This is a genomic window from Luteibacter sp. 22Crub2.1, from assembly GCF_900167995.1.
Classification (GTDB): domain Bacteria; phylum Pseudomonadota; class Gammaproteobacteria; order Xanthomonadales; family Rhodanobacteraceae; genus Luteibacter; species Luteibacter mycovicinus.
On the sequence record NZ_FUYT01000003.1, the window covers coordinates 229,828 to 287,498 of the forward strand.

Annotated in this window: 46 protein-coding genes, 1 pseudogene and 2 riboswitches (2 of these 49 only partly in view); of the genes and pseudogenes, 20 read left to right on the forward strand and 27 right to left on the reverse strand. The window is 65.3% G+C overall.

Features of this window, described 5'->3' with window-relative positions; genetic code table 11:
- The 15 genes and pseudogenes from B5X73_RS04200 to B5X73_RS04265 all read right to left on the reverse strand — a co-directional run.
- On the reverse strand, positions 1–218 hold the start of the coding sequence (locus B5X73_RS04200) for a cobyric acid synthase (protein ID WP_079520692.1). The gene continues 1,255 nt to the left of window position 1, outside the view; the window shows 218 of its 1,473 coding nt (coding positions 1–218); it begins with the start codon at positions 216–218; its stop codon lies off the left edge, out of view.
- Positions 215–1,195, reverse strand: coding sequence for a threonine-phosphate decarboxylase CobD (cobD, locus tag B5X73_RS04205; RefSeq protein WP_079520693.1), 981 nt, complete (start codon positions 1,193–1,195; stop codon positions 215–217). The genes B5X73_RS04200 and cobD overlap by 4 nt, the downstream gene beginning before the upstream one ends.
- Positions 1,188–2,078, reverse strand: a complete 891-nt coding sequence (gene cbiB, locus B5X73_RS04210; protein WP_217699738.1) for an adenosylcobinamide-phosphate synthase CbiB — start codon at positions 2,076–2,078, stop codon at positions 1,188–1,190. Before cbiB ends, cobD begins: the two co-directional genes overlap by 8 nt.
- Before the next feature lie 14 nt (positions 2,079–2,092).
- Positions 2,093–3,382 (reverse strand): cobyrinic acid a,c-diamide synthase CobB, encoded by a 1,290-nt coding sequence (locus tag B5X73_RS04215; protein ID WP_254857219.1) that lies wholly within the window; start codon positions 3,380–3,382, stop codon positions 2,093–2,095.
- Complete coding sequence (gene cobO / locus B5X73_RS04220; RefSeq protein ID WP_090354869.1) at positions 3,379–3,981, reverse strand: cob(I)yrinic acid a,c-diamide adenosyltransferase; 603 nt, start codon at positions 3,979–3,981, stop codon at positions 3,379–3,381. The genes B5X73_RS04215 and cobO overlap by 4 nt, the downstream gene beginning before the upstream one ends.
- Before the next feature lie 26 nt (positions 3,982–4,007).
- Entirely contained in the window at positions 4,008–4,589 is a 582-nt protein-coding gene (locus tag B5X73_RS04225) for a hypothetical protein (RefSeq protein ID WP_079520696.1), read from the reverse strand.
- Between the two features lie 28 nt (positions 4,590–4,617).
- Positions 4,618–6,495, reverse strand: coding sequence for a TonB-dependent vitamin B12 receptor (btuB, locus tag B5X73_RS04230; RefSeq protein ID WP_139382646.1), 1,878 nt, complete (start codon positions 6,493–6,495; stop codon positions 4,618–4,620).
- A 122-nt stretch (positions 6,496–6,617) separates the two neighbouring features.
- A riboswitch (cobalamin riboswitch) is annotated at positions 6,618–6,853 on the reverse strand.
- Positions 6,854–6,876: 23 nt separating this feature from the next.
- Positions 6,877–7,953: pseudogene (locus B5X73_RS04235) on the reverse strand (acyltransferase); the annotation flags it as partial.
- 84 nt (positions 7,954–8,037) lie between these two features.
- A complete protein-coding gene (locus tag B5X73_RS04240) occupies positions 8,038–8,754 on the reverse strand; it encodes a LytR/AlgR family response regulator transcription factor (protein ID WP_079520697.1) in 717 nt (238 codons plus the stop codon).
- Positions 8,751–9,767: a sensor histidine kinase gene (locus B5X73_RS04245; RefSeq protein ID WP_176167715.1), complete on the reverse strand. Its 1,017-nt coding sequence runs from the start codon at positions 9,765–9,767 to the stop codon at positions 8,751–8,753. The genes B5X73_RS04240 and B5X73_RS04245 overlap by 4 nt, the downstream gene beginning before the upstream one ends.
- A 72-nt stretch (positions 9,768–9,839) precedes the next feature.
- Positions 9,840–10,316, reverse strand: a complete 477-nt coding sequence (locus B5X73_RS04250; RefSeq protein ID WP_036116473.1) for a Cif family virulence factor — start codon at positions 10,314–10,316, stop codon at positions 9,840–9,842.
- 263 nt (positions 10,317–10,579) lie between these two features.
- Positions 10,580–11,059, reverse strand: coding sequence for a hypothetical protein (locus tag B5X73_RS04255; protein WP_036116475.1), 480 nt, complete (start codon positions 11,057–11,059; stop codon positions 10,580–10,582).
- A gap of 118 nt (positions 11,060–11,177) precedes the next feature.
- Complete coding sequence (gene mgtA, locus B5X73_RS04260; RefSeq protein ID WP_079520698.1) at positions 11,178–13,805, reverse strand: magnesium-translocating P-type ATPase; 2,628 nt, start codon at positions 13,803–13,805, stop codon at positions 11,178–11,180.
- Between the two features lie 159 nt (positions 13,806–13,964).
- On the reverse strand, positions 13,965–14,138 hold the full coding sequence (locus B5X73_RS20895; protein WP_176167716.1) for a hypothetical protein: 174 nt from the start codon (positions 14,136–14,138) through the stop codon (positions 13,965–13,967).
- Between the two features lie 276 nt (positions 14,139–14,414).
- Positions 14,415–15,323, reverse strand: coding sequence for a LysR substrate-binding domain-containing protein (locus tag B5X73_RS04265; protein WP_079520699.1), 909 nt, complete (start codon positions 15,321–15,323; stop codon positions 14,415–14,417).
- Between the two features lie 120 nt (positions 15,324–15,443).
- Between B5X73_RS04265 and B5X73_RS04270 the strand changes: the two genes are divergently transcribed.
- Together B5X73_RS04270 and B5X73_RS04275 are read left to right on the forward strand one after the other, a co-directional pair.
- A complete protein-coding gene (locus B5X73_RS04270) occupies positions 15,444–15,641 on the forward strand; it encodes a hypothetical protein (RefSeq protein WP_036116483.1) in 198 nt (65 codons plus the stop codon).
- 64 nt (positions 15,642–15,705) lie between these two features.
- Positions 15,706–16,653 carry an aldo/keto reductase gene (locus B5X73_RS04275; RefSeq protein WP_079520700.1) on the forward strand — a complete coding sequence of 316 codons (948 nt, stop codon included), beginning with the start codon at positions 15,706–15,708 and terminating at the stop codon, positions 16,651–16,653.
- Between the two features lie 119 nt (positions 16,654–16,772).
- Here the strand turns inward: B5X73_RS04275 and B5X73_RS04280 are convergent, their stop codons facing one another.
- The 4 genes from B5X73_RS04280 to B5X73_RS04295 all read right to left on the reverse strand — a co-directional run bounded on the left by B5X73_RS04280 (position 16,773) and on the right by B5X73_RS04295 (position 27,101).
- Positions 16,773–19,010 (reverse strand): NADP-dependent isocitrate dehydrogenase, encoded by a 2,238-nt coding sequence (locus tag B5X73_RS04280; RefSeq protein ID WP_079520701.1) that lies wholly within the window; start codon positions 19,008–19,010, stop codon positions 16,773–16,775.
- Positions 19,011–19,265: 255 nt separating this feature from the next.
- Entirely contained in the window at positions 19,266–22,388 is a 3,123-nt protein-coding gene (locus B5X73_RS04285; RefSeq protein WP_079520702.1) for an efflux RND transporter permease subunit, read from the reverse strand.
- Between the two features lie 133 nt (positions 22,389–22,521).
- Positions 22,522–25,770, reverse strand: coding sequence for an efflux RND transporter permease subunit (locus tag B5X73_RS04290; RefSeq protein WP_036116487.1), 3,249 nt, complete (start codon positions 25,768–25,770; stop codon positions 22,522–22,524).
- 71 nt (positions 25,771–25,841) lie between these two features.
- Positions 25,842–27,101 carry an efflux RND transporter periplasmic adaptor subunit gene (locus B5X73_RS04295; protein ID WP_079520703.1) on the reverse strand — a complete coding sequence of 420 codons (1,260 nt, stop codon included), beginning with the start codon at positions 27,099–27,101 and terminating at the stop codon, positions 25,842–25,844.
- 356 nt (positions 27,102–27,457) lie between these two features.
- Between B5X73_RS04295 and B5X73_RS04300 the strand changes: the two genes are divergently transcribed.
- From B5X73_RS04300 to B5X73_RS04310, 3 genes are all read left to right on the forward strand, one after another.
- Positions 27,458–27,955: a c-type cytochrome gene (locus tag B5X73_RS04300; RefSeq protein ID WP_036118559.1), complete on the forward strand. Its 498-nt coding sequence runs from the start codon at positions 27,458–27,460 to the stop codon at positions 27,953–27,955.
- A gap of 112 nt (positions 27,956–28,067) precedes the next feature.
- A complete protein-coding gene (locus B5X73_RS04305; RefSeq protein ID WP_079520704.1) occupies positions 28,068–28,823 on the forward strand; it encodes a HipA family kinase in 756 nt (251 codons plus the stop codon).
- A complete protein-coding gene (locus B5X73_RS04310) occupies positions 28,820–29,647 on the forward strand; it encodes a DUF3037 domain-containing protein (RefSeq protein ID WP_079520705.1) in 828 nt (275 codons plus the stop codon). Before B5X73_RS04305 ends, B5X73_RS04310 begins: the two co-directional genes overlap by 4 nt.
- A 10-nt stretch (positions 29,648–29,657) precedes the next feature.
- Here the strand turns inward: B5X73_RS04310 and B5X73_RS04315 are convergent, their stop codons facing one another.
- Positions 29,658–30,260 (reverse strand): acyl carrier protein phosphodiesterase, encoded by a 603-nt coding sequence (locus tag B5X73_RS04315; protein ID WP_079520706.1) that lies wholly within the window; start codon positions 30,258–30,260, stop codon positions 29,658–29,660.
- Positions 30,261–30,308: 48 nt separating this feature from the next.
- On the opposite strand from B5X73_RS04315, the gene B5X73_RS04320 reads away from it, so the two are divergent.
- The 4 genes from B5X73_RS04320 to B5X73_RS04335 all read left to right on the forward strand — a co-directional run bounded on the left by B5X73_RS04320 (position 30,309) and on the right by B5X73_RS04335 (position 33,430).
- A complete protein-coding gene (locus tag B5X73_RS04320; protein ID WP_079520707.1) occupies positions 30,309–31,007 on the forward strand; it encodes an alpha/beta hydrolase in 699 nt (232 codons plus the stop codon).
- Positions 31,004–32,119, forward strand: a complete 1,116-nt coding sequence (zapE, locus tag B5X73_RS04325; RefSeq protein ID WP_079520746.1) for a cell division protein ZapE — start codon at positions 31,004–31,006, stop codon at positions 32,117–32,119. The genes B5X73_RS04320 and zapE overlap by 4 nt, the downstream gene beginning before the upstream one ends.
- Before the next feature lie 91 nt (positions 32,120–32,210).
- A complete protein-coding gene (locus B5X73_RS04330; protein ID WP_043691826.1) occupies positions 32,211–32,651 on the forward strand; it encodes a hypothetical protein in 441 nt (146 codons plus the stop codon).
- Positions 32,615–33,430, forward strand: a complete 816-nt coding sequence (locus B5X73_RS04335; RefSeq protein ID WP_254857220.1) for an N-acetylmuramoyl-L-alanine amidase — start codon at positions 32,615–32,617, stop codon at positions 33,428–33,430. The genes B5X73_RS04330 and B5X73_RS04335 overlap by 37 nt, the downstream gene beginning before the upstream one ends.
- On the opposite strand, the gene ltaE is transcribed toward B5X73_RS04335, so the two are convergent.
- A complete protein-coding gene (gene ltaE, locus B5X73_RS04340) occupies positions 33,424–34,437 on the reverse strand; it encodes a low-specificity L-threonine aldolase (RefSeq protein WP_079520708.1) in 1,014 nt (337 codons plus the stop codon). The two genes, B5X73_RS04335 and ltaE, sit on opposite strands and share 7 nt — an antisense overlap.
- An 86-nt stretch (positions 34,438–34,523) precedes the next feature.
- Between ltaE and B5X73_RS04345 the strand changes: the two genes are divergently transcribed.
- Entirely contained in the window at positions 34,524–35,021 is a 498-nt protein-coding gene (locus B5X73_RS04345; protein WP_079520709.1) for a gluconokinase, read from the forward strand.
- Between the two features lie 28 nt (positions 35,022–35,049).
- On the opposite strand, the gene B5X73_RS04350 is transcribed toward B5X73_RS04345, so the two are convergent.
- Positions 35,050–35,838 carry an AraC family transcriptional regulator gene (locus B5X73_RS04350; RefSeq protein WP_079520710.1) on the reverse strand — a complete coding sequence of 263 codons (789 nt, stop codon included), beginning with the start codon at positions 35,836–35,838 and terminating at the stop codon, positions 35,050–35,052.
- Between the two features lie 70 nt (positions 35,839–35,908).
- Between B5X73_RS04350 and B5X73_RS04355 the strand changes: the two genes are divergently transcribed.
- Entirely contained in the window at positions 35,909–37,114 is a 1,206-nt protein-coding gene (locus B5X73_RS04355) for an MFS transporter (protein WP_079520711.1), read from the forward strand.
- Positions 37,115–37,206: 92 nt separating this feature from the next.
- On the opposite strand, the gene B5X73_RS04360 is transcribed toward B5X73_RS04355, so the two are convergent.
- The 4 genes from B5X73_RS04360 to B5X73_RS04375 form a co-directional block, all read right to left on the reverse strand.
- Positions 37,207–39,666, reverse strand: a complete 2,460-nt coding sequence (locus B5X73_RS04360) for a glucose/quinate/shikimate family membrane-bound PQQ-dependent dehydrogenase (protein WP_079520712.1) — start codon at positions 39,664–39,666, stop codon at positions 37,207–37,209.
- A gap of 117 nt (positions 39,667–39,783) precedes the next feature.
- The gene (locus B5X73_RS04365; RefSeq protein ID WP_079520713.1) at positions 39,784–41,463 is read right to left on the reverse strand and encodes an AMP-binding protein; all 1,680 of its coding nucleotides are present in this window, start codon (positions 41,461–41,463) and stop codon (positions 39,784–39,786) included.
- 43 nt (positions 41,464–41,506) lie between these two features.
- Entirely contained in the window at positions 41,507–43,198 is a 1,692-nt protein-coding gene (locus B5X73_RS04370; RefSeq protein ID WP_079520714.1) for a methyl-accepting chemotaxis protein, read from the reverse strand.
- 136 nt (positions 43,199–43,334) lie between these two features.
- Positions 43,335–45,887, reverse strand: coding sequence for an alpha-L-rhamnosidase (locus tag B5X73_RS04375; RefSeq protein ID WP_139382648.1), 2,553 nt, complete (start codon positions 45,885–45,887; stop codon positions 43,335–43,337).
- A 122-nt stretch (positions 45,888–46,009) separates the two neighbouring features.
- On the opposite strand from B5X73_RS04375, the gene B5X73_RS04380 reads away from it, so the two are divergent.
- Positions 46,010–46,519, forward strand: a complete 510-nt coding sequence (locus tag B5X73_RS04380; protein WP_079520716.1) for a DUF2501 domain-containing protein — start codon at positions 46,010–46,012, stop codon at positions 46,517–46,519.
- 81 nt (positions 46,520–46,600) lie between these two features.
- A complete protein-coding gene (locus B5X73_RS04385; RefSeq protein ID WP_043691809.1) occupies positions 46,601–47,506 on the forward strand; it encodes an SDR family oxidoreductase in 906 nt (301 codons plus the stop codon).
- A gap of 42 nt (positions 47,507–47,548) precedes the next feature.
- Here B5X73_RS04385 and B5X73_RS04390 read toward each other — a convergent pair whose 3' ends face one another.
- Positions 47,549–50,386 carry a hybrid sensor histidine kinase/response regulator gene (locus B5X73_RS04390; RefSeq protein WP_079520717.1) on the reverse strand — a complete coding sequence of 946 codons (2,838 nt, stop codon included), beginning with the start codon at positions 50,384–50,386 and terminating at the stop codon, positions 47,549–47,551.
- A 194-nt stretch (positions 50,387–50,580) separates the two neighbouring features.
- Positions 50,581–50,792: riboswitch (cobalamin riboswitch) on the forward strand.
- Positions 50,793–50,948: 156 nt separating this feature from the next.
- On the opposite strand from B5X73_RS04390, the gene B5X73_RS04395 reads away from it, so the two are divergent.
- The 7 genes from B5X73_RS04395 to B5X73_RS04425 all read left to right on the forward strand — a co-directional run.
- Positions 50,949–53,465 carry a ribonucleoside-diphosphate reductase subunit alpha gene (locus B5X73_RS04395; protein ID WP_043691807.1) on the forward strand — a complete coding sequence of 839 codons (2,517 nt, stop codon included), beginning with the start codon at positions 50,949–50,951 and terminating at the stop codon, positions 53,463–53,465.
- 152 nt (positions 53,466–53,617) lie between these two features.
- On the forward strand, positions 53,618–54,646 hold the full coding sequence (locus tag B5X73_RS04400) for a ribonucleotide-diphosphate reductase subunit beta (protein ID WP_036116501.1): 1,029 nt from the start codon (positions 53,618–53,620) through the stop codon (positions 54,644–54,646).
- Between the two features lie 54 nt (positions 54,647–54,700).
- Positions 54,701–55,096, forward strand: coding sequence for an acyl-CoA thioesterase (locus B5X73_RS04405; RefSeq protein WP_036116503.1), 396 nt, complete (start codon positions 54,701–54,703; stop codon positions 55,094–55,096).
- Positions 55,097–55,143: 47 nt separating this feature from the next.
- On the forward strand, positions 55,144–55,623 hold the full coding sequence (locus B5X73_RS04410) for a MerR family transcriptional regulator (RefSeq protein ID WP_043691804.1): 480 nt from the start codon (positions 55,144–55,146) through the stop codon (positions 55,621–55,623).
- On the forward strand, positions 55,620–56,612 hold the full coding sequence (locus B5X73_RS04415; RefSeq protein ID WP_079520718.1) for an aldo/keto reductase: 993 nt from the start codon (positions 55,620–55,622) through the stop codon (positions 56,610–56,612). Before B5X73_RS04410 ends, B5X73_RS04415 begins: the two co-directional genes overlap by 4 nt.
- An 87-nt stretch (positions 56,613–56,699) precedes the next feature.
- Positions 56,700–57,527: an NADPH-dependent 7-cyano-7-deazaguanine reductase QueF gene (queF, locus tag B5X73_RS04420; RefSeq protein ID WP_079520749.1), complete on the forward strand. Its 828-nt coding sequence runs from the start codon at positions 56,700–56,702 to the stop codon at positions 57,525–57,527.
- Between the two features lie 129 nt (positions 57,528–57,656).
- On the forward strand, positions 57,657–57,671 hold the 5' portion of the coding sequence (locus B5X73_RS04425) for a hypothetical protein (protein ID WP_036116508.1). Its footprint extends 579 nt past the window's final position; only the first 15 of its 594 coding nucleotides appear in the window; its start codon is at positions 57,657–57,659; its stop codon lies off the right edge, out of view.

Consider the following 57,671-nt stretch of genomic DNA (forward strand, 5'->3'; position numbering starts at 1 on the left):
GTATGCGGCATGACGCCCGCCGCCTGCGCCTGCACCGCCTGTGCGCGACCGATCTCGCCGCCATCGACCGTGACGGCTGAATTCAATGCCATGTTCTGCGGCTTGAACGGCGCGACCGCGACACCGCGGCGGCGCAGCCAGCGGCACAGCGCGGCGACGACGGTGCTCTTGCCCGCGTCGGACGTGCAACCCTGCACCATGAGTACGCGCGCGCTCAAGCCAGCACCTCGGTCAGTGCCACATCCAGGCGATCGAAGCCAGCCTCGTCGCCTGGCAGGCCGAAACGCAGCGCCGGCGGATCGTCGAAGCGGCGGGTAAGGATGGCACGCGCCGCGAGGGCGTCGTGGAGACGAGCGGCGTCGGGGTGGCGACAATACTGAAAGAGATCGCAGCCACCGTCGGGACGCAGTCCGTGCTTCGTCAGCAATGCGACCAGCCGCGCACTGTCCTCGTGCAGCCGCGCGCGCATGGCGATCTGCCAGTCGACGTCGGTCAGCGCCGCCTTCACGACGTGGCGCGTCGGCCCGCTCAGCGTCCACGGCCCCAGACATTCACGCAGCGCCTCCAGCAGGCCCGGCGACGACGCGACAAACCCCGCGCGCACGCCGGCGAGGCCGAAGAACTTACCCACCGAGCGCAAGACGATCAGACCGTCGCATGCCGCGGCGCACAGCGTGCCGTCCGGTCGCGTGTCGATGAACGCCTCGTCGACGATCAACCAGCCACCGCGCGACGCGAGCGATGCGTGCAACGCGAGCAGCGCCTCGCGACGGAACCGGTCGCCGCCAGGGTTATTGGGATGAATCAGCACGATCACGTCGAAGTCGGCGGCGCGTTCGAACAAGGCATCCGCCGGACACTCGCGGACGTCGTGACCGTGTTGCCGCCACGCATGCGCATGCTCGTTGTAGCCCGGCGAGATCACGCCCACACGCGAGCGTGGCCGCATGCGCGGCAACGCCATGATCGCCGCCTGCGAGCCGGGAACGGCCAGAAGATGCGGCGCCGCGTAGCAGGCGCGGGCCACGTGCATGAGCCCGTCGTCGTCCTCGGGCAACCGGTGCCATGCCACGGCTGGTACGGCGGGCACGGGATAGGCGTACGGGCTGATACCCGTCGACAGATCGAGCCAGCGTTCGCGTGGAATGCCGTGCTGTGTCACCGCACGAGCCAGACGTCCACCGTGCTCAAGCATGAGCGGCTACTCCAGCCACGAGTGCGAGACCGATCCAGATCGCTACGCCTCGGTCGACGAGACGCAGGGCGCGTCGTATCGAGGTGGCCTCGGGCGCATCTCCTGTGCCGAGGACAGGACGGTCTTCCCACTGACCGTGGTACGGCGCGGGCCCACCCAGTTGCACGTTCAGCGCGCCCGCACCGGCGGCCATCACCGGGCCGGCGTTGGGGCTGTCCCACAACGGTGCCTGCGTCGCCCAGCAACGACGTGCCGTCGTGAATTCGCCCGCCAGCGCGTACGTCAGCGCGGTGAGCCTTGCGGGGATGAATGCGAGCACGTCGTCGATGCGCGCCGCCGCCCAGCCGAAGCGCAGATAGCGCGGCGTCCGGTAGCCCCACATCGCATCCAGCGTATTCGCCAGACGGAACAACAGCACACCCGGCGCACCCAGCAACAGGAACCAGAACAGCGCACCGAAGACGGCGTCGTGTCCGTTTTCCAGCACAGATTCCGTCGCGGCGGCGGCCACACGCGAGGCATCCAGGGCCTCCGTATCGCGGCTGACCATGCGACCGACCGCCTGCCGCGCCGCACCGATATCGGCCGCGCTCAGCGCATCGGCGACGGGCAACGCATGCTCGGCGAGGCTGCGCCGACCCACGGCGAGATACAGCACCACCGTATCGATGACAAACCCGGGCGCGGTGGGCACCCCGTATCGGATCAGGGCGAGCAGTCCGACCAGCGGAAGCACCGCCAGGCACCAGGCCAGGATCCCCCGGGGGCGGCGATCGGCATAAAGCTGTCGCTCGATCCATTGCGCGAGATGGCCGAAGCCGACCAGCGGGTGCGCGCGTCGTGGCTCACCCCACCATGCATCGAGCAGCAGCGCCGCGAGCATCGCGAAGGCGGTGGTCACGGCAGGAAAAGACGCAGCGCGGCGTCGACATTCGATGGGAAATAGAAGTGCACGAAGCTCGCGGTCATGCGCCCACGGCGGTAGACCGCCTCGGCGGTGGGCCCGCCATTCGGGTTGCTCGCCATCGCCAGCGCCGTAGTGGCGATCGTCGCCTTCGCATAGTGGAACGAATGACCGCGCAGGAGCCCTTCGGGCAGATCGACCGACTGCATCCCGAGCGCCGCCATGCGCGGCTGCATCGTCGCGTCTCCGGCGATCAGCCCAGCCATGCTGGCTGTACGGCCATGCGTGTCGGTGAGCCGGTCGAGGGCATAGAGCAGACCGCCGCACTCCGCCAGCAGGGGGCGTCCGGCATCGACATGCGCGTGCAGATCGCGGCGCAGATCGTCACGGGTCGTCAGCGTGTCGAGGTGCAATTCGGGATAGCCCCCCGGAAGCCAGATCGCATCGCATGGGGGCAAGGCGTCACCCGCCAGCGGACTGAAGAAGATCAGCTCCGCGCCGGCGTCACGCAGCACGTCGAGATTGGCCGGGTACACGAAGGCGAATGCTTCGTCGCAGGCGATGGCGATGCGGCGGCCGTCCAGCCGCCGCGTGGAATGTCGGACGGCCGGCGGCTGGAAAACGACCGCGGGTGGCAGCTGGCCCACCGCCTCGACGGGCAACGCGTCGGCCAGCGCATCCAGCCGCGCATCGAGATCCGCCAGTTCCGAGGCGGACACGAGACCGAGATGCCGCTCGGGCAGACCCATGGCCGCATCGCGCGGGAGCGCGCCGTACCAGGTAAGCGCAGGCGGCAGGCTCTCGCGCAGCAAGGTGGCGTGATACGCGCTGCCGACACGGTTGGCGATCAGGCCGTGCACGATGAGCCCGTCGCGATAACTGGCCAGTCCATGCGCCAGCGCACCGAACGTCTGCGCCATGGCACTGCCATCGATCACGGCAAGAACGGGCAAACCGAATCGCTGGGCAAGATCCGCGCTCGACGGGCGTCCGTCGAACAGGCCCATCACGCCCTCGACGAGGATCAGGTCCGCCTCCTCCGCCGCGGCATGGAGTCGCGCGCGAACGTCGTCTTCGCCACCCATCCAGGTGTCGAGCTGGTAAACCGGAGCGCCGGATGCGCGCTGGAGGATCATCGGGTCGAGAAAATCGGGTCCGGTCTTGAAGACGCGCACCTTGCGACCCGCACGCGCCTGCGCACGCGCCAGCGCCGCCGTCACACTGGTCTTGCCCTGCCCCGACGCAGGTGCCGAGACCAGCAGCGCGGGACACGAACGGCTCACAGTTCGATGCCCTTCTGCGCGCGGATACCCGCCTGGTAGGCGTGTTTCACGACGCGCATCTCGGTCACGGTATCCGCCAGTTCGACGAGCGCGTCCGGCGCGCCACGGCCCGTGATCACCACATGCTGCCGCTCGGGTCGCGCCCGGCAGGCGTCGAGTACGCGATCGAGCGGGATGTATTGCTTCACCAGCGCGATGTTCAGCTCGTCGAGCAGGATGAAATCGTATGCCGGGTCGGCGAGCATGCGCTCGGCGACATCCCACGCGGCCATGGCCGCCGCGATGTCGCGCGCCTTGTCCTGTGTCTCCCACGTATAGCCTTCGCCCATCACGTGGTAATCGAGCGGACCGTCTTCGAACATGCGGAAGAATGCCTCCTCGCCGGTGGAAAAACTGCCCTTGATGAACTGGACGACGCCACAACGAAAGCCATGGCCGAGCGACCGCGCCAGCATACCGAATCCGGACGAGCTCTTTCCCTTGCCGTTGCCGGTGTTGACCACGAGCACGCCGCGATCGATGGTCGCTTTCGCGATACGCCGGTCGATCAGCTCCTTCTTCCGGCGCATGCGGTCGCGATGACGAGCCTCCTCGTCCATGTCACTCCATGGCGTGGTGTCGCCGCTCATGCGTGAGTGGTACCGGCGTCCCGTGCCCGCGGTGCGAAGCGCCAGACCGCCGCCTGGACCACCTGAGCCACCAGCACATACGCCGCGGCGGCACGCACGAAGAGCGGCGCCCATTGCATGAAGCGCTGGACGTACTGGGTCATGTTGGTATCGGTGTAACGGCCACCCAGCCAGTAGAACGCACCATTGGATATGGCGTACGAGACCGTGGCGCAGACCAGCAATGCCGCGAAAACCATCGCATGCGATGCCAGTGAACCGTCGAAACGCGGTGCCACCAGGCGGCCGCCGTACCAGAGCACGGCGTACGCCAGCGGCATGAACGAATAGGCCACCGTGATGCAGAAGTCGCTCACGCCCGCGTAGCTGATCGAGACCCAGTCGATCAGCACGGCCAGGACGACGAAGGCGACGAAGGCCAGGTGCTTTCGCAGGTAGATACCCCCGAGGAAGAACAACGCCATCGACGCGTCGGGAAGATGCAGCACATCGCCGAAGTGATGAAAACGCGTGGCGATCATGATCAGCGCGAACCATGCCGACATGGCGACAAACAACGGACGTGACAGGGGTTTCATCGGGGCGTACCTCGTACGGGGGGACGGATTACGAGCGGGGCTGGTAACGGAACGTGAGCATGTAGTTGCGACCCAGCTGATTGAAGTAACGCGCGGTCTCGTAGTGGCGATCGAAGACATTCTTGCCGGCCAGCTCCACCGACCACGCCGGCGCGAAGGCGTACGCGATGCGCAGATCGGTCAGCGCGTAGCCACCCAGTCGGTGCAGGTTGGTCGAGTCGTCATAGCGATAGCCCGAGGCGAACACACTGGCACCAACGCTCAGCGCGCCGAACGAGCGGTCGACGTCGATATTCGCGGTACGGCGGGCACGGCGTGGCAACAGGTTGCCCTTGCTGTCGTCGTCGCTATCGTCTTCCGGCTGCAGCCACGTCGCGTTACCCGAGAGGCGCCAGTCGGCGACGGTAGTATCGGCTGCCAGCTCCACGCCACGGATCCGTGCGCGGTCGATATTGTTCGCGCCACCAAACGGGAACAGCGGACCGGTCAGGCTCGAGTCGAAGACGATCAGATTGTCGATGTGATTCTGGAAGGCATTGATCGACCAGTTACCCCACGTGGGCGTGCCGCGCAGCCCCAGCTCCCAGTTGCGGGAAGTTTCCGGGCGGAGGTCCGGATTGCCGTAGTCGGGGTAGTACAGGTCGTTGAACGTCGGTGCCTTGAACGCGGTGCCGTAGCTGCCGGTGACACGCAGGCCCTTCGTCAGCATGTAGCCGTACTGCAGGCTGCCGGTGGTCTTGCCGCCGAACTGGCTGTTCTCGTCACGGCGCAGGCTGGCTTGGATCGAGCTGTCGCCGAATGCCTGCAACCACTGGCCGAACATCGCGTGATTGCGACGCGCATCGACGAAGTAGTCGGTGCTGCCGACGACGCGATCGCGCTGCCAGTCGTAACCGAGCGTGGTCTGGCCTGCGTCCCCACCGACGTGACCGAGGTCCGCCTGCACCGAGGCGACGTCGCGATGCGTGTTGAACGTATCGGCGTAGACGCCGTTCTCGTAGTCGGTCGAGAAGTCACCGCTCCGACCGAGGTTGAGGGTGAACTTCACGTCCTTCGACGGCGTATAGCGCAGACGGCCGCCAATGACCTGCGTCGACGAGTCGGCGAAGTTGCTGCTGGTGCCGTCGTAATGGTTGGCGCCTTCGGTGCGCATGGCATTCACGTCGGCGTCCCACTGCTCATCGAAGCGCCATCCGCCCTTCAGTGACAGCGCATTGTTGCGATAACCGTCCTTGTCGGGCTCGTAGGTGTAGCAACCGCCGCCGCCCGGGCTGGGGCGACCACGACATGCGTTGATGCCGTCGGTCTGGTCGTGGGTCGCTTCCACCGCGTACCAGCCGTTCGCGCCGCGTCCGCTGAAGCCGGCCGAGCCGCGCAAGGTGTCGTAGCTGCCGCCGCCGGCGGAGAAGTTCGGCACGAAGCTGCCTTCCGGACGACGGGTGAAGATCTGGATGACGCCGCCCAGCGCGTCCGAGCCATAGAGACTGGAGAACGGGCCACGGACGATTTCGATGCGCTCGATCTGGTCGACCGGAATATCCTGGAAGGCCGCCGTACCGGAGGTCGCTGAACCCACCTTCACGCCATCGATCAGCACCAGCACGTGGTCGGACTCGGTGCCGCGCATGAAGACGGAGGTCGACTTGCCCGGGCCGCCGTTATTGGCGATGGACACACCGGGCGTCGCACGCAGCAGGTCGGCCAGCGAGCGCGGCTGCAGCCGCTCGATCCCGGCACGGTCGATCACCGTGGAGGCGGACAGCACCTGCGCCTGGGTCTGCTCGGTCCGGCTCGCGGTGACCACGACCTTGTCGAGGTCGGTGGAGGTGTCATCGGCGAAGGCCGCGGCGGGAACGAGGCATGCCATCGCGATGGCGACCGCGAGGGTGGAAATACGAAGCGACACGTGGTGACTCCTGCACTACCGCGCCCATCCGCGCGGCATGAATGGCGAGAGACAGGGAGACGGTAGCGGGGAGCGCCGATGGCGGAAGGCCGGCCGGCCACCCACGACATGGCCCTCCGCCTGTCCGGTGTTACCTCGAAGGCCGGTCTCCGGGCTTGCGAGCGCAGGGAGAATCCCTGCCGGTCGGCGCCTTCCCATGCCTTTCGGGGCACAGTGGCTTCATGCAGACCTTTGCCTCGCCTACCGTTGCGGGGGCAGCTCCGGAATGACGCGGACCTCGTGGATCGCGCGGGTCACCGGATTCCCGTTTCAATCCCCGGCTGCGACACCGGGAATCACCTTGGGCGGCGGTAGTGTATCCGAAGCATGAACGTGGCGGTCGCGCCAGCGCAGGAACGGGCGCTCGACACCGTAGTGAAGCAGCGCACCGCCAGCCAGGGTCGCGGCCGCATAGATGGCGAAACGGACGAAGCGATGATCGGCCAGACCGTCACCGAGCAGCCCCTCCGTCAGATGAAAAACGCCTTTGTGGCAGAGATAGAGGCTGTACGAAGCGGCGGCCAGCCATCCGGCACCGGGCACCCGCAGCCTTGCGAAGACGGTCGGGCCGCTGAAGGCGGCGACGAAGCCACCCATCGCCAGCGACAGCAGGGGGTAGCCGATGACGCAGGGCCAGAACAGGGGGCGTGCACCGTCGAAAAGGACCAGACAGACGCCAAGGAGAACGGTGGCGGCGCCGAGCACCCAGCCCGCGCGCGCATGGATCCATGCCATCCACTGCGGGCGATACACCCCGCACGCCGCCAGGGCGACACCGGCGACGAGCCCATCCAGGCGCGACCACGTGGGGTAATAGAGGTAACGGAGATAGACCAGGCCCGCACTGATGTCCGTATCACGAGCCGGTCCCAGCAAATCGGACCACAGCCACGCCCGCAACAGGAGGCCGCCGGCGACCACCGCGACGCATACGGTGATGAACTTCCACAGAGCGGGTTTGCGCGTCAGCGCGAAGGCCAGCAAGGGAAAGACGAGATAGAAGTGTTCTTCCACGCATAGCGACCACACGTGGGAGAACGCATAGTTGTCGCCGTTGTCGAACAACAGGTTGAAGGTGAACGTCGGAAATTGCCACAACGGCTGCATGCCCGGCGTCTCTCGCCATGCCGGCCATAATGCATAAAGTGCCAGCACGACGAAGAAGGCGGGAAGTATCCGTATGAAGCGTCGTCGATAGAAGCCGAAGAAATCGAGCTTGCCCGTGGTCTTCAGGGACTTCAGCACCTGCGTGCCGATGAGGTAGCCGCTCAGCACGAAGAACAGGTCGACGCCCATCCACCCCGACCATTCCAGCTTGCTGAAGCCCTCGCCGAGGCCGCCGACCAGATAACTGTGAAACAACATCACCCAGGCGATGGCGATCGCGCGCAGCGTGTCGAGGCCGGGAGTGCGGTTCATGCGTGGGATCCCCTGGGTGTCACGTCAATGTGCGGGCGCGTCCGGGCGGATGCGCGGCGCGTTTATGGCGATTCGCGGGCGCGCTCATTGCCCGCGGTGCAACGCGGCGAGCAGGGCATCGATATAGGTACGACTTGCGCGCAGCGTCGCACCATCTTTCAATCGAACCACCGCGTCGCGATTGGACCGTGGCAGGAGTTCGGCGACCTGATCCACCCGAACGATGGCCGAGCGATGCACCCGGAGAAAGCGCAGCGGGTCGAGTCGTCTGGACAGCGTATGGAGGGTTTCGCGGAGCAGATACCGTTCGCCGCGCACATGCAGCGCCGCGTAATCACCGTCGGCCTCGATCCACTCGACCTCGTCCGCAGCGACGTAGTGAATGCGGGCACCGATACGAATGACGAAGCGTTCGGCCTGCCTCGTTGTCGTGGTCACCGCCCTGCCAAGTTGTCGACGAGCCCGTTCAATCGCTTCGGCGAAGCGTTCATCATCGATGGGCTTCAGCAGGTAATCCACCGCGCCCAGCTCAAAGGCACGGAGAGCGAAGCTGTCGTGTGCGGTCAGCAGGATCGCCAACGGTCGGTCGGGAGGCGGGATCGCCGCCAGGGCATCGATACCGTTCAGGCCAGGCATCTGGACATCGACGATCGCAAGATCCACATCGGTTCGACGCAAGGCGGCCAGCGCCTGACCATCCGCCGCCTCGGCGACGACGATAACGTCGGGTTCCGCATTAAGGCGGACCTGCACGCCTCTGCGAGCGAGGGGCTCGTCATCGACGACAGCGATGCGAATCATGCGGTTGCCTGCATGACGGCAGAGCGCCCGGGCAAGGTGACCGCCGTGCGCCACCGATCGCCGCGAGGGCCAGCTTCCAGCAGGTGATTGCCGGGATAGAGCGCATCGAGGCGGGCACGTACATTCGCCAGACCCACGCCCTGCCCTCCTGCTGAAGGCCCGTCGAAGCGATCGTTATCGACCCACACGCGAAGTGTTCCTCCGTCACGCTCGACACGAATGTCGATCCGGCCGCCCTCACGGCGGGGTGCGATGCCATGCCGGATGGCGTTCTCGACCAGCGGCTGCAGCAGGAGGTAGGGCACCTGCGCATCGAGCGTGTCCGGACCGGTGTGAATGTTCACGCGCAGCCGGTCGCCCAGCCGCGCCTTCTCGATATCCAGGTAGGTAGAGGTAAAGGCGATCTCGTCCGCGACCGTCACTTCGTGCCCGGGCGACTGCTCCAGCGTCGCGCGAAGAAAATCGCCCAGGCGGGCGATCATGCGCGTGGCATCGCGCTTACGATCGTCGCGTACCAGGGCCGAGATCGCATTCAGCGTGTTGAAAAGAAAGTGTGGCTGCAGCTGGTAGCGCAAGGCACGCAACTCCGCATCACGGGCCGCTTGCGATGCCTCGCGCAACCGGAGGCCTTCGGCGCGAAGTTCCGCCCGGTGCAGCACCATTGCCTGCATGCCACAAAAAGCGATCAGCGCTAGCCAGCAGCCGTCGAGCCCGCCGAAAACCCAGGCCCAGCCGACCCGCGCTCGCATGGCCGGACTCGCGAGAAATTCGAGGGCGAAGAGTGCATTGGCGACGGACATCGCGTAGCTGATCGGCAGCAACCAGGCTGCCATCGTCCATGCGCTCGCCTCCCGTCGCCATAGCACGCGCTGGAGCCAGCCCAGCGGGACGATCCATGCCAGGTACGCAGCGGTGTAGAAGAGGCGAAACACGAGGACCTTCGGATCGGCAAGCGACGGCAAACCCATCACCAGCATGCAGCCGAGGATAGGCAGGCCTGCGATCCAGGCCATGCCCGGCGATACTGTTACGTTCCTGTCTTCCCGCATGCGCCGCCCTCGTTCGCCCGGATCCGATTCTATCGGTCAGAAGTTCGACGAGTAGAGCATGGCCGCGATTTTCCAGCCGTCCGGCGTATGGATCATCTGCCAGGTTTCGGCGCCATGGTTGGCTATCTTGCCGTCGGCGAGGAAGTCGAAATCGAAGTAGACGGAGGCGACCGTTCCGTCGGTATCGATGCGGACGTTGTGGAAGCGCTCCTCGACCTGGACCTTGCCGGAGCCGATGAAGTCGGTGAACTGTTTGAGGGTGCCGGCTTTGTAAGCCGTGGTTACCTCGGAGTGTCTGGCCTTGACGCTCGTGAAGGACGCATCACCCAGTGAGGTGTACCAAGAGATGTTGTCGTTGAGAAACAGGGAGGAGACGCTTTTGGCGTCGTGAGCTTTCAATGCGGTCTGGAAGGTGTCGACGACGTGCTGGATTTCGGCTTTGGGTGCGTCGGCGGCGAAGCAGGGGAGCGTGAGCAGGAGAGCGAATGCGCTGAATGCGGGGTGCAAGGACATGGTCAAGGCCTCGTACGTGGTGAGACGTACGAGGAGATCAGGTGTGGGGATGGGTCGCCAAGAGTGTGTGCGGTGGGGCGGGCGTGGAGTGCGATGAAACGGTTGGGAAGCGTTACTGGCACAACGGAAGTTCGCCGCGTCACCGCCTTGTTGGCTTTTCGCCGGCAGGGCTGGCTCCGACGACAGCGGGAAGCCGCCGGCGCCGCTTTCGCGGAGCCGGCGGCCCGGGTCGTATCAAACCATCCCGGTATAGCCCGATGGGCTCAGAGACAGCCGACGAGGCTGTCGTAGACGGAATTGCGGGACCCGGGGAGCTTGGCGTTGAGGGCGTCGTCCGCCTTCATGGCCTCGTAGAACTGTTCCACCAGCATGTCCTTCGGCAGACGGATCTTGCACTTGTACAGCTTGCCGGCGGCCTGCACGGCACCGGACTTGGTGACCACCGAAGCGGTGGTCCCGGCAAAGGTCCACACGCACTGCTTCATGCTGCTTTTGGTCGCGTCGACCGAACAGGTCAGCTGCATAGGGCGGAGGTTGTGAAACTCGCCTTCGCAGAAGGTGTCGCCGCAGATCTTGTCGAAGCCGCCGTTGAGCGTGGCTTCCACACCGGCGAAACGGTCGAGGCTGGCTTCCGCGGTCGGCCAGTTGACGATGTCGACGTACCGGTCGGCGGCGGGCGGCGTCTGGGCGAAAGCCGCCAGCGGCAGGACGAGAAGAGCGGCAGCGAGGGTGTTTCGAAGCATCGTTGTGACTCCGTGGTTGAGGAGCACACATGACACCGTGTTCGGCGCGGCGGGTCTGTCCCGCCGCGCCCAGGGCACATCGTAGCGTTCGGGCGACGCGTCCTGTGGGACGCGATCCCTACAGCCAGTGGCCGTAGCGCTTGATGTAGATCGTCTTCATCACCTGGGTCAGCACACAGTAGGACGCCAGGGTGAGCGCCAGCCAGGCGAAGTAGATGCCCGGCAGCGGCTGCATGCCGATGCGCACACCGATCGCCGTGTACGGAATGAACATGCCGATGATCATGATCGCGACGGTCAGCGCCAGTACCGGCGCCGATGCGACGCTCTGCAGGAACGGGATGCGTCGCGTGCGGATCATGTGCACGACCAGCGTCTGCGAAAGCAGACCCTCGATGAACCAGCCGGACTGGAACAGCGACTGGTGAGCGACATCGTTCGCCCCGAAGTAATGCCACATCAGCCAGAACGTCGTGATGTCAAACACCGAGCTGACCGGACCGATCCATACCATGAAACGACCGATGTCGCCCGCGTCCCACTTGCGCGGCACACGCAGGTATTCCTCGTCCATGCGGTCGAACGGGATGGACAGCTGCGACAGGTCGTACAGCAGGTTCTGCACCAGAATCTGCAGCGGCAGCATCGGCAGGAACGGCAGGAACGCGCTCGCCACCAGCACGCTGAACACGTTGCCGAAGTTGGAGCTGGCAGTCATCTTGATGTATTTCATGATGTTGCCGAAGGTGATACGCCCTTCGATCACACCCTCTTCCAGCACCATGAGGTTCTTTTCGAGCAGGATGATGTCCGCCGACTCCTTGGCGATATCGGTCGCCGTATCGACCGAGATGCCCACGTCAGCGTCGCGCAGTGCCGGCGCGTCGTTGATGCCGTCGCCGAGGAAGCCCACCGTGTGACCACGGCGCTGCAGCGCCTTGACCACGCGCGCCTTCTGCACGGGCGACATCTTGGCGAAGACCGTGGTGCGCTCGACCATCGCGTCGAGAGCATCGTCGTCGAGCTGCTCGATATCGCGGCCCAGGACGGACTCCTGCACATCGAGACCGACCTCGGTGCAGATCTTGCGCGTCACCGCCTCGTTGTCGCCGGTGATGACCTTCACCGCCACGCCGTGGTGGTTCAGCGCGCGAATGGCGGTCGCCGCGGAGTCCTTCGGCGGATCGAGGAACGCGAGGCAGCCGACAGCCGTGAGGCCCGCTTCGTCCGCCACGCCATAAGCGCGGTCGCCGGTGGGATCGCGACGCACGGCGACGATCAGCACGCGCAGCCCGTCCTCGTTGAGGCGATTTGTCATGGCGCGGATCTCGGCGCGCTTCTCCGAGGTCATCGGCTCCGTGACGTCACCGATGCGGGCCTCGCTGCAGATCGCCAGCATCTCTTCCACGGCGCCCTTGCAGACCAGCAACTGCTCGCCCTGTCCGTCCGCCACCACCACCGACATGCGGCGGCGCTGGAAGTCGAACGGAATCTCGTCGACGACGTGGAAGCGACGTGCCACCGGCTCGAGGTCGCGGTGGGCCAGCACGGCCTTGTCCATCAGGTTGCGCAGGCCGGTCTGGAAGCGGCTGTTGAGGTAGCCGTATTCCAGCGCGTCGTCGGAGTCGTCGCCGTTGAGGTCGACGTGACGCTCGAGCACGATCTTGTCGAGCGTCAGGGTGCCGGTCTTGTCCGTGCACAGCACGTCCATGGCACCGAAGTTCTGGATCGCGTTGAGGCGCTTCACCACCACCTTGCGCTTCGACATGGCGATGGCGCCCTTGCCGAGATTGGCGGTGACGATCAGCGGCAGCATTTCAGGGGTCAGGCCCACGGCGACCGACAGGCCGAACATGAAGGCGCCCAGCCAGTCGTGCTTGTCGAAGCCGTTGATCAGGAAAACGACCGGCACCATGACCGCCATGAAGCGAATCAGCAGCCAGCTCACCGAGGAGATACCGCGGTCGAAGCTGGTCTGCACGCGCTCGCCCGAGAGCGTGTGCGCCAGCGAGCCCAGGTAGGTGCGCGCACCCGTGGCCATCACCACGGCGGTCGCGGTGCCGGACACCACGTTGGTGCCCATGTAGCAAACGGTGGGCAGGTCGAGCGGACCGTTGGCGTCGCTGGCGAGAGTGGCGCCGGCCGCGGGCGCGACTTTCTCGACGGGGATGGACTCGCCGGTCAGGATCGCCTGGCTGATGAACAGGTCCTTGGCCGCCAACAGGCGGAGATCGGCGGGCACCATGTCGCCCGCCCCGAGATGGACGATGTCACCGACGACGAGTTCCTCGACCGGCACCTCGATACGCTCGGCGTGACCGTCCTCGGCGCGGCGGGTCACCGTGGAGGTATTGCGGACCATCGCCTTGAGCCGCTCGGCGGCCTGCGACGAGCGGAACTCCTGGGTGAACGACAGCAGCACGCTGATGCCGACCATCACGCCGATGATGATCGGCCCGGTGTAGTCGTCCTCGGTGAACAGCTGTACGACCGCGAGCACGAGCAGCACGATGATGAACGGATTGCGGAAGGCATGCAGCAGCTGGATCGACCAGTGCGGCGGCTTCTCGTGACCCACCTCGTTGATCCCGTCGCGGTCGAGCCGCTCGGCGATGGCCTCTTCATCCAGGCCGTCCGGCCGGGAATCCAGCGCGCGCAGCAACTCGTCCGCCGGACGGTAGGCGTCCGCGGCGACGGTGGTGAAGGTCTTGGCGGCGACGGCCGCCTGCGAGGTGTGCTTCTTCATGACTCGCTGCCTTTCCGGACGCGGTGTCCGGTAGGGCGCGGGCGGCTCTCAGCGCTTAGCTGAAGGCGTGCGCGCCGGCGCGGAGCCGACGTTCGGTGTTCCGGGTAAACGTGAGGAACGGCGTAAGCCGCGCCGTAGTGTCTATGTCGCTGTTCATCGTTACGGGAGTTTGACGTCAGCCGGTTTCGCCTGGCTTTCCGCAAGTTCCAGCGGACGCGGCACGGTGATCGTGCGCTTGGCCGGGGCGGAGACAGCGCCACGACGGCGGGCGAGAGCAAAAGCGAGACGGCGACCGAACATGCGCGGGCCGGTCTTTTCGATCTGGAGGTTCATGGCTCAATCCTCGGATAGCGGAAGCTCACGGCTTCCGACCGGGGAGAGCCGGACTTTCCCTAGCGGAGGAAAGCGCCGGCCGACCGGGTACGGTCGCCGTAGGCGTTGTTGTTTGCCAGCGCCGGGACCCGATGCGTGCGGGAGCCGGCGCGTCGACTAGGGTAGACGTCCATATGCCTGGGTAAGCTAAGAAGGGTGCCAGCCGAACCTGAGACGGCTCGGTAGCCGGGCAATTGTCGCGCCGCAGCGAAGATCGGTCAAGGGGTGGCGACGCTCCTACGCCGGTAGCGGGGCGGCGTCGGTGATTCGGGCTTCATACTCACGCGCCTCGCCCAACAACCATTCGCGGAAGCGCCCCACACCGCTGTGCGACTCGGACCGCTTCGGATACACGAGGTAATACGCTTCCGCCACCCGCAGCCGCTCCTTGCACAACACGGTCAACGCCCCGCACTCGATCAGCGACCGCGCCATGACCAGACGGCCAAGCGCGACGCCCATGCCTTCGAGCACCGCGCGCTGCAGGTGCTCGGTATTGTCGAAGCGGGCGACATATCGGGAAGGCAGTGGCATGCCGAACGCCTCGGCCCAGTCGTTCCATCGACCCGACGGATCGCCCAGCAGCGGCCAGCCTGCCAGCGACACGTCCGGCAGGCCGCCCATCTTGCGCACCAGCGACGGACTGGCGATCGGAACGATGTACTCGCCGAACAGACGATCCGACTTCGTACGCGGCCATGACCCGAGCCCGTAGCGGAACGCCACGTCGATCGTGGGCTCGCGGTCGAAGTCGACCACCGAGACGGATGATGAGAGGCTGAGCTCCAGTTCGGGATGCGCGCCCACCAGTTTCGGCAGACGCGGTACGAGCCAGCTCGAGGCCACGGAAGGCATCACGCTGAGTGTCACGGCGTCCTCGTGGCGACTCTCATAACGATTGAGGGCGTGCTCGATTCCCTCGAAGTGATGCCCGATCGCATCGAGCAGATGCGTGCCATCCGCCGTGAGGGTCACGCCGCGCGGACCCCGATCGAACAGCGACCGCCCGAGACGCTCCTCCAGATTGCGGATCTGATGGCTCAACGCACTGACCGTGAGGTTCAGCTGTTCCGCGGCGCGCGACAGCTTGCCCGTGCGGGCGACCAGGACGAACCCCTGAAGCAGACCGAGCGGGAGGCGGGACATGTGAATTTTCCTCAAGGCCGGGTTGCAAACATATCGCTTTTTGGCGTCTTGCGGAACGGGCACCCTTTAGCTCACTGATAGTCGCAAGGGGTTGCGACTCCACCGCACGGGAGCACGCTCATGGCATCGATCTTCACCGGCCTCGCCTTCATGCACGGTCACATCGTGGACCGCGATCTGGTCATGCGCCTGGGTCGCGATGAGCCGACGCCGCAGGCAGGTGCAGGGGCCCCGGCGCCGGTCGCCCGTCCGCGAAAGGAATGGCCCCGAACCGTCGACGCAACCGCGGTGCACGCCGCGTGCCCCACCTGCTGCTGACCGACACATCACGTGAACCTTGCGTGCTTCACCATGGGGGTTTCCGCCCACATCGGAGAGACGCATGAAGCATCGTCAACTGGGACGCTCGTCCCTGCAGGTCGCGCCACTGGCGTTCGGTGGCAACGTGTTCGGCTGGAGTGCGGACGAAGCGCGCTCGTTCGAACTGCTGGACGCGTTCGTCGATCACGGGCTCAACCTGATCGACACGGCGGACGTCTATTCGCGCTGGGTCGAGGGTAACGAAGGAGGCGAGTCGGAAGCCATCATCGGCCGCTGGCTGAAACAATCGGGCAAGCGTGACAAGGTGCTGATCGCGACCAAGGTGGCTAAATGGGACCGCTATCCTGGCCTGTCCCCGGTCAACATCAAAGAGGCGGTGGAGGATTCGCTGCGTCGGCTTCAGACCGATCACATCGATCTGTATCAGGCGCATGAAGACGATCCGAAGGTGCCGCTGGAGGAAACCCTGCGCGCGTTCGACGACCTCGTGCAGGCGGGCAAGGTACGCGTCATCGGCGCATCCAATTTCGAAGCGACGCGTCTGGACGATGCCTTGAAGACGAGCGAGGAAAAAGGCCTTTCACGCTACGAATCGCTGCAGCCCGAATACAACCTGATGGATCGCGCGGGGTTCGAAAGTGCTCTGCAACCGCTCTGCGTCAGGGAGCGCGTTGGAGTGATCAGCTACTACTCGCTGGCCAGCGGGTTCCTCAGCGGCAAGTACCGCAGCGAAGCGGATCTGAGCAAGAGCAAGGCACGCGGTGGCAAGGTCAAGGCTTACCTCAACGACCGGGGCTATCGCGTCCTTGCCGCGCTGGATCAGGTTGCCGAAGCTCACAGCGCAAAGCCTGCGCAGGTGGCGCTCGCCTGGGTGATGGCGCAGCCTGCCATCGCTGCCGCGATCGCGAGCGCAACGACGGTGGAGCAGTTGGCGGAACTCGCGAAGGCCGCGGAGCTGACGCTGTCCAGCGAGCAGCTGGACGCACTGAAGCAGGCGTCGGATAGCTGAGGTCTGGCGATCAGTGACTGCCGCGTCGTCAGACGTCGGCCGTGTATAAAAAAGCGGGCCCCGGTCGTCATAACGACCGGAGCCCGTGCGTTTCGCGGCCAGGGGCCGCTCCTACATGATCAGCGTGCGGCGTTCAGCGCATCCAGTGCCGCGTTGAGCGTAGCGCTCGGGCGCATCGCCGCGCTGACCTTCGCCATGTCCGGATGGTAATAACCGCCGATCTCGACGGCCTTGCCCTGCGCACCGTTGAGCTCCCCGATGATCTTGTCCTCGTTTTCAGCCAGCGCCTTCGCCACCGCCGTGAACTTCGCCTTGAGGTCGGCATCGTCGTTCTGTGCCGCCAGCGCCTCGGCCCAGTACATCGCCAGGTAGAAGTGGCTGCCGCGATTGTCGATCTCGCCGACCTTGCGAGCGGGCGACTTGTTGCTGTCGAGGAAACGGCCGTTGGCGATATCGAGCGTCTTCGCCAGCACGCGGGCATGCTTGTTGTCGTAGCGCTCGCCGAGGTGTTCGAGCGACGCGGCCAGGGCGAGGAACTCGCCGAGCGAATCCCAGCGCAGGTAACCCTCTTCGACAAACTGCTGGACGTGCTTCGGCGCCGAACCGCCCGCGCCGGTCTCGAACAGGCCGCCACCCGCCATCAGCGGCACGATGGAAAGCATCTTCGCCGACGTACCCAGCTCCATGATCGGGAACAGGTCGGTGAGGTAGTCGCGCAGCACGTTGCCGGTGACCGAGATCGTATCTTTCCCCTGGCGGATGCGCTCCAGCGAGAACGTCGTCGCGGCGACGGGGTCGAGCACGCGGAGATCGAGGCCACTGGTGTCGTGATCCTTCAGGTAACGCTCGACCTTGGCGATCACCTGCGCGTCGTGAGCGCGGTTCCTGTCCAGCCAGAAGACCGCCGGGGTTTCGGAAAGACGGGCGCGCTGCACGGCGAGCTTCACCCAGTCCTGGATCGGCGCATCCTTGGTCTGACACATGCGCCAGATGTCGCCCTGCTCCACCGCATGTTCGAACACGACCGTGCCGTCGTCTGCGACGACGCGAACCGAGCCGTCGGCGGGCACCTGGAACGTCTTGTCGTGCGAACCGTATTCCTCAGCCTTCTGCGCCATCAGGCCAACGTTCGGCACACTGCCCATCGTGGCCGGATCGAACGCCCCGTGGGCGATGCAATCCTCGATCACCGCCTGGTAGACGCCAGCGTACGAACGATCGGGAATCACCGCCTTCGTATCCTGCAACTTGCCCTCGGCATTCCACATGCCGCCGGAGTCGCGGATCATCGCCGGCATCGACGCGTCGACGATCACGTCGCTGGGCACGTGCAGATTGGTGATGCCCTTATCCGAGTTGACCATGGCCAGCGACGGACGGTTGGCGTATTCCGCCGTCAGGTCGGCTTCGATAGCGGCGCGGGTGGCGTCATCGAGTTTGCCGAGACGGGCGTAGAGGTCACCGATGCCGTTGTTGGCGTCGAAGCCGACCTGCTTCAGCGTGTCGGCGTGCTTTGCCAGCACGTCCTTGTAGAACTCGCGCACCACGATACCGAACATGATCGGGTCGGAGACCTTCATCATCGTGGCTTTCAGGTGCAACGAGAACAGCACGCCCTTAGCCTTCGCGTCGGCAATCTGCGCGTCGATGAACGACGACAGCGCCTTCCGGCTCATGACCGCGGCGTCGACGATTTCGCCGGCCTTCACCGCGACCTTTTCTTTCAGAACCTTGCTGCTGCCATCCGTGCCGGCGAATTCAATGCGCAGGCTGCCGGCCTTATCGATGGTCGCCGACTTTTCGCTGCCATAGAAATCGCCGCCTTCCATGTGCGAGACATGCGACTTCGAGTCGGGCGACCACTTACCCATGCGATGCGGATGCTTGCGCGCATAGTTCTTGACCGAAAGCGGCGCGCGGCGATCGGAGTTGCCTTCGCGCAGCACGGGATTGACAGCGCTGCCCATGGCCTTGCCGTAGCGCGCGTTGATCTCTTTCTCTTCGTCGGTCGACGGCGCGTCGACGTAATCGGGCAGCTTGTAGCCCTGCGACTGAAGCTCCCTGATGGCGGCCTTCATCTGCGGCACGGAGGCGCTGATGTTGGGGAGCTTGATGATGTTGGCTTCGGGCGTCGTCGCCAGCTCGCCGAGTTCGGCAAGGTGGTCGCCGATCTTCTGCTCAGCCGTGAGGCGGTCGGGGAACTGCGCGAGGATGCGACCGGCGAGCGAGATGTCGCGCGTTTCGACGGCCACACCCGCCGTGCCGGCGAAGGCTTCGACGATGGGCAGGAAGGAGGCGGTGGCCAGGAACGGCGCTTCGTCGGTGAGCGTGTAGATGATCTTGGGCGAGCTGGACATGATTCGGCGAGCCTTATGCTTGAGTGGGCCAGGTCATGGGGGCTGGCCGGCGCAAGCCTCAAGGGGCGCACCGGCGAGCGGGAAACCGGACCATTGTGGCCCGATTGGGCGACTATCGCCAACAGGCCCGGGCGCCACCGCAAGCTGTCCGACTGATACCGGCCTCTGTCGCCAGCAGGCCTGCCTGCCACCCGTCTGCGGCGAGCCGGTGGAGACGCGCCCGTGTCCCGTGGGAGCGAACCCGCTGGCGATGCCTTAGGCGCCGGTATCGAGCGCGAGCCGCCGGGCCTTCCTACGTGCCTTACGCGCTTTCCAACGCTCCGACAGGCAGGCGAAGATCACGTACAACGCCGGCGTCGACAACAGGGTCAGGCTCTGCGAAATCAGCAAGCCGCCGATCATCGCGATACCCAGCGGGCGACGCAGTTCCGAACCCTCGCCCAGGCCGATCGCCAGCGGCAGCGCCGCGAGAATGGCGACCATCGTCGTCATCATGATCGGACGGAAGCGCACCAGGCAGGCCTCACGGATCGCCTCCTTCGAGGTGAGGTGATGCTCGCGCTCGGCGACCAGGGCGAAGTCGATCATCATGATCGCGTTTTTCTTCACGATACCGATCAGCAGCACCAGGGCGATCATCGCCACCACGGACAGTTCGGTATCGGTGATCACGAGCGCGGCCAGTGCACCCACACCCGCGGCCGGCAGCGTGGAGATGATCGTCACCGGATGGATCAGGCTCTCGTAAAGCATGCCCATCAGCAGATACACCACGACGATCGCGGCAAGAATCAGCAGCGGCATATCGCTCTGCGACTGCTGAAAGCGCCGGAAGTCGCTGCCGGTATCCAGACGGATGTCGCCCGGCATGCGCATGCCGTCGATCGTCTTCTGGATGATCTCCATCGCCTCACCCATGCTGACGTTGGGCGCGAGATTGAAGCTGACGCCCATGCTCGTGTACTGATCCTCGTGCACGATCTGGCTGGGAGCGAGGCCCGCCTCCTGCTTCGTCACGGCCGACATCGGCACCATCGCGCCGTTGTCGGAGCGCACGTAGATCTGATTGAGCGCTTCCGGGGTCGCCGCGAACTGCGGCAGCGAGTTGACGATCACCCGATATTGGTTGATGTCCGAGTAGATCGTCGACACCGCGCGCTGGCCGAAAGCGTTGTACAGCGCCCCATCGATGTTGCCGATCGACACGCCGAGGCGGGACGCCGTGTCGCGGTCGATCACCATGTTCTGACGCAGGCCCTGCGCGTCGATGTCGCTGCCCACGTCGGTCAGCATCTTGTTCTTCTTCAGTGCATCGACCAGCTTCGGCAGCCAGGTCTGCAGTTCGACGATGTCGTTGCCCTTCAGCGACACCGAATACTGACCGCCCTGCGTCGAACCGCCACCGCCACCGGTCGGCAGGTCCTGGATCGGACGCAGGCGCAGGTTGAGATCGGGGTATTTGTTCGCGGCCGCGGAGAGGCGGTCGAGCACATCGAACGTCGTGCCTTTGCGGCCCTCGGCCACCGTCTTCAGCTCGATATTGAACTGGCCGGTGGACCCCGTGCGGCTCGTACCCAGGCGCGAGCCCACGGCCTTCACGTCCGGATCGTCGAGCAGCATGGTCGTCAGTCTGGCCTGGCGCGCCTGCATCTCACCGAACGACACGGTGGAGCTGGATGTCGCACGCGCACCGATCAGCCCGGTGTCCTGGGGCGGGAAGAAGCCGCCCTTGACCATGCCGAAGAGGACGATCGTGATGCCGATCAGCACCAACGGCGTGAGGGCCATCAGCAAGGCGTGACGCAAGGTCCAGTCCAGCGCACGGCGGTAGACGCCGACCATGCGCTCATGCATGCGTTCGAGAGCCAGCCCGAACTTGGACTCCGGCTCGTCGTTTTTATGCGCGGTGAGAAAATGCGCGCACAACGAGGGTGTCAGCGTCAGCGAGATCACGGCGGAGACGAGAATCGCGGCCACCAGCGTGACCGTGAACTCCTTGAAGAACATGCCGATGATGCCCGGCGCGAGCAGCAGCGGAATGAACACCGCGACCAGCGAGCCGGTAATCGAAACGATGGTGAAACCGATTTCGCGCGCACCGAGCAACGCGGCCTCGAATCGGGGAATCCCTTCGTCCATATGACGGATGACGTTTTCGATCACGACGATGGCGTCATCGACGACGAAGCCGATCGCGATGACCAGCGCCAGCAGCGTCAGGTTGTTCAGCGTGTATCCGAACGCATACATCACGACGAACGCGCCGGCCAGCGACAGCGGCACGGCAAGCCCGGCGATCACCGTCGGTGCCAGTCGGCGCAGGAACAGCGCCATGGTCATGATCACCATGGCGAGACTGATCAGCAGCGTCGCCTGCACTTCGTGCAGCGACGCACGGATCGTGGGCGTGCCATCGAAGAACGAATGCAGCTGGACGCCGGCGGGAAGCCAGGTCTGCATCGTCGGGATCTGCGCCTTGATGCGGTCCACGGTGTCGATGACGTTCGCGTCCGACTTGCGGAACACGTACATCAGGATGCCGGGGCGTCCGTTGAACCACGCCGCCTGATACGCGTCCTGCTGACCGTCGTACACCTTGGCCACGTCGGACAGGCGAATCGGCACGCTGTTGTTCACGCCGATGATCAGCTTGCCGAACTCCTCCGCCGTATGCAGCGAGTCGGTGGCGGTCACCGCCATCGTCGTCTTGCCGTCGGACAGGAAGCCCTGCGGCGAGGTGACGTTGGCCGCGGTCAGCGCGTTACGCAGCTGATCCGGCGACAGGCCCATGGCGTTGAGCGCGCGCAGATTGACGTCGACACGGATCGCGGGCGTCGCACTGCCCGCGATGTCCACCGAGGCGATGCCTTCCTGCTGGCGAAGACGCTGGGCGAGGATGGAGTCGGCGACGTTGTAGAGAGCGGTGGGCGCGACGGTGTCCGAGGTCAGCGCCAGCACGATCACCGGATCGTCGTTCGGATTGGCCTTCTGGTACGACGGCGCATTCAGCAACCCGCTGGGCAGATCCGGCTGGGCGGCATTGATCGCGGACTGAACGTCGCGTGCCGCGGCATCGATATTGGTGCCGTTCTGGAAAAACAGCAGCACGAAGCTGCTGCCCTCGGAGCTGTTCGACCGCATCGACTCCACACCGGGCACCTGGCCCAGGTGGCGTTCCAGCGGCGCGGCCACCGTCGATGCCATCGTGCTGGCGTCCGCACCCGACTGCTGCGCCTGGACGAAGATCGCCGGGAACTGGATGTTCGGCAGCGCGGCCACGCCGAGCAGCGAGTAACAGATGACGCCGATCACGAAGATACCGATCGCCAGAAGCGATGTACCGATGGGACGACGGATGAACGGACCGGAGATATTCATGGATGGGAACGGGACATCATGCTCGGGATGGCGCGGAGTGATCCGTTCCTAACGCGCCATCCGGAAAAAGGTTTCGCCGGGCGGCGAACCGTCCGGCGAAAAAGGGGGTTTCCAGGGGCTTCGAAGCCTGGCGTCATCGGCTCGCCGGCCGGGCCTGCGAGGCTTCCAGTGCCAGGGCGCGTTGTCGCTTGCGCTCCGCCAGCCAGTCGGAGAACCGCTCCATGTAGAGGTAGATGACCGGCGTGGTGTACAACGTGACCAGCTGCGAAAGCAGCAGGCCGCCGACGATCGACACACCCAGCGGCTTGCGCAGTTCCGAGCCGATACCGTTGCCCAGTGCCAGCGGCAGCGCGCCGAGCAGGGCCGCCGCCGTGGTCATCATGATCGGACGGAAGCGAAGCAGGCAGGCGCGGCGGATGGCGTCGTGCGCGTTCAGGCCGGTCCGCTTCGCCTCGATGGCGAAGTCGATCATCATGATCGCGTTTTTCTTCACGATACCGATCAGCAGCACGATACCGACGATGCCGTCGACCGAGAGGCTCATGCCGCAGAGGATCAGTGCGAGCAGCGCGCCGACGCCCGCGGGCGGCAGCGTCGAAATGATCGTCAGCGGGTGGATGTAGCTCTCATAGAGCACGCCCAGCACGATGTAGATCACGATGATCGACGCCAGCAGCAGCAACACTTCGTCGCCGACGGACGAGGAGAACTCCGCGGCCTTGCCGATGAACTGACCGCGCACCTGCGGCGGGAAGTTGAGCTGCTGCTCGACCTCGTGGATCGCGTCCACCGCGCTGGAAAGCGATTCGCCCGGCGCCAGATTGAAGGAAATCGTCACCGCGGGCAGCTGTTGCAGATGGCTGACCACCAGCGGTGCCGTGGTGACGACCGCGCTGGCCAGCGAGGCAATGGGAATGTTGCCGCCCGCACCGACCTGGAACCCGACGTTACCCGTGTTGCCGATGCCCGACGGGGTCGCCGAGTTGCTCGAGGCCAGCTGACCGAAACTGGTCGCGTTGGAACCGGTCAGGGCGCCGTTGCCGTTGCCGCGGACCGTCAGCTTGTTCAGCAGATCGTTGCTGTTGCGGAACTCCGGCGCGACTTCGAGTACGACGCGGTACTGGTTGAGCTGGGTGAAGATGGTCGAGATCTGGCGCTGGCCGTACGCGTCGTACAGCGTGTCGTCGATCGTCTGCACCGGCACGCCGAGGCGGCTGGCGCTGTCACGATCGATGGTCAGCTTGAGCGCGGTGCCCTGATCGGCCAGGTTGTTGTCGACGTCGGCCAGTTCCTTGCGTTTACGCAGCGCGGAAGTCATCTGCTGCGCATAGCCGGCCAGTTCGGTCGAGCTCACGTCCGACAGCGAGTACTGGTACTCCGTGGCGGACACCTGCGTGTCCAGCGTCACGTCCTGCACGGGCTTCAGGTAGAGCGCGACGCCGGCGATACCCGACGCCGCCCGTTGCAGACGTGGCAGCACGGTGTCGAGCGCTTCGCGGTCGCCGCGATCCTTCAGCACCAGCGACAGCTGACCCTGATTGAGTGTCGGATTGATCGAACCCGCACCGATGAAGGCGGCCACGCCGGCCACGGCGGGGTCCTTGGCCAGGGCATCGGCCACGGCCTTGGTGCGGACTTCCATCTGCGGGAAGGCGACGTTCTGGTCGGCCTGCACGACGGCCGTGATCATGCCGGTGTCCTGCTCGGGCAACAGGCCTTTCGGAATGACGATGTAAAGCACGACCGTGAGGGCGACGGTGAGCGCGGCGACGATCATCGTCAGCGGGCGATGATCGAGCACCCAGTCGAGGCTGCTGCCGTAACCTTCGACGATGCGCGACCACGCGTTGTGCTTGCCCGAGGCGGCCGCGTGCTCGTGCGCGTCTTCCGCGTCCGGCAGTTCGTCGGCCTTGAGCAGGTAGGCGCACATCATCGGCGTGAGCGTCAGCGAGACCAGCATCGAGATGATGACCGCGATCGTCAGCACCCAGGCGAACTCGTGGAACAGGCGACCCGTGACACCCGGCATCAGCAGGAGCGGCAGGAACACGGCCACCAGCGAGACGGTCAGCGACAGCACCGTGAAGCCGATTTCCTTCGCGCCGACTTCCGCGGCGGTCTTCGCGTCCTGACCCTGCTCGATATAGCGGACGATGTTCTCGATCATCACGATCGCATCGTCGACCACGAAGCCGGTCGCGACCGCCAACGCCATCAGCGACAGATTGTCGAGCGACATGCCGGCGAAGGACATCACACCGAACGTGCCCATCAGCGACAGCGGCACCGCCACCGACGGAATCACCGTGGCCCACAGGCGCCGCAGGAAAACGAAGATCACCGCGACGACGAGGCAGATGGTGAGGATCAGCGTGAACTGCACGTCCTCCACCGAGGCGCGGATGGTGATCGTGCGATCCGAGAAGACCTTCAGGTGAACGTCGGCCGGCAGCACCTTCTGCAGATCGGGAATGGTCTGACGGATGGACTGCACCGTCTGCACGATGTTGGCACCGGGCTGGCGACGGATGTCGAGCAGCACGGCCGGTTTGCCGTTGGCCCAGGCCGCCAGCTGATCGTTCTCGACACCATCGATGACATTGGCCACGTCGGACAGGCGCACGGGCGCACCGTTCTTGTAGCTGATGATCGTGCCCTTGTAATCGGCGGCGTCGGCCAGCTGGTCGTTCGTGCCGATGCTGTAGGACTGCGTCTTGCCGTTGAGCGTACCCTTGGGCGCGTTGACGTTGGCTTCCGTCAGCGAGCTGCGCACGTCTTCCATGGTCAGGCCGAGGTTGGCCAGCTGCGCCGGGTTGACCTGAATGCGCACGGCGGGACGCACGTTGCCGGCGATCGACACCAGGCCCACGCCCTGAACCTGGGCGAGCTTCTGCGCGATGATCGAGTCCGCGTAATTGTTGACGTCGCGCAGCGGCAGACTGTCGGACGTGAGCATCAGCGTCATGATCGGCGCATCGGCCGGGTTCACGCGGTTGTAGACGGGCGGATACGGCAGGTTGTTGGGCAGCGTGCCGCGTGCCTGGTTGATCGCCGCCTGTACGTCCTGCGCGGCGATGTCGATATCCCGGTCCATGTTGAACTGCAGGATGATGGTCGACAGGCCGGCCGACGAATCCGAGCTCATCGAGGCCAGACCGGAGATCTGTCCGAAGTTACGTTCCAGCGGCGTGGTGATCAGCGCCGCCATCGTGGACGCGCTGGCGCCGGGATACTGCGTGGTGACGACCAAGCTCGGGGCATCGATTTCCGGCAGCGCCGAAACCGGCAGCTGGCGGTAGCCAAGGATGCCGAGCAACAGCACCGCCACCATCAGCAGCGAGGTCGCGATCGGCCGGCGAATGAAGAGTGTCGAGAAACCCACGAGTAAGTCCTGGTGTCGGGACCTTGCGGTCCGTTGGTGGCGCGTCCGTCATGGACGCGCCACGCGCGCTATCAGCCGCGGCGACCGCCGCCCTGGCGACCCTGCTGACCCGTCTTGGCCTTCTGCAGCTCTTCCGCCGTCGGCGCCGCGGGCACCTGGCCCGGCGCCAGCGGGTTCACCTTCGAACCCGGCTTCAGGCGGAACTGGCCTTCGGTGACGATCTTGTCGCCCAGCTTCACGCCCTTGGTCAGCATCACGTGGCTGTCGCCCACTTCCGTGGCGGTTTCCACCGTCTGCATCTTGACCGTGTTGTCGCCCTGCACGACGTAGACGTAGTCGCCATCCGGACCACGCTGTACGGCCTGCGAAGGCACCACGAGGCCGTTCTTGACGGTGCGCACCTTCAGCTGCACGTTGACGAACTGGCCCGGCCACAGCTGGGTCTTTTCGTTGTCGAACAGCGAGCGCAGACGGAAGGTGCCGGTCGTGGTATCGATGGTGTTGTCGAGCACGTCCAGGTGGCCCGTGGCGATCGGATGCGCATCGACACGGTCGAGCGCCGCCACCTCGAGCTGAGACAGACCGTCGCCACTCACCGAGCTGCGGACCAGGTCCAGGTTTTTCTCAGGGAGGTAGAACATCACGTAGATCGGATGCAGCTCGGTCAGGGTGACGATGGCATCGCCCGACGCGACGATGTTGCCTGCGTCGACCGAGCGGATGCCGGCAAGGCCGTCGATCGGCGCGATGACCTTGGTAAACCCCAGTTGCACCTGTGCGGCGCGGATGGCCGCCTGATCGGCCGTCACGGTCGAAGCCGACTGGTCGAGGGTGTTCTTCAGGTTATCCAGGTCCTGCTTGGACACATACTGCTGGCCGCCTTTGCTGACCAGATTCTGGGAACGGTCGAGGTTGTTCTTGGCCGTCGCCACCAGAGCCTGGTCCTGCCTGAGCTTCGCGACGGCCTGGTCGTAGTTGGACTGGATGGTGCGCGGATCGATTTCCGCGATCACGTCACCCTTCTTCACTTCCTGGCCTTCCTGGAAGTTCAGCTTCATCAGCTGGCCGCCGACCTGCGGGCGGACCGTGACGGTGTTGCGCGCCTGGACGGTGCCCAGCGCGGTCAGATAGACGGGTACATCCTGGCTGGCCACGGGCACGACCGTGACCGGTACCGGTGGCTGGTCCTTGCCCTGCCCCTCGCCGTTGGCCTGCGCACTGGCCGCGTGGGCGGGATCGCCCTCCTTGGCACGGTGGCTGCGAACGACAAAGAAGCCCGCGATCAGCACGACGACAATGACGGCCAGCGCGATTTTCCAGAAACGCGACATGAAACACTCCCAGGTGGATAACCGGACGAAACAACAGGGTCGCCCGTGCGCGCCGTGCGCCAGGGGGGTTTATACCCCCTGAAGGTTAAGATTCGACGCCGACAATATAGGGTTAGGGGAACGGCATTGAACAATGCCGGTTGACAGGGGTACAGCATGACTGACGGCACGGGTTGGCGGGTGAGCAGGCCGTTTCGGCAGACCGCCGACTCCCGGGGAGGTTCCGTTATACTCGCCCGGTTCGACGCCGCATCGCGGCTTGCAGGCACGCCGAATCCCGGGGAGGGGGCCGGCACACCCAAATCCAGTGGAGTGAATGCGTGAGCGGTTCTCCAAGCAAGTCCGACCAGAACTTCATGCGTCAGTTTTCCCTGCTGACCGCCGGCCTCAGCGTCCTCGCCATCGTCCTGATGGTCGTGGCGTACCTTATATACAGTCGCATCCCCAAGGATGAGGACCCGGCCGTCGCCAAGCGGACCGAAGCCCGTATCGCGCCCGTCGGCGCGGTCTATGCCGGCGACACGGGCCGTGCGGCCATGCAGGCCGCGCAGGAGGCCGCCGCCAAGGCCGCCGCCGCGCAGGTCGCCTACGGCGGCAGCACCGACGGCAAGACGATTTACGACAACCTCTGCCACAGCTGCCATACAGCCGGCGTGGCCGGTGCGCCCAAGCTGGGTGACAAGGGCGCCTGGTCGGCGCGTCTCGCCGAGGGCATCGCGACCCTGACCAAGCACGCCATCGAGGGCTACACGGGGCCGGACGGCAACCACATGCCGGCCAAGGGCGGTAATCCGTCGCTGACGGACGAGCAGGTCACCAACACCGTCAAGTGGATGGCCGACCAGGCCAAGTGACAAGCGTTGTCGTGCCGCCAAGGCGGCGCCTTCAGGCAGCGTTTTTGTTACGTTAGGCGTCTCACGGGCGAGGCATGACTTGCTACGCCCGATTTGACGGAACTATGGATAGATGCCGAAAGCTGACGCCTCGCTCCACCCGCTGGGCATTGTCGAGATCATTGAACGGAGCGTTCAAGGCCGGACGCGCCCTTTTCTTTGTCGTGCGGAAGATGGCGACCTTTATTACGTCAAGGGCTCCTACGCAGGCACGCGCAGCCATCTTTGCGAATGGATGGCCGGCCACCTAGGCCGAGCCCTCGGGTTGCCGATCCCGGAGTTCAGATGCGCCATTGCCCCGGCCGCCTTGTTGAACCTTCATCCAGAGGGCGCCGACATTGGCACCCGACCAGTCTTTGCATCTAAAGCGGTCGAGCACCTGAGCGAACTGAGCTTTTCAGCCATCCGGGATGTCCCCAAGGACACGCGAAAGGACATCCTTGTTCTCGACTGGTGGACTAAGAACGGTGACCGCACCCTCACGGGTGACGGAGGAAACCCGAATCTGCTGTGGGACCCGGCGGATCGGCGCCTGGTGGCGATCGACCACAACCTTGCTTTCGACACGACCTTTTCGGCAGAAGCATACGTGCAAACCCACGTCTTCCGAGACGACATTCCTACAGTATTTAACGACTTAGCCGAGAAAGGCGTGTATGCTATCCGGCTTGCGGAAGCACTGAGTAACTGGGAAGCTGCTTGGAACTCCGCACCCGAAGATTGGCACTACTTCGATGCTGAGCAGACCATCCCGACAGACTTTGATGTCGATGCGATCCGGCTGACGCTGTCCCAAACCAATCGGGACGATTTCTGGAGGCTTCCATGAAAAAACAAGTTGCCTGCCAGTACGCCATTGCGCGATTTCTGCCGTATGCAGAAACCGGCGAATTTGCAAACGTTGGCATCGTAATTGCGTGCCCCGAACTTGGTTTGCTGAGGGTCAAGTTCGCACCTCTGCGCAGGACGAAGCGGATCACCGACTTCTTCGAGGGCCTCAATCCCCGCATTTACCGCGAGTCTCTTCGCTACCTGGAGGTTGAGACATCACGAATTGCTTCCAGCCTTAAAAATGGGCCGGCCGCGACCAAGATGGCTTTCGAAGAACTGACACGACCTCGCGAAGCGCTCCTCCGGTTCAGCTCTGCACGCGCGATTCTCTCGGACGATCCGGAGTCCACGTTGCAAACGCTTTTTGAGAAATTCATAGAGCGCGACTTCGCAACCAAGGAATATCACGAAAAGATTCTCAATAAGGGCGTCGCGACGATTCTGGCAGGCGCAGCACTGAAGAACTATTTTGACCCTGAGGACGTCGGCGACGAGGACTTCAACGTTAGGTTCCCCTTCGTCAATTCGCTGGACGGCAGTCCTTTGATTGCGATTAAGCCGTTGCATTTAGCCCAAGACGAGCCGAGCAAAATCATGGATCACGGATCGCACTGGGTGGCGCGCGTGGCCAGGCTCAAGAAGCACGGCAACATGCCAGGTAATCTACTGTTTGCAATAGATAAATCAGAAAAAACCAAGCAGCAGCGGGTCGCCAAGGAGATTATTACCGACCTCAAGGACCTGGGCGCGGAAGTCGTCCGAGTAGACGACGAAAGGGCAATCGTAGACTTTGCTCAACGGGCATTGGACCGGGGTCATTGAGTGAAGCCGGTCAATGTGGACCGGTTGCCGGCCGGTCAGCCATCCAACTTGCGGCGAACGCCCTGAGATCGGGAAAGAAACGCCCGAACGTCTGCCTCAGGGCTACATCCTCCGCCAGCAAAAGCGGCATGGCATCGGCCACCGGGTTCGCCCGCGAGAGCCGCTGGGATATCCCGCGCAGCGCCTTGCCGATCGCCTCGGCGTTCCGATAGCCCGCCGGCAGGTCATTGGCGTCCATGTAGCCCAGGAACCGCTTCAGGTGGTCCGGCAGCAGCGCATCCGCCTCGTGCAGCTCCTGGCGTAGCCGGGTCGAGTAGGTCTCCAGCGGCACGTCGGACCAGCGGGCGAAGTCGCGCGCCAGGCAATGGTCGAACCACATGTCCAGAAGGATCCCCGCGTAGCGGCGGAACGGCGCGGGCATACGCTCGCGGGCGGCACGAACTTCCTCATGCCGGTCGGTGAAGCTGTCGATGGCCCGGTGCAGATAGATCCCGTCGCGGACGCGCGGCGGCAGGTGGTCGCCGGGGGTGCCGTGCACGAAGTCCCCCATCGTTCCGCCCAGCCGCAACGCCGCGTCGTCACCCGCCAGCAGGGCGTGGGCGAGGACGTTCATGGCGTGTCACTGCCGCGTCGCGAACGGCCACCGGTTATCATGGAGGGCATGAGCGCACTTCAACCTACAGCGCCGGAGCATTTTCCGGACGAGACCGTGAGCTTCGCGCTGGCGGGTCCCGCAGGCAAGCTCGAATGCGAAGCCAAGCCCAGCGACGCCGAACTACGCCGCGATGCCATCGCCGTCATCTGCCACCCGTTGTCCACCGACGGCGGCAGCATGCACAACAAGGTGGTCACGATGGTCGAGCGCTCGCTACGCGAGTCCGGCCTGGACACCGTCATCTTCAACTTCCGTAGCGTCGGTCAGTCCGAAGGCGAGTTCGACGGCGGTGAGGGTGAGAGCGACGATCTCGCCGCGGTGGTCGACTGGGCGCGTAAGGCGCGACCGGGCGCCGCGCTCTGGCTCGCCGGCTTCTCCTTCGGCAGCTACGTGACCCTCCGCAACGCCGTGCGCCTCGACGCCCGTGCGCTGATCAGCATCGCGCCTCCCGCCGCCGGTCGCGGCTGGGATTTTTCACAGGTCGAGCTGCCCGCGTGCCCGTGGCTGGTGGTCATGGGCGACGCCGACGAAATCGTCGAGCCGCAGGCCGTCTACGACTGGATCGAGAGCATCCCCGACGCGCAGCGGCCGCATCTGGTGAAGATGGAGGAGACCAGCCACTTCTTCCACCGCCGTCTCATGGATCTGCGGGGCGCCATCAAGAACGCGGTCAAGGAATGGCCGCCCGCGCCGCGCGCCGCATGAACGGCACGGCAGCGACACCCGGCGAGCGTTACCGGGACGGCATCGCGGGCCACCGGTGGGAATCCGACCCCGCCCAACTGCCGGTGATCACCGAGTTCGACCGGCTGCACGCCGGCCTCTGCGCGCCGGTAGCGGCGCCGGCCGGGGGCTTGTTCGGCCGCCTGCGCAACATGCTCGGCAGCGAGCCGCGTCAGGCGGTTCCCGGGCTTTACCTGTGGGGAAGCGTCGGTCGCGGCAAGACCTTCCTGATGGATCTGTTCGTTTCGAGCCTCGCCCCCGGGCTGGCGCTGCGCCGGCACTTCCACCGTTTCATGCTGGAGGTTCACGGCATGCTGCGCGAGCTGGGCGAACGACAGAACCCGCTCGACGAAGTGGCCGGGCAGCTCGCCGCGAAGTGCCGGGTGCTCTGTCTCGACGAGTTTCTCGTGTCGGACATCGGCGACGCCATGATCCTCGCCGGCCTGCTCGACGGCCTGTTCGCCCGTGGCGTCACGCTCGTCACCACCTCGAATACGCCGCCATCCGGGCTCTACAAGGACGGCTTGCAGCGTGCGCGTTTCCTGCCCGCCATCGCGGCGATCGAGAAGCACTGCGTCGTCCACGAGATGGTCTCGCCGCGCGACTGGCGGCTGCGCGCGCTCAGCCAGGCGTCCGTCTATCTGGTGCCGCCCGGCCTGGAAGCCGAGCATTCGCTGACGCGGATCTTCTCGGGTCAGGCGCAGGGCGACACGATCGACGGTGGCGAACTCGCCATCAACGGACGCGAGGTGCCGGTGCGCAAGCGTGCCGGGAACATCGTGTGGTTCGATTTCGCCGCGCTCTGCGAGGGGCCCCGTGCCGTCGCGGACTACATCGAACTGGCCAGGGCCTACCCCGCCGTCATCGTGTCCAACGTGCCTCAGTTCACCGTCTTCACCGAGAATGAAGCCAAGCGCTTCGTGCTGCTGGTCGACGAATTCTACGACCGCCACGTCAAGCTGGTGATATCCGCCGCGGCGCCGATCACCGAGCTCTATGACGGAACGAAGCTGCGCGCGGAGTTCGGTCGTACCGAGTCACGGCTGATCGAGATGCAGAGCGAGGACTACCTCGGGCGTGACCATAAGCCTTGATCCAGCGTGGACAGCGACGGCTGGAAGGCCGCATGCTTGGGGCCTCATGCTTTACGGGCGGGGTCACCCGCGCCACCTGACGAGGAACGCCATGGAACATTGCGAGCTGATTCCGGGTCGCGGCATTCGCCGCGGCGACACCGACATTTTCTTTGGCATGACGCGCAAGAAGCTCCGCGACGCGCTCGGCTGGAAGTCCGGTGGTGACAACATCTGGGACGATGAAGACGAATACAGCGACGCCGAAGGCAACGACTGGGTCCGGCTGCGCTTCCTCGACGACAAGCTTTGCGACATCGAAGTCATGGGCGGCCAGCTCACCCACGAAGGCATCGATCTGCTTCCCACCAGCATGCCCGCGTTGCGCGCGGCCCTGAAGAAAGGCGGCATGGCGCTGGAGAAGACGGAGTGGCTGTCCGAAGGGCACGACTGCGTCGACCTGCAGATCGTCGTCGCGTCCAGAGACGATATCGGCGACGCGGGCGACGAGATCGAATGGGTCATCACCAGCAGCGACTTCCGCGTCGAATGATCGGCCGTGGCGCCATGATGGCAGGGCGCCTGCGCGCCGCTTCAGGTGCCCTGCTCGCGCTGTTGCTCACAGCTTGCGCCTCCGCGCCGGCCATCGCGCCCCAGCACAGTCCGCTGGCTCATTGGACACCATCGCCGAACTTCAACGCGCGCAAGCCCCAGCTCATCGTGCTTCACCACACGTCCATCGGCGATGCGAGCGCCGCGCTCCGCGTCCTGCGCACGCGCAACAGCGAAGGCCCGGTCAGCGCGCATTACCTGGTGGAAATGGATGGCCGCATCGACCAGCTGGTCGATGATGGCAACCGCGCCTGGCATGCGGGTGCGGCGCGCTGGGGCGACATGACCGACCTCAATTCATCGTCGATCGGCATCGAGATCGACAACGACGGGGTGTCGCCCTTCACCGAACCGCAGATCCAGGCACTGATCAACCTGCTCGCCGACCTGACCTCACGCCTCGGCATCCCGAGACAGGCCGTGGTCGGCCATGGCGATATCGCGCCGGGCCGCAAGAACGACCCCAGCGCGCTCTTCCCGTGGGCCACACTGTCACGCTACGGCTTCGGTCTGTGGCCCGATGCCGCGCTGGTACCCGCACCGGCCGGCTTCGACAGCCTCGCGGCCATGCGCCTTGTCGGCTACGACGTCTCCAATCCACGCAACGCCATCATCGCGTTCCATCGGCACTATCGCGCCATGGAGACCGATGCGCTGGACGTGACCGACGCGGCGATCCTGTATTCGCTTCAGCGCAAGCTGATGGCGCCGCGTCAGTAAGCGAACGACGCGAACGCGGCGATGGTCCGGTCCACGCCTTCATCGTCGATGTCCAGATGGGTCACGAGGCGGACCGACGGCAGATAACCGATGCTCAGCCGCACGCCGGCATTCGCCATACGCGTGGCGAGATCCTTCAGCCGCGGGGCCGGAACGTCGACGAAAACCATGTTCGTGTGGCAACCGGTGACATCGAGGCCGTCGATCGCGCGCAGTCCGTCAGCGAGTCGCGCGGCACGGGCATGGTCGTCGGCGAGGCGCTCCACGTGGTGATCGAGCGCGTACATCGCGGCGGCGGCAAGCATGCCGGCCTGACGCCAGCCGCCACCGGCGACCTTGCGCCAGCGGCGGGCGCGTTCGATCAGGGCCGTGTCGCCCAGCAGCACCGAGCCCACGGGCGCGCCCAGGCCCTTCGAGAGACAGACGGAGACGCTGTCGAAACCTGCGACGACATCGCGTGCCGGGCGACCGTAGGCGGTGGCCGCGTTGTAGAGGCGCGCGCCATCCAGATGCAGGCCGAGACCGCGACGGGTCGCGACTTCGCGCGCCTGCGCCAGATAGTCGAAAGGCAATGCCCGACCGTGCCAGGTGTTTTCCAGCGCCAGCAGGCGCGAGCGGGCGAAGTGCGGGTCCACCGGCTTGATCGACGCCTCGACCTTATCCAGCGGCAGCGTGCCGTCGGCGGCCTGCGGAATCGGCTGCGGCTGGATCGAACCGAGTACCGCCGCGCCGCCGCCTTCAAAACGATAGGTGTGGGCATCCGCACCCACGATGTACTCATCGCCGCGCTCGCAGTGAGCCATCAGCGCCAGCAGATTGCTCTGCGTGCCGGTCGGCACGAACAGCGCGGCGGCAAAGCCGAGCTCACCGGCGAGGCGCTCCTGCAACGCGTTGACCGTGGGGTCTTCGCCATAGACATCGTCACCGACCGGCGCACGCAGCATGGCCTCGCGCATGGCGTCGGTGGGACGGGTAACGGTGTCGCTGCGCAGATCGATGAGGTTCATGAGCGTTGTCGGCAAGGAAGACGTATCGCTGATGGTACGCGAAGCCGTTCACGAATCAGTGGCCGACGCCGCGGCATGCTTGTCCGATGATCACTATCGTCATGGGCGTCTCCGGCAGTGGCAAAAGTACGATAGGCGAGGGCCTGGCCGCGCGCCTTGGCCAGCCTTTCGTGGATGCCGACCCTCTTCATCCCCAGGCCAATCGCGACAAGATGGCCCGTGGCATTCCACTCGACGATACGGACCGCCAGCCCTGGCTGGAGGCCATCGTCGCCGAGATGGATCGCCATCGCGCGCTCGGCGAATCGATGGTGCTGGCGTGTTCGTCGCTGAAGAAACGCTATCGCGATTTCCTGCGGCATGGACATGAGGATGTGCGCTTCGTCTACCTGCATGCTTCGCGCGAGTTGCTGGCGGAACGGCTCGGTCATCGTAGTGGACACTTCTTCGATCCGACCTTGCTTGACAGTCAGCTGGCGACGCTGGAGGAACCGTCAGCGGATGAAGCGCTGCGGATCAATGTGGGAATGCCTCCGGCCGAGGCGATCGAGAAAATTATCCTGGCGGGGTGTCACACTGAGTAAGACGCGTGGCGGTTGACGCGTGGCGGTTCTAGCCGCGGTAGTGACTCGGTGGCTTGCCCAGCGCCCGCCGGAACATCGTCGAGAAACTCGCCGGACTCTCGTAACCCAGATCCAGCGCGACCGTCGTCACCGTCGCGCCCGCGCCGAGGCGCGGCAACGCCGCAAGCAGGCATGCCTGCTGCCGCCATTGCGCGAAACTCATGCCGGTTTCCCGCCGGAACAGCCGCGTAAAGCTTCGCCGGTGCGTACCCAGCTCATCCGCCCAGTCGTCGATGCCCTCGGTCATCCGCGGGTGCTCCAGAAAGCGCGCGCAGCGCTCGGCAAGCCGCATATCGGTAGGGAGCGGTAACGCCAGCGGTATCGTCCGCGCCCTGCCCACTTCGGCCACCAGCAGCGACATCAGCATGCCGTCGCGGCCGACCAGATCGTATTCGCGAGGCACCTCGACCGCCGCGACCAGCAGCGCGCGCAGCAGGGGCGAGACGGCAAGTACCCGGCAGACATCGCCCAGCGGGCTCGCGGCATCGTGTTCGATGTAGACGCTGCGCGTGCTGACCGTGCCGATCATGCGCACGGAATGGGGAGTATTGGCCGGAATCCACACCGCGCGCTCCGACGGCGCCAGCCACGCCCCGTCGGGCGTGGTCACCGCGACCGTGCCGGCGGACGCGTAGAGCAGCTGGCCGCGACGGTGCCGGTGCGTCGCCAGCTCGAACGACGAGGGATATTCGTTGCCGCTCGATACGACCGCCCGCGGCGTATCGTCGAAGACGTCGCGAAACGGGATGTCCGTGGTGTCCCGATCTCCAATACTCATGACCCATATCCTAGCGCGGGACAGGGTGGCATCGTGTTCTCATAGGTCTCCCCCGCCCCAGGACACCCGCATGCAAGCGCCCGCGAGCGCCGCGGCAGACACGCCGCGCGCCGACCCGACCGTTTACGGCGTCATCTTCGCTATCAGCTTCTGCCATCTGCTCAACGACATGATGCAGTCGCTGCTGCCCGCCATCTATCCGGGTCTCAAGGCCGGTTTTCATCTGGACTTCGGCCAGATCGGTCTGATCACGCTGACCTACCAGATCACCGCGTCCATCCTGCAGCCGCTGGTGGGCCTCTACGCGGACCGCCGTCCCACGCCGCTGGCGCTGCCGGGCGGCACGCTGTTCTCGCTGGCCGGTCTGCTGGTGTTGTCGGCGGCACATACCTACCCGATGCTGTTGATCGGCGCGGCGTTGCTCGGCATGGGCTCGTCCGTGTTCCACCCCGAATCCTCGCGCGTGGCGCGAATGGCCTCGGGTGGTCGTCATGGCCTGGCCCAGTCACTGTTCCAGGTCGGCGGCAACGCCGGGCAGGCACTGGGTCCGCTGGCGGCGGCGATCGTGGTGGTCCGCTGGGGTCAGTCGAGCCTGGCCTTCTTCGCCATGCTGGCCCTGCTCTCCGGCGCGGTGCTGTGGAACGTCGGCCAGTGGTATCGCCATCACGGCCTGCCACGCCTCAAGGCGAGCGCGGGCAAGCACGCGTCCATCGCGCCGAGCAGCAAGGATGCGAAGCGCGGCATCGCCGTCCTTCTCGCGCTGATCTTCTCCAAGTACGTGTACCTCGCGAGTCTGACGAGTTACTTCACCTTCTACCTGATCCACCGTTTCAACGTGTCCGTGCAGAACGCGCAGCTGCACCTGTTCGTGTTCCTCGGCGCGGTGGCCGTCGGCACCGTGCTGGGTGGCCCGCTCGGCGATCGCTTCGGACGCAAGCGGGTGATCTGGTTCTCGATCCTCGGCACCCTGCCGTTCACCCTGTTGCTGCCGCACGCCAGCCTGTTCTGGACGGCGCCGCTGACGGTGGCGATCGGGCTGATTCTGGCCTCGGCGTTTCCGGCGATCGTGGTGTTCGCGCAGGAGCTGGTGCCGGGTAAGGTCGGGATGATCTCGGGATTGTTCTTCGGCTTTTCGTTCGGGATGGGCGGGCTGGGTGCCGCGGGGCTGGGCGAGCTGGCCGATCATCTTGGGATCGAGGCGGTTTATCAGGTCTGTGCGTTTTTGCCGTTGACCGGGTTGTTGGCGGCGTTTTTGCCGGAGCCCAGGAAGCCCTGATCCTGCAGGAGCGCGCCTCGCGCGCGACATCGGCATGGCAGACCGATCGCGCGCGGGGCGCGCTCCTACACGAGCGCGCCCCGCGACGTTTTTTATTTCGGCAAGGCGTACGCGATCACCCAGTCGCCCTGCTTCGTGCCCAGGGAACCATGTCCGCCGGCGACCACCAGCAGGTACTGTCGACCGCTGCTGTCGGCATAGGTCATCGGCGTTGCCTGGCCGCCGGCCGGCAGACGCGATTCCCAGAGCTTTTTGCCCGTACGGACGTCGTACCCACGCACGTAATAGTCGAGCGTGCCGCTGAGGAAGGTGACACCGCCAGCCGTGGTCACCATACCGCCGAGGCTGGGCACGCCGAGCGGCATCGGGATCGGCAGCGGCGCGCTGTCGATGATGGTGCCGTTCTTGTGCCGCCACATCATCTTGCCGCTGCGCAGGTCCACGCCCGCGACATAGCCCCACGGCGGCGCCTGGCACGGAATGCCCAGCGGCGACAGGAAGGCCGACAGCTCGATGCCGTAGGGAATGCCTTCGGCTTTCTTGACGCCCTCGGTCTCGCTCTTCGCCGGGCCGACTTCCATCTTCGCCAGCTCTTCCTTCGGAATCAGCTTCGACTGGAAGGCCATGTAACTCGGATTGATCAGCATCAGCTGGCGGGTCGGATCGACCGACACGCCACCCCAGTCGAACACGCCGAAGTTACCCGGAAACACCAGCGATCCCTGCAGCGAGGGCGGAGTGAACATGCCGTCGTAACGCAGCGAGCGGAAACGAACGCGGCACCAGAGCTGATCCAGCGGCGTGGTGCCCCACATGTCCCGCTCGCGTACCTGCGGCGGCGCGAAGTTCAGGTCGGACAACGGCTGCGTGGGTGCCGTATGGTCGCCCGCCACGGCACCCTGCGGGCGCGGTACTTCCTGAATCGGCACGATCGGTGTCCCGTCGCGGCGGTCCAGCACGTACACACTGCCCTGCTTGGTCGAGGCGATCACCGCGGGCTTTACGCCGTCCGCGGTCTGCAGGTCGATCAGCGTCGGCTGGCCACCCACATCCATGTCCCACAAATCGTGGTGGGTGAACTGGTAGTTCCACTTCACCTTGCCCGTGGCGACGTCGAGGGCGACGAGACCTGCACTGTACTTTTCCGACGTCGGCGTACGACCGCCGCCGAACTGATCCGGCGTCTGGTTACCCATCGGCAGATAGACGATGCCGAGGCCTTCGTCGACGCTGAAGAGCGACCAGACGTTGGGCGAGTTGCGCGTGTAGATGCCGTCGGGCCCGATCGGCGCGGTCGCGTCCGGATTGCCCGGATCCCAGTTCCAGACGAGGTGACCGTCATGCACGTCGAAGGCACGGATCACGCCGGACGGCTCGTTGGTCGACTCGTTGTCGGTCACGTGACCGCCGATGATCACGAGGTCTTTCGTCACCGCGGGTGGCGACGTCGAGTAATAGCCACCCGGAGTGAACGGGCCGACGTTCGTCCGCAGGTTCACCGTCCCCTGCTGGCCGAAGTCCGTGCACGGCTGGCCGGTGTCCGCGTCGAGCGCGATCAGGCGCGCATCCGCCGTCGGCAGGAACAGACGGCGCGGGCAGCTTGCCGTGGCGATGGCCGACGGCGGCAGCGGTGCGGTCGACGCGACCGCCGGCACTCCGGCCGCCGTGGTCGCCGGAGCGGGAATCACCGCCGCCGCATACTTCGCATCGTCGTGATAGGACACGCCGCGGCAGGTCATGTGCTCCCAGTGTTTGAAACCGACGGGGCTCTGGATCTTCGGGTCGAACTCCCAGCGCTTCTCACCGGTGGCCGCATTCACCGCGATCACCTTGCTGTGCGGCGTGCACAGATACACGGTGTCACCGATCTTCAGCGGCGTGTTCTCGGCCGTGGTCTCGGCGGGGTCATCCGGGCCGGGCACGTCGCCGGTCTGGATCTTCCACGCCACCTGCAGCTGGCCGACGTTATCGGGGGTGATCTGCTTCAACGGCGAGTACCGCTGACCGTAGGGCGAGCCGCCGTAGTCGGTCCAGTCGCTGTCCGGACGCGCGGCACGGTCGCCCTGCGGTCCCGAGACATCGGCCATCGGAAGCTCGCCCGGCTGGTCGTGGTCGGTATGCAGCGCGCCGACGATGCCGACGGCGGCAACGATCAGCAGCGAAAGAAAGAGAAAACCGCCGCCGGTGCCGCGTGCCGTTTCGCCAAAGCGATCGTGACCAAGCCCGCGTCTCGGCCAGGGCAGCAAGAGCCATAAGCCGAGCACGAACCAGACATCCAGGCGCGGCAGAAGCTGCCACCAGTCCCACTGCACTTCCCACACGGCCCAGGCCGCGGTGGCGATCAGCAGCAGGGCGTAGATCGGTACGGCGAGCCGTACGCGGAACAGCAGCAGCGCGGCGACCAGCAACGTGATCGCGCCCGCCGCCAGGTAATACACGGAGCCGCCCGACCCGAAGAGGCGGATGCCGCCCAGCAACATCACGGCGCCCCAGAGGGCGAAGACCAGCGCGCTGAACAGCGTCGCCGGGTGGAATCTCCTGACTCGGTTCATACGGACTCACTCATGGCGTCGGCCCTCCCCCGGCGGACAGATTCGTGCGGAAGACGTGAATCCGAGGTGGAGGCGCGGATGAGCCGGATCGTGTCCGGAGTCATCCTTTCGCGGGGCTTACATCGCCGCGTTTCCGGCGAGCTCCGCGATCATCGTTTCCCGCATCAGGTATTTCTGCACCTTACCCGTGACCGTCATCGGAAACGCGTCGACGAAGCGCACGTAATGCGGCACCTTGAAGTACGCCAGATGCTTGCGGCAATAGTCCTGAATCGACGCGACCGTGGCCGGCGAGCCTTCACGCAGACGAATCCATGCGCATACCTGCTCACCCAGCCGCGGGTCGGGCACGCCGAACACCTGCACGTCCTGGATGTCCGGGTGGCCGTAGAGGAACTCTTCGATCTCACGCGGATAGATGTTCTCGCCACCGCGGATGATCATGTCCTTCAGCCGGCCGACGATGGTGCAGTAACCGGCATCGTCCAGCGTCGCCAGGTCGCCCGTGTGCATCCAGCGCGCCTCGTCGAGCGCCATGCGCGTGTTCGTATCGTCGTTCCAGTAGCCGCGCATGACCGAGTAGCCGCGGGTCAGCAGTTCACCCGTCATGCCTCGCGGTACCACGCGGCCCTGCTCGTCGACGATCTTTACCTCGACATGCGGATGCACGCGGCCCACCGTCGACACACGCAGGTCGAGCGGGTCTTCCGGGATCGTCTGGAAGCTGACCGGGCTGGTCTCGGTCATGCCGTAGGCGATGGTCACCTCGCTCATGTGCATCTCACGAACCACGCGTCGCATCACCTCGATCGGACAGGGCGAGCCCGCCATGATGCCGGTGCGCAGCGAGCTGAGATCGAACTCGTGGAAGCGCGGATGCTCGAGCTCCGCGATGAACATGGTGGGCACGCCGTGCAAGCCGGTACATCGTTCCTCGGCCACGGTCTCCAGCGTCGTCAGTGCGTCGAACCCTTCGCCCGGGATGACCATGCAGGCGCCGTGCGTCACGCAGGCCAGATTACCCAGCACCATGCCGAAGCAGTGATAGAACGGCACCGGAATGCAAAGACGATCTTCCTCGGTCAGACGCATGGCCTCACCGATGAAGAACCCGTTGTTGACGATGTTGTGGTGGGTCAGCGTGGCACCTTTGGGCGCACCCGTGGTGCCGGAGGTGAACTGGATATTGACCGCGTCGTCGAAGCCCAGCTCGGGTTCGATCGCCCGCAGGCGTGCGCGTGCGGCGTCGTCCGCGCGCAGGTCCTGCCAACGCAGCGTGCCGGGGGCGGCTTCATCGTCCAGCAGGATGACGTGGCGCAGATCGGGCAACGCAGCCGCGCGCAGACCGCCCGGCGGGGCGGAGGCCATCTCGGGTGCGAGACCGGTAAGGATCTCCAGGTAATGCGAACTCTTGAAGACGCGGGGCAGGATCAGCGCGCGACAACCGACCTTGTTCAACGAATAAGCCAGTTCGTGAGAACGATAGGCCGGGTTGATGTTGACTAGGATCAGTCCGGCTTTGGGCGCCGCGAACTGGGCCACCACCCACTCCGCGCGATTGGGCGCCCAGATGCCGACGCGATCGCCCGGATCCAGACCGAGGGCGAGCAGCCCGGCCGCCACGCGGGCGACTTCGGCCTGGAACTCCGCATAGGTCCAGCGCACACCCTGCTGACGCACGACCAGCGCGGGCCGGTCGGGCCAGCGCCCGGCGATACGGTCGAGCAGCGCGCCGACCGTCTCCCCGAGGAGGGGCGTGGCGCTTGCGCCGTGGACGTAGCTGGGAGCGTGGTGCATGCGGGGTCTCGTGCCGGTGCGATGACACCAGCATAAAACACCCTCAGGCGAACTCCACCCACGCATCGCTGCCGGTCGCGGCCGGTGCGGTCGCCTTGCCGACCTGACCGAAACGGGCATCGTGCGCGGCGCGTTCGGCGGGCGAGGCTTTCAGCGCCGGCCGCTCGACCGCGTCCACGGTGAAGAACGCCACCTGATCGCGCAGCGACTGGGCCTGGTCCTGCATCGACTTGGCGGCGGCCGCGGCCTCCTCGACCAGTGCCGCGTTTTCCTGGGTGACCTGATCGATCTGTGCGATCGCGGTATTGACCTGATCCACGCCTGCCGACTGCTCGGCACTCGCGGCGGCGATCTCCGCGACGATATCGGTGACCTTCTTCACGCTGGCGACGATGCTCGCCAGGGCGGTCGACGACTGCTCGACCAGCGATGCACCCGCTTCGACACGCTCGCCGCTCTCGACGATCAGGCATTTGATCTCCCTGGACGCGGACGCGCTGGACTGGGCGAGGCGGCGCACCTCGGCGGCGACTACCGCGAAGCCACGCCCCTGCTCGCCGGCACGTGCCGCTTCGACCGCCGCATTCAATGCCAGCAGATTGGTCTGGAAAGCGATCTCGTCGATCAGGCCGACGATGTCGGCGATGCGACGACTGGAATCACCGATCTGGATCATCGCGTCCATCGCCTGGGCGACGACGTCGCCGCCCTTCTCCGCTTCGCCACGCGCATGCCGGGAGAGGCGATCCGCGGCGACGGCGTTCTCCGCGTTCTGTTTCACCGTCGCGGTCATCTCTTCCATCGACGCGGCGGTTTCTTCGAGGCTGGACGCCTGTTCCTGCGTGCGCTGCGACAGATCGTCGTTGCCACGGGCGATCTCGCCCGAGGTGGTGGACACGACATGTGCGCCTTCCTGTACCTCGGTCACGATGGACGACAGCGTGCCGCGCATGCGCTCCAGCGCACCGAGCAGGCTGGCGGGCGCGAACGTGGTGCCATCGGTGCGCAGATCGCCCCCGGCGATACGCCCGGCGATCTCCACCGCGTCACGCGGCTCACCGCCCACCGTGGTACGGATGCTGCTCATGGACAGCCAGACGATGAACATCGCGAGCACCGCGATGATGCCCGACTTCATCAGGTCGCGTTTCAGCTGCGCGGCGAAGGCGGCGTCGATATCATCGAAGTAGGCACCGGAAATCAGATGCAGATCCCACGGCTTGTACCACGACGAGTAGCTGATCTTGTCGCGCAGTTCCTTCGTCCTGGGCATGATCTGGGTGTAACGGGTAAAGCCGTGGCCGGCGGCCGTATCCGCCTTCAGCATGGCTTCGTAATGGTGAAAGCCCTTGCCATCCGCATCGTCGCGGATGTTCTTACCGATATCGTCGTGGCGCAGCGGATGCATACGCATGGCCAGCGTCGAATCGAAAGCGAACACGTAGCCCTTGCCGTCGTCCCAGCGCATCGACTCGACCGCCTCCAGGGCGGCGACACGTGCTTCGACGTCGCTCATCTCACCCTTGGCGGCTCGCGCGTGGTAGCCGTCGACGATGGCGATCGCCGCGTCCACGTGCTGGGTCAGCGTGTCCTGCAGGTCGCGCATCTGCACCGCGCGGCTTTCGACGCCCGACATCACGGTCTGCGCCAAGAGGCCGAGCACCACGACCGTCATCACCATCCACACGCGCGTATTCAGCCGCGTGCGGCCAAACCAGCTTTTTATCGACGACATGCCCCTCACCCCCGTGATTCCCCGTATAGGCGTTATCGGCAAGCCGGGCGTCAAACTTTATTGCAGAGATGTGAAGGGACAATGCCGCAGCGCATCATCCAGCGAAGAGCAGGCGCGCGTCCCGCGAGCGAGCGACCTACGGCGCGGCAAAGCGATGCCGCCCCGAGGAAACCACCACCTCGGGCCGCCCCGGCAACCGCACCACCGCCTCCGCACCCACCGGCACAAGCACCTCGGCCACCACCTTCTCACCCTCCTTGCGCCAGGCCACCGAAGCCTCGCCATAAGGCGTCATAACCGATGCCGATGCGTGGTCCAGCCATGCTGTCAGCGCAGGACGCACCTCGAACCGACGCCAGCCCGCCTCCAGCGGCCGCAGGCCCGCGACATCGCCAAAGAGCCAGTCGTCCACGGTGCCCAGGAAATAATGGCCCCTGGAGCGCGACGCGAGCTTCCAGTGCTCCCACAAGCTGGTCGCCCCGTGGTCGCGCCAGAACCCCCAGCTCGGAAACGTCGTCTGCGTCGCGATACGCCAGGCTTCATCGGCGTGACCGGTCGCGGTGAGCACCGGCAGAATCACCTTCGTCGCGAGCGCACCCGTGTCGAGGTGATCGCCCCGCGCTTTCGCATCCGCCGCCACGCCGGCGGCGACCCGCTCGCGCAACGCGTCGGGCACGAGCCCGAACGACAGCGCCAGCAGGTTGTGCGCCTGGCGGTAGCCGCTGTCCCCTTCCCCACGGTACCGGGCGGCGTCGCGGTCGAGGAAGCGCGCGTTGAACGCATCGCGCACGATCGCCGCCTTCGCGTCGAAACCCTTCGCGCGCTTCGTGTCGCCGAGGAGACGATACATGCCCGCCACCGTACGCTCCATGCCATAGAGGTACACCGTGGCGGCGACATGCTTGTCCTCGGGAGCGTTCTCGCCACCCGGATCGGTCTCGGGACTGACCCAGTCACCCAGTTCGGTGTCCGCGATGCCTCCCGGCGACCGGGCGTCCTCCATCGCGACATAGCGTGAGATGCCATCGAGGTTCTCCTCGACGGGTCGACGGTCTCCCGTCTGCATCCACAGCGACCAGGGAATGAACACGTACGCCGAGTGCCAGGTGGGCGCGCGCGCCTTGCCCCAGCCGGGGTTAGGTGCGATCAGCAACGGGGCGCCATCGGGCCCGCGCGTGTCGGCGATATCGCGGACCCATTTCGCGAGCAGGCGTCCCGTGTCGAGGTTCCGCAGGAACATGTCCGCGCCGACCATGCCGTCACCAGTCCAGCCATTCTTCTCGTACATCGGCGTATCGGTCGGAATGCCGTAGAGATTGTTGAGCATGGTGTCGACGGCCGCGCGATGGATCCAGTTGAGCAAGGCATTCGCGCTGTCGAAGCGCCCTGTCTCGGCGACATCGGTGTGTATGACCTGTGCGGTCACCGCGCCGGGAAGCGGCTTGCCGCCAGGCCATCCATCGACCTGCACATAGCGAAAGCCCTTGTACGAGAAATGCGGATGCCAGTGCTCACGCCCGCCAGCCAGCGTCAGCCGGTCGGTCTGAAAACCCTGTCTGAAATAATGATGCTCATCGCGCGCGTCGACCGTGCCGTCGGGCATCAGCTTCTCACCGTAGTGCGCCGTGACCGTCGCCCCCGACGGTCCCGACACGTCGAACGTCGCCCAGCCGGCGATAACGCGCGGAAAAGCGAAAACATACGTACCGGGTTTCGGCTCCGTCACCTCGACGGCGTTCAACGTATCCACGACCCGTATGGGCTGCTCGGTCTGCGCGACGAGCGTTCCGCGCGGAGCGGGCAGCTCACTTGCGGCGGCCCATGTCGACGGAGATGCGAGACGCGCATCGTAGTTTTCGCCGCCGTAGAGATCGTCGAGCCGCGTCGGGCCATCGGCGAGCTTCCACGCCGCGTCGCTGACGATGTCCTGCCGGTGACCGTCGGCATAGCGGATGCGCAGCAGTGCTCGCAGGCGCGGCTGCCCGTGCCACGGAGCCTTTTCCCAATGCCAGACGTTGGGGTTGGTCATCCCATAGAAGCCGCGGCCGAGCTCGGCACCCAGCGTATGCTCACCGGCATCGAGCCGCACGTCGGTGGCGACGACGTCCACGCGCTTGTCGTAGTCGGTGAAGCCGGGCGACAGCACCGCGTCGCTCACGGGCTGCCCGTCGATCGACATATCCGCGTATCCGCCAGCCGCCACGTAGAGCGTGGCGCGATCGACCTTGCCGTTTACCCGAAACGTCTTGCGCAACAGCGGCGCGGGCAGGCTCGTGGCGTCCGCCTTGCCGATCCAGCGCGCGCCCTGCCAGCCTGACTCATCGAGCGCGGTGTCGAAGTGCGAGCTCACCACACCCTGGCCGTCCGACGTACGCACCTCCGCACGCCAGTCGTAACGCTCGCCTGGTGCCAGCGCGGGTCCCGCGTAATCGATGTCGAAGGATCGGGTCGAACGTACGTCGCCGCTGTCCCACACGGTTTTCCCGGCTCGCGTGACGACGATGCGATAGCCCGTCTGCACCGTGCCGTTACGATCGCTCCGGACGATCCACGAAAAACGTGGCTTGGCCACGTCGACATACGTGGGAGTGTCGCTGCGCTCGACGCGTGGCGCATGGACGGTGACGGTCGCATGGGCCAGCGGAGCGAAGGGTAGAAGAACGAAAGCGAACCGGCGGAGTGCGTGCAAGCGGGTGGCCTCGGGCGCGATGACTTCCGAGCATATCGCGAAGGCACAGTGAGGAGGCCGCACACATCCATCTAACGTGCAAAGGTTTATCCCTTTCCCACCTTCGCCACCGGAGCCACGTCATGAAGACCGCCATTGCCGGCATCGTCCTCGCCGCCACACTTGCCTCGGGCAGCGCCGCCGCCGCCCAGCTCGACAGCCTTAAGGGCATGATGGGAGGTTCCGGGTCGCTCACCTCGGGCAGCGCGAGCAACGCCGCCGGCATTCTCCAGTACTGCATGACCAACAACTACCTCGGCGGCGACAGCGGCGCCAGCGGGGTCAAGGACAAGCTGCTCGGCAGCCTGAGCGGCGACCACCAGGCCGCGGACAACGACGCCGGCAGCTCGTCGACCCGCTCGATGCTCGGCAAGTTCACCGGCGGCTCGAACAAGAAAACCGACACCGCGCCCACCCAGGACAAAGGGTACCTGGATGGCGCACGGGGCATCCTGACCTCGGGCGACGGCAAGTCGCTGAATCTGGGTGGCGCCAGCGGCGCGTCATCGGGCAACGGAGACCTGAAGGCGCAGCTCACCCGCAAGGTGTGCGACGCCGTACTGAAGCAAGGCAGGAAGATGGCCGGCATGTAACGAACACTGACAGTGCGTGGACGGCGTATGGACGCGCCGCCCCGTACACCTGAAGTCCTCCCCACCCAAGAGGACTTCCCCATGACCGATGTCATGAACGACCCGTATGCGATGCGCGACCCACGTACGCAGTATCCGCAACCCGACTTCTCCAAACAGCCGCAGCCCGCGCCGGGTCTCGCGAAAGAGATGTCACCGAAACCCGATCATGGCGAAACCAGCTATCGCGGCAACGGTCGCCTGAAAGGCCGGAAGGCACTGGTGACCGGCGGTGATTCCGGCATCGGCCGCGCGGCGGCGATCGCGTTCGCGCGGGAAGGTGCCAGTGTGGTGATCAACTATCTTCCGTCCGAACAGAAGGATGCCGACGAGGTCGTCGCGCTGCTCAGCGGCGAAGGTCACACCATCGTCGCCGTGCCGGGTGACCTGAGCGACGAGGCGTTCTGCAAGGATCTGGTCAAGCGCACCGTGAAGGAACTCGGTGGCCTCGACATCCTCGCCAACGTGGCAGGCCGTCAGCAGTTCAGTAAGTCGATCGACGAACTGGACACCGCGTCGTTCGAAGCGACGTTCCGCACCAACGTCTTCGCGCTGTTCTGGCTGAGCAAGGCTGCGCTGGAACACATGCCGCCGGGCGCGACGATTGTCAACACGGCCTCGATTCAGGCTTATGAGCCGTCGGACATCCTGCTGGACTATGCGCCGACGAAAGCGGCGATCGTCGCCTTCACCAAGGCATTGTCGAAGCAGGTGATCGAGAAGGGCATCCGCGTGAATGCCGTGGCGCCGGGTCCGGTCTGGACACCGCTGCAGCCGAGCGGTGGTCAGCCGCAGGAGAAGGTGGTGGAGTTCGGCAAGAACGTACCTCTGGGACGTCCGGGCCAGCCGGTGGAATGTGCGCCACTGTACGTGTTGCTCGCCAGCCAGGAGTCGAGCTTCATTACCGGTGAGACGTACGGGGTGACGGGGGGCAATACCCTGCCCTGACTTCCGGTGTCGTCCTCGTGGCGGCCGGTGCACTGGCCGCCGTCAGCCCCGGGTAATCCGTCCCAGTGCTTCCATCAGATCGGCGACGCCGTAGGGCTTGATGATGACCGCCGTATGCGAATCGCGCTGAACGCCATTCGCCAGGTGATCGCCTGTAGCGAAAATCACCGGTAGCTCCGGCTGGTTTTCGCGCAGGCGCTCCGCCACTTCGACGCCGCTCATGCCGGGGAGGCCCACATCGGCGAGCAGCACGTCGATGCCCTCGACACCGTGCAGGCGGATCGCCTCGTTGCCGTCGCCCGCCTCGAACGCCGTGTGCCCGCGGCTTTCCAGCATCTCCGCGATGGACATGCGGATCAGCGCATCGTCCTCGAGGACGAGAACACGCAAAGGCCGCAGCGCGGCGGAAGACGCTGAGGAACCGGCAGCGGGTGCCGATACCGTTTCGGCGATCGTGCGCGGGACGCGCGAGCTCAACAACTGACGCACACGCCGTGCCAACTGCTCGCGCGTGTACGGCTTGCTGAGCAGTTCAACGCCTTCGTCGAGACGGCCGCCGTGGACGATGGCGTTCTCCGTGTAGCCCGAGGTAAACAACACGGCGATCCCCGGCTGACGCTCGACGGCTTTGCGCGCCAGCTGCGGACTGCGCAGCGGACCGGGCATGACCACGTCGGTAAACAGCAGGTCGATGGCGATGCCACTTTCGATGATCGACAGGGCGCTCTCCGCGTCGCGCGCCTTAAGCACCCGATAGCCCAGTTCACCCAGCATACCCACGACGGTCTCGCGCACGGCTTCATCGTCTTCGGCGACGAGGATCGTCTCGTCACCGCCGCGCACCGCTTCTTCCTCGATGGCCACCACACGGTCTTCGCTCTGCATCGAACGCGGCAGGTAGATCTTGACCGTGGTGCCCTCGCCGGCCTCGCTATACATCTTGACGTGGCCGCCGGACTGTTTGACGAAGCCGTAGACCATCGAAAGGCCCAGGCCGGTTCCACGCCCTTCCGGCTTGGTCGTGAAGAACGGGTCGAATACCTTGTCGAGGATGTCGTGCGGAATGCCGGTACCGGTATCGGTCACGGCAAGCATGACGTACTGGCCTGGACGCAGGTCGCCGTGCGCCGTGGCATAGGCCTCGTCGAGCAATGCGTTGCCGGCTTCGATGGTGAGCTTGCCCTGCCCGTCCATCGCATCGCGCGCATTGATCGCGAGATTCAGCAGCGCGTTCTCGACATTGGACGGATCGACCAGCGTGTTCCACAAACCGCCGGCAATGACGGTCTCGACCTCGATGGCCTCACCCAGTGCGCGGCGCAACAGCTCGTCCATGTCGCGGATGAAGCGACCGATGTTGACGACCTTGGGGGCGAGGGGCTGACGCCGGCCGAACGCGAGCAACTGGGCGGCCAGCTTGGAGCCACGCGTGACGCCGGCCATCGCATTGGCGACGCGCCGCTCGGCCCGTTCGTTGCCCGACACATCCGCGCCAAGCAGCTGCAGATTGCCGCTGATGACTTGCAGGAGATTATTGAAATCGTGCGCGACGCCACCGGTCAGGTTGCCTATCGCATCCATCTTCTGCGCCTGGCGCAGCTGTTCCTGGGCGGCGCCGAGTTCAGCGTCGCGTGCGCGCTCGCTGGTGACGTCACGCGCCACGGCGAAGATCATGCCCTCACTGGGCACCGCCCGCCAGGACAGGTGCCGGAAGCCACCGTCCGCGGTGCGGTAGCGGTTCTCGAAACGGAGCGTAGCCACACCGTCGGCCAGCTGCTCGGTTTCCTCACCGGTGCGCCCGGTGTCGTCCGGGTGCACGAAGTCCAGATAGGAGCGACCGATGGTGTCGCGCTCGCTCCAGCCGAGGATCGCGGTCCACGCCGGGTTGACCGAGAGCAGGCGGGTGTCGGTGTCCGCGACGACGAGGATGTCGCTCGACAGGCGCCAGATGCGGTCCCGCTCCAGCGTACGTTCGGCGACCTGACGCTCCAGGCTGTGCGCGAACTCGAGCAGCTCGGCCTCGGCGCGACGTCGCTCCACCGCGACCCGGGTGCGATGGGCGACCTCGCGGACGAAGTCGATCTCTTCTTCCGGCCACTCCCGCGGGCTCTCGTGATTCAGATAGAGCAGCGCCACCGTGCCGCCACGCTCGGTCACCGGCATGTTGATGAACGACGTGGCGCTGATCGACGCCAGCGCGTCCGCCGTATGGATCGTGCGCGGGTCCTTGTACGCATCGGAGACGACCGCGGTACGGCCGGCCTTGATATCGTCGATGTAGGACCCGTATTCACGGAAGTTGAGGACACCGGCGATCGTGACGATGCCCGGCGCGTTCCAGTCGCGCTCGATCGTGATGGTTTCCGCGATCGTGTCCACCGAGCCATAGCCCGCACGGCTGACACGAAGCGCGCGGCCGAGGACCTCGGCCACGCGGTAGGCGATCTCGGCGGGATCTTCGACTTCGCGGAGTATGTCGCTGACCTCGATCAGCGCGATGCGGCGCTCTTCGATGGTGCGCGCGGCCTCGGTCTCCCCGGACAGCGGCCGGACGCTCACGACGAAGGACGCCTGGCCCAGCGCCGAAGCGCGCCACGGCTCGATCGAGACGCGCCAGGTGGCGCCCTCCACGGAACCCAGGGCCAGCTCACGGATGCCCCCGGCGTCAGCGAGCGACAAGGCGGTCTCGAGGCGAGACCGGCTTTCCTCGTTCCACCAGGTCAGAAAGCCGCAGGCACCCGCGTCGCGGAGACGTGCCGTCATCCAGGCATTGGCATACAGGAGCTCGCCATCCGCCGTGACGGCGGTGAAGCCGTAGGGCAGCGCATCGAACGCATCGGTGACCAGGGCATGTTCCTGCAGCGCGAACGTCGAGGTCATCTAGCGAGCGATCCTATGAAAGAACGCAGATGTTATCGGTTAGTGGTCATAAGCTTTGTGTAGAAGGTCTTCACAAAACCCTCATGATCCCCTCCGTCGCGTCGCGGGAAAGGGGTTGCAAAAAATCACTTGCGAAGGATCAAGCACATAGCGGCGACACCCTACATCTTGTGTTGACGCTGCCAACCTCCGCCTATATGGTGTGTCCCGTTGGTGTCCGGAGAGGCGCGACTGCCCGTCGGACTTAATAGGGAATCCGGTGCGAATCCGGAACTGCCCCGCAGCGGTAAATGGAAACGATCCCGTTCAATGCACTGGTCCTTCAGGGGCTGGGAAGCGACGGGTAGGCGGACCGAAAGGCCCTTGTCCATGAGTCCGAAGACCTGCCAGCAATCGGTGCCCGGGCGGCCTCGATAGTGGTGACGGCTTCCGCGGGGAAGCACGTCGCGGACCGGAGCCCCTTCGCGGCGCGCTCCGTCCCCGGCCGTTTCCCGCATCAGCCCCATCCCTCACGAGCCAGCCGACCGGGAACGGGTGATAGAACCTGGGGCGAGCCAAGACAATGACCACGATGGATTCTTCCGCGCGCGAGCGCACCGAGACGGCCGATGCCGCCGTCTCCGCCAATAACACCACGGACAAGGCGCCTGCCGCCGGCTACCGCAACGACCCGCCGCCGGCCTTCGCGCTGACGCCCCCGCACAACCCTGGCCAGATGCGCGTCACCAAGCGCAACGGCGGCCAGGAAGTCGTCGACGTGAACAAGATCGTGCGCGCGGTGACCCGCAGCGCCGACGGCCTGTTCGCGGTCGACCCCATGCGCGTCGCCCTGAAGACGATCGGCGGCCTCTACGATGGCGCCACCACGCAGGAACTCGACCAGCTGTCGATCCGTACCGCCGCGGCGCTCACCGCCGAGGAACCGGAGTACGGCCAGCTGGCCGCACGCCTGCTCGCCGCCTTCGTCGACAAGGAAGTATCCGGTCAGGACATCCAGTCGTTCTCGCAGTCGATCTCCACCGGTTTCGACCTGGGCATCCTCAACGAGCGCCTGCGTGACTTCGTCCAGGTCAATGCGCGCAAGCTCAACGACGCCATCGACACGACCGGTTCGCGCCGCTTCGAGTACTTCGGCCTGCGCACGGTTTATGACCGCTACCTGCTGCGTCACCCGACGAAGCGCTTCGTCATCGAAACGCCGCAGTACTTCTTCATGCGCATCGCCTGCGCGCTCGGCGGCAACGACGTGGCCGAGACGCTCGAGCTGTATCGCATGCTGTCGTCGCTGGAATACCTGGCCAGCTCGCCGACCCTGTTCAACGCCGGTACGGCGCACGAGCAGCTGTCGTCGTGCTTCCTGCTGGACTCGCCGCAGGATGCCCTGGAGTCGATCTACGCCAAGTACGGCGACGTGGCCCAGCTGTCCAAGTTCGCCGGCGGTATCGGCCTGGCTTACTCGCGCATCCGTTCGCGCGGCTCGCTGATCAAGGGTACCAACGGTCACTCCAACGGCCTCGTGCCCTGGCTGAAGACGCTGGACGCCTCGGTCGCCGCGGTGAACCAGGGTGGCAAGCGCAAGGGCGCCGCCTGCGTGTACCTCGAATCCTGGCACGCCGACATCGAGGAATTCCTCGAGCTGCGTGAGAACACCGGTGACGACGCACGCCGCACGCACAACCTCAACCTCGCCAACTGGGTGCCCGACCTCTTCATGCGCCGCGTGGAAACCGACGGCGACTGGTCGCTGTTCGATCCGAAGATCGTGCCGCACTTCGTCGACACCTGGGGCGCGACGTTCGAGGCCGCCTACGAGAAGGCCGAGGCCGAGGGCCTGGCCGCCAAGTCGATCAAGGCACGCGAGCTGTACGCCCGCATGCTGCGTTCGCTGGCACAGACCGGCAACGGCTGGATGACCTTCAAGGACCGCTCGAACGCCACGAGCAACCAGACCGCGCGTCCGGAAAACGTCATTCACCTGTCCAACCTGTGCACCGAGATCCTCGAAGTCACCTCCGAGGGCGAGACCGCCGTATGCAACCTCGGCTCGGTCAACCTGGCCCGCCACGTGGTGGACGGTCAGTTCGACTACGAGAAACTCGGTACCACGGTGCGCACCGCCGTGCGTCAGCTCAACCGCGTCATCGACCTCAACTTCTACCCGATCGCCACGGCGAAGACGGCCAACATGAAGTGGCGTCCGGTGGGTCTGGGCGTGATGGGCCTGCAGGACGTGTTCTTCAAGCTGCGCCTGCCGTTCGACTCCGAAGAAGCGCGCAAGCTGTCCACGCGCATCCAGGAAGAGATCTATTTCCACGCGCTGTCGATGTCCAACGAGATCGCCGAGCGCGACGGTGCCCACCCGGGCTTCGACGAAACCCGCGCCGCCAACGGCGAGCTTCAGTTCGACTACTGGCCGGCGGCCACGCCGACCGGCGTAGAGGGCCGCTGGGCCGAGCTGCGCGAGAAGATCAAGGCCAAGGGCCTGCGCAATTCGCTGGTCATCGCCATCGCTCCGACCGCCACGATCGCTTCGATCGCCGGCTGCTACGAGTGCATCGAGCCGCAGGTGTCCAACCTGTTCAAGCGCGAGACGCTCTCGGGCGACTTCCTCGTCGTCAACCGTTATCTGGTCGACGAACTGAAGACGCTTGGCCTGTGGACCGCAGACGTGCGCGATCAGATCAAGCTCGCCGAAGGTTCGGTGCAGGGCATCGCCGCGATTCCGGCCGCGCTGCGAGAGGTCTACCGCACGACGTGGGAACTGCCGCAGAAGGCACTGATCGATCTCGCCGCCGCGCGCGGTGCGTACATCGACCAGAGCCAGTCGCTGAACCTGTTCATGGAAAACCCGAACATCGGTCAGCTGTCCTCGATGTACATGTACGCGTGGAAGTCGGGCATCAAGACGACGTACTACCTGCGTTCGCGTCCCGCCACCCGCATCGCCAAGACCACGGTGAGCTCGTCGTCGGCCTCGCTGCCCACGCCGGCCGCTCCGGTCGCCGATGCGCAGGAGCAGGCCGAAGCCGCGGTGTTCTGCTCGCTCGAGAACCCCGAGTACTGCGAAGCCTGCCAATAAAAGCAACGCGCCCCTACAGGGGCGCAGCACCCCTGTAGGAGCGCGCCCCGCGCGCGAAGCCGCTGCCTGCGCCAAACGTTCCAGCATCGCCGCTTCGTTGGTTTTTCGCGCGCAGGGCGCGCTCCTACACGTATTTAATTTGAGGTAGCCCGATGTCCGCTTCTCCCGTCACCCGCGATACCCACATTCTCGATCCCGGCTTCGAGCTGACCCTGCGGCCGATGAAGTACCCGCAGTTCTACGAGATGTATCGCGCGGCGATTCGCAACACCTGGACCGTGGAAGAAGTGGATTTCTCGCTCGACACCACCGACCTGAAGTCGAAGATGTCGGACGCCGACCGGCACCTGATCCACCGCCTGGTCGCGTTCTTCGCCACCGGCGACACCATCGTGTCGAACAACCTGGTACTCAATCTGTACCAGCACGTGAACTCGCCCGAAGCACGCATGTACCTCTCGCGTCAGCTGTACGAAGAAGCGCTGCACGTGCAGTTCTACCTCACGCTGCTGGACACTTACATTCCGGAACCGGCCGAGCGCAACAAGGCCTTCGCCGCGATCGAGAGCATTCCGTCGATCCGCCAGAAGGGTGAGTTCTGCTTCAAGTGGATCGACTCGATCCAGAACCTCAACCGCCTCGAGACGCGCGAGCACCGTCGCCAGTTCCTGCTCAACCTGATCTGCTTCGCCGCGTGCATCGAAGGTCTGTTCTTCTTCGCCGCCTTCGCCTACGTGTACTACCTGCGCTCGCGTGGTCTGCTGCACGGCCTGGCCTCGGGCACCAACTGGGTGTTCCGCGACGAGTCCGGCCACATGGCGTTCGCCTTCGAGGTCGTGCGCACCGTGCGCGAGCAGGAGCCGGACCTCTTCGACGACCAGATGCGTCAGGAAGTCGAAGCGATGCTCGAGGACGCCATCGCCTGCGAGACCCAGTTCGCCGCCGACGTGCTCTCGGGCGGCGTGGCCGGCCTGTCGGTCAACGACATGCGCCAGTACCTCGAATACTGCGCCGACCAGCGTCTGGTCCAGCTGGACATGCCCAAGAAGTATGGCTCGAAGAATCCGTTCGACTTCATGGACCTGCAGGACGTGCAGGAACTGACCAACTTCTTCGAGCGGCGCGTGTCGTCGTACCAGGTCGGCGTGCAGGGCGAGGTCGCGTTCGACCAGTCGTTCTGAGGAAACGGGGGACCCTGTATGATGCATGCTGCACTGCAACAGGAATCGTCCCCCATGACCGCGATCGACCGCCCCACCGAGGCTCGCGTCCTCGAAATCGTCTTCCCCGACCACACCAACCACCTCGGCACGCTGTTCGGCGGCCAGGCGCTGGCGTGGATGGATAAGGCCGCCTTTCTGGCGGCCTCGCGTTACTCCCGCCAGATCGTCGTCACCGCCCGTTCGGAGCAGGTCGACTTCCACGTGCCCGTCCGTAAAGGCCAGATGGTCGAGCTGATCGCCACGGTGATTTCGGTGGGCCGTACGTCGATGAAGATCGACGTGGCGATGTACACCGAGGATCTGATCACCGGCGCGCGCGAGCTGTGCACGCGGGGCACGTTCACGATGATCGCGCTGGACAGCGAGTACAAGCCGACACCCGTGCAGCCGCTGCCCGCGGCCGCATGAAAAGAGGCGCTTGACCTAGAGCGCACTCGAAGGCGTAGGCTTTCGGCATGACCACCTACCTGACCATCGCCGAGGCCGCCCTGGCGACCGGCCTGACCGTCCATACCCTGCGTTATTACGAGCAGATCGGCCTGATCGACCCGGTGCCGCGCCGCAGCGGCCAGCGGGTATACGGCGAGCACGAGCTCGCCCTGCTGCGTTTCGTCGTCCACATGCGCGCCACCGGCATGTCGATGCGTACGCTGCAGGAGTATTCCGAGCTGCGCCGCCAGGGTGAGACGCCCGACAGCATCCGCCTGCGCGGCGACCTGCTGGCACGCCACGCCGCCTTTCTGCGCGACGAACTGGTCACCCTGACCGAGACGATCGCGCGGCTGGACAAGAAGATCGCCATGTACCGCTCGGCGTATGGCGAGGAAGGTGTGTCATTCCCTGAACCGGCGCCTCCTGCCGTGACGGCGCCCCCGCCGCCCACGGCGCGGCCCCGCGAAAAGACCCCCACCTCCCCGCGCAGGAAACAGGCATGAAGACACGCAAACTCGGTAAGAACGGCCCGGACGTATCGGCTCAGGGCCTCGGCTGCATGGGCATGAGCGAGTTCTACGGCCCCGGCGACGAGAAAGAGTCCATCGCGACACTGGAAACCGCGCTGGATCTGGGCATCACCTTCTGGGACACCTCCGACGCCTACGGTCCGCACACCAACGAGGAGCTCATCGGGCGCGTCCTCAGCGGTCGTCGCGACAAGGTGTTCCTCGCGACCAAGTTCGGCATCGTGCGTGACCCCAACGATCCATCGAAGCGCGGCATCAGCGGCCGCCCGGAATATGTGCGCGAGTCGGTCGAAGGCAGCCTGCGCCGCCTGAAGACCGATCACATCGACCTGTATTACCAGCACCGCGTGGACGCCAGCGTGCCCATCGAGGAAACCGTCGGCGCGATGGCGCGGCTGGTCGAGGAAGGCAAGGTGCGTTACCTGGGCCTTTCCGAAGCCTCGGCGGAGTCGATCCGCAAGGCGGCGGGCGTACACCGGATCACCGCCCTGCAGAGCGAGTACTCCCTGTGGACGCGCGATCCGGAAACCACCGGCACGCTGGCCGCCTGCCGCGAGCACGACATCGGGCTGGTCGCGTATAGCCCACTGGGCCGAGGCTTCCTCACTGGTGCGATCACCTCGCCGGACGACTTCGCCGAGGACGACTATCGCCGCAACAATCCGCGTTTCGAGGGCGAGAACTTCACGAAGAACCTCGAGATCGTCCAAAAGGTCCGCCGCTTCGCCGCCGACAAGGGCTGCACGCCAGGTCAGCTGGCACTGGCGTGGGTGCTGGCCAAGGGCGAGGACATCGTGCCGATCCCGGGCACCAAGCGTGTGAAGTACCTGAAGGAAAACGCCGGCGCCGATGACGTCAGCCTTACGGCCACCGAGATCGCCGAGATCGACGCGGTGTTCCCGCCGGATGCGGCGCTTGGCGACCGTTATCAGAGCAGCATGATGGGCTTCGTCAACGCCTGAACGCCCGGACAGCCGCCCCGATACCGGGATCCGGTCCCGGGGCGGTCGTCCCTTATAATGGCGGCCTTTACCGCCGCCGTTGCCGCCATGTCGTCCCCCGAACATTCGCCCCTGGGCAAGTCCACCGTCTACGCGGATCGCTATGACGCCGGCCTGCTGTTTCCCATTCCCCGCCAGGGCAAGCGCGATGAGATCGGCGTGGCGGAAGCCGCGTTGCCCTTCCACGGCGTGGACGTGTGGAACGGCTACGAGCTTTCGTGGCTGGATAAACGCGGCAAGCCGCACGTGGCGGTGGCTGAATTCCGCTTTCCGGCGACGACGCCCAACATCGTTGAATCGAAGTCGTTCAAGCTGTATCTGAACAGCTTTGCCCAGGAACGCGTGGCCGATGCCGCGACACTGCGCCAGACACTGGTCCGCGATCTTTCAGCCGCCGCGGGTGGTCCGGTCGGCATCGTCCTGCACGCGCCCGGCGAGCTGGACGGCACTCCGATCTCGGAACCGGAAGGCCTGCTGCTGGACACGCAGGAGCTGGACTTCGACAGCTACGGCCCGCCCAGGGCGGATTTTCTCGTCGCGAACGACGGGGACGCCCGCGAAGTACTGGTGTCGCACCTGCTCCGCTCCAACTGCCCGGTCACCGGCCAGCCGGACTGGGGCAGCGTGCAGATCGCCTATACCGGCAAGCCGATCGACCGCGCGGGCCTGCTTCGCTACCTCGTCTCCTTCCGTAACCACACGGAATTCCACGAGCAGTGCGTCGAGCGCATCTTCATGGATGTCACGGCCCGCTGCGCGCCCCGCGAGTTGTCCGTGTACGCCCGATACACCCGTCGTGGCGGCCTGGACATCAATCCGTTCCGCAGCACGGACCCGGCCGCCGTGCCGGCCAACCCGCGCGGCGCCCGCCAATAATGAATGACACATTCATGCGTTCTTCATTGGTCTTGCCTTTAGTTGTGTAGCCTGTACTCTGCGGCGGCCAAGGGGATCGGCCCCGATACCGCCCCGTTCGAACCTGACTCGTCATTCCGGAATCCAGACATGAAGCTTTCCTTC

Excerpts from the sequence above, each read along its gene's own strand:
- B5X73_RS04285 (WP_079520702.1), bottom strand. The coding sequence starts at position 22,388 with ATGAATATCTCCGGTCCGTTCATCCGTCGTCCCATCGGTACATCGCTT.
- B5X73_RS04240 (WP_079520697.1), bottom strand. The coding sequence starts at position 8,754 with ATGATTCGCATCGCTGTCGTCGATGACGAGCCCCTCGCTCGCAGAGGC.
- B5X73_RS04310 (WP_079520705.1), top strand. The coding sequence starts at position 28,820 with ATGAAAAAACAAGTTGCCTGCCAGTACGCCATTGCGCGATTTCTGCCG.
- B5X73_RS04320 (WP_079520707.1), top strand. The coding sequence starts at position 30,309 with ATGAGCGCACTTCAACCTACAGCGCCGGAGCATTTTCCGGACGAGACC.
- zapE (WP_079520746.1), top strand. The coding sequence starts at position 31,004 with ATGAACGGCACGGCAGCGACACCCGGCGAGCGTTACCGGGACGGCATC.
- B5X73_RS04395 (WP_043691807.1), top strand. The coding sequence starts at position 50,949 with ATGACCACGATGGATTCTTCCGCGCGCGAGCGCACCGAGACGGCCGAT.
- B5X73_RS04350 (WP_079520710.1), bottom strand. The coding sequence starts at position 35,838 with ATGAGTATTGGAGATCGGGACACCACGGACATCCCGTTTCGCGACGTC.
- B5X73_RS04245 (WP_176167715.1), bottom strand. The coding sequence starts at position 9,767 with ATGGCCTGGATCGCAGGCCTGCCTATCCTCGGCTGCATGCTGGTGATG.
- B5X73_RS04355 (WP_079520711.1), top strand. The coding sequence starts at position 35,909 with ATGCAAGCGCCCGCGAGCGCCGCGGCAGACACGCCGCGCGCCGACCCG.
- B5X73_RS04405 (WP_036116503.1), top strand. The coding sequence starts at position 54,701 with ATGACCGCGATCGACCGCCCCACCGAGGCTCGCGTCCTCGAAATCGTC.
- B5X73_RS04250 (WP_036116473.1), bottom strand. The coding sequence starts at position 10,316 with ATGTCCTTGCACCCCGCATTCAGCGCATTCGCTCTCCTGCTCACGCTC.
- B5X73_RS04270 (WP_036116483.1), top strand. The coding sequence starts at position 15,444 with ATGGCATCGATCTTCACCGGCCTCGCCTTCATGCACGGTCACATCGTG.
- B5X73_RS04400 (WP_036116501.1), top strand. The coding sequence starts at position 53,618 with ATGTCCGCTTCTCCCGTCACCCGCGATACCCACATTCTCGATCCCGGC.
- B5X73_RS04300 (WP_036118559.1), top strand. The coding sequence starts at position 27,458 with ATGCGTCAGTTTTCCCTGCTGACCGCCGGCCTCAGCGTCCTCGCCATC.
- cbiB (WP_217699738.1), bottom strand. The coding sequence starts at position 2,078 with ATGCTCGCGGCGCTGCTGCTCGATGCATGGTGGGGTGAGCCACGACGC.
- B5X73_RS04385 (WP_043691809.1), top strand. The coding sequence starts at position 46,601 with ATGACCGATGTCATGAACGACCCGTATGCGATGCGCGACCCACGTACG.
- B5X73_RS20895 (WP_176167716.1), bottom strand. The coding sequence starts at position 14,138 with ATGAACCTCCAGATCGAAAAGACCGGCCCGCGCATGTTCGGTCGCCGT.
- B5X73_RS04365 (WP_079520713.1), bottom strand. The coding sequence starts at position 41,463 with ATGCACCACGCTCCCAGCTACGTCCACGGCGCAAGCGCCACGCCCCTC.
- B5X73_RS04225 (WP_079520696.1), bottom strand. The coding sequence starts at position 4,589 with ATGAAACCCCTGTCACGTCCGTTGTTTGTCGCCATGTCGGCATGGTTC.
- B5X73_RS04330 (WP_043691826.1), top strand. The coding sequence starts at position 32,211 with ATGGAACATTGCGAGCTGATTCCGGGTCGCGGCATTCGCCGCGGCGAC.
- B5X73_RS04410 (WP_043691804.1), top strand. The coding sequence starts at position 55,144 with ATGACCACCTACCTGACCATCGCCGAGGCCGCCCTGGCGACCGGCCTG.
- B5X73_RS04280 (WP_079520701.1), bottom strand. The coding sequence starts at position 19,010 with ATGTCCAGCTCGCCCAAGATCATCTACACGCTCACCGACGAAGCGCCG.
- B5X73_RS04315 (WP_079520706.1), bottom strand. The coding sequence starts at position 30,260 with ATGAACGTCCTCGCCCACGCCCTGCTGGCGGGTGACGACGCGGCGTTG.
- B5X73_RS04345 (WP_079520709.1), top strand. The coding sequence starts at position 34,524 with ATGATCACTATCGTCATGGGCGTCTCCGGCAGTGGCAAAAGTACGATA.
- cobD (WP_079520693.1), bottom strand. The coding sequence starts at position 1,195 with ATGCTTGAGCACGGTGGACGTCTGGCTCGTGCGGTGACACAGCACGGC.
- B5X73_RS04275 (WP_079520700.1), top strand. The coding sequence starts at position 15,706 with ATGAAGCATCGTCAACTGGGACGCTCGTCCCTGCAGGTCGCGCCACTG.
- B5X73_RS04360 (WP_079520712.1), bottom strand. The coding sequence starts at position 39,666 with ATGAACCGAGTCAGGAGATTCCACCCGGCGACGCTGTTCAGCGCGCTG.
- B5X73_RS04380 (WP_079520716.1), top strand. The coding sequence starts at position 46,010 with ATGAAGACCGCCATTGCCGGCATCGTCCTCGCCGCCACACTTGCCTCG.
- mgtA (WP_079520698.1), bottom strand. The coding sequence starts at position 13,805 with ATGAAGAAGCACACCTCGCAGGCGGCCGTCGCCGCCAAGACCTTCACC.
- B5X73_RS04390 (WP_079520717.1), bottom strand. The coding sequence starts at position 50,386 with ATGACCTCGACGTTCGCGCTGCAGGAACATGCCCTGGTCACCGATGCG.
- cobO (WP_090354869.1), bottom strand. The coding sequence starts at position 3,981 with ATGGACGAGGAGGCTCGTCATCGCGACCGCATGCGCCGGAAGAAGGAG.
- B5X73_RS04370 (WP_079520714.1), bottom strand. The coding sequence starts at position 43,198 with ATGTCGTCGATAAAAAGCTGGTTTGGCCGCACGCGGCTGAATACGCGC.
- B5X73_RS04255 (WP_036116475.1), bottom strand. The coding sequence starts at position 11,059 with ATGCTTCGAAACACCCTCGCTGCCGCTCTTCTCGTCCTGCCGCTGGCG.
- ltaE (WP_079520708.1), bottom strand. The coding sequence starts at position 34,437 with ATGAACCTCATCGATCTGCGCAGCGACACCGTTACCCGTCCCACCGAC.
- B5X73_RS04335 (WP_254857220.1), top strand. The coding sequence starts at position 32,615 with ATGGGTCATCACCAGCAGCGACTTCCGCGTCGAATGATCGGCCGTGGC.
- B5X73_RS04265 (WP_079520699.1), bottom strand. The coding sequence starts at position 15,323 with ATGTCCCGCCTCCCGCTCGGTCTGCTTCAGGGGTTCGTCCTGGTCGCC.
- B5X73_RS04305 (WP_079520704.1), top strand. The coding sequence starts at position 28,068 with ATGCCGAAAGCTGACGCCTCGCTCCACCCGCTGGGCATTGTCGAGATC.
- B5X73_RS04415 (WP_079520718.1), top strand. The coding sequence starts at position 55,620 with ATGAAGACACGCAAACTCGGTAAGAACGGCCCGGACGTATCGGCTCAG.
- B5X73_RS04295 (WP_079520703.1), bottom strand. The coding sequence starts at position 27,101 with ATGTCGCGTTTCTGGAAAATCGCGCTGGCCGTCATTGTCGTCGTGCTG.
- queF (WP_079520749.1), top strand. The coding sequence starts at position 56,700 with ATGTCGTCCCCCGAACATTCGCCCCTGGGCAAGTCCACCGTCTACGCG.